The sequence below is a fragment of the Streptomyces sp. Ru73 genome, assembly GCF_002920575.1.
Lineage (GTDB): Bacteria > Actinomycetota > Actinomycetes > Streptomycetales > Streptomycetaceae > Streptomyces.
In genome coordinates this window covers 56,540-114,210 of record NZ_PQSQ01000012.1, presented here as the reverse complement: position 1 = coordinate 114,210, position 57,671 = coordinate 56,540, and the positions used below count along the sequence as shown (strand labels likewise).

At 70.6% G+C, this 57,671-nt stretch carries 48 protein-coding genes and 1 pseudogene (1 of these 49 cut by a window edge); 26 read left to right on the top strand and 23 right to left on the bottom strand.

From position 1 onward, the window contains the following. Positions 1–30 precede the first annotated feature (30 nt). From C3486_RS08510 to C3486_RS08505, 3 genes are all read left to right on the top strand, one after another. On the top strand, positions 31–2,436 hold the full coding sequence (locus C3486_RS08510) for a hypothetical protein (protein ID WP_258052663.1): 2,406 nt from the start codon (positions 31–33) through the stop codon (positions 2,434–2,436). A 14-nt stretch (positions 2,437–2,450) separates the two neighbouring features. Then, positions 2,451–2,843 carry a hypothetical protein gene (locus C3486_RS36905; RefSeq protein WP_146074977.1) on the top strand — a complete coding sequence of 131 codons (393 nt, stop codon included), beginning with the start codon at positions 2,451–2,453 and terminating at the stop codon, positions 2,841–2,843. Positions 2,844–3,001: 158 nt separating this feature from the next. Further along, the gene (locus C3486_RS08505; RefSeq protein ID WP_103831967.1) at positions 3,002–3,748 is read left to right on the top strand and encodes an immunity 49 family protein; all 747 of its coding nucleotides are present in this window, start codon (positions 3,002–3,004) and stop codon (positions 3,746–3,748) included. Positions 3,749–3,919: 171 nt separating this feature from the next. Here C3486_RS08505 and C3486_RS36790 read toward each other — a convergent pair whose 3' ends face one another. Both C3486_RS36790 and C3486_RS08495 read right to left on the bottom strand, forming a co-directional pair. Continuing rightward, positions 3,920–5,200, bottom strand: a complete 1,281-nt coding sequence (locus C3486_RS36790; RefSeq protein ID WP_107501213.1) for a tyrosine-type recombinase/integrase — start codon at positions 5,198–5,200, stop codon at positions 3,920–3,922. A gap of 60 nt (positions 5,201–5,260) precedes the next feature. After that, positions 5,261–5,443: a helix-turn-helix domain-containing protein gene (locus tag C3486_RS08495; protein ID WP_103831966.1), complete on the bottom strand. Its 183-nt coding sequence runs from the start codon at positions 5,441–5,443 to the stop codon at positions 5,261–5,263. A gap of 330 nt (positions 5,444–5,773) precedes the next feature. Here C3486_RS08495 and C3486_RS08490 point away from each other — a divergent pair, with 330 nt between their 5' ends. Next, on the top strand, positions 5,774–6,451 hold the full coding sequence (locus C3486_RS08490) for a hypothetical protein (RefSeq protein WP_181138480.1): 678 nt from the start codon (positions 5,774–5,776) through the stop codon (positions 6,449–6,451). A gap of 90 nt (positions 6,452–6,541) precedes the next feature. Here C3486_RS08490 and C3486_RS08485 read toward each other — a convergent pair whose 3' ends face one another. From C3486_RS08485 to ychF, 3 genes are all read right to left on the bottom strand, one after another. Next, positions 6,542–8,959: a DEAD/DEAH box helicase family protein gene (locus C3486_RS08485; RefSeq protein WP_258052667.1), complete on the bottom strand. Its 2,418-nt coding sequence runs from the start codon at positions 8,957–8,959 to the stop codon at positions 6,542–6,544. Positions 8,960–9,006: 47 nt separating this feature from the next. Continuing rightward, on the bottom strand, positions 9,007–10,509 hold the full coding sequence (locus tag C3486_RS08480) for a site-specific DNA-methyltransferase (RefSeq protein ID WP_219822205.1): 1,503 nt from the start codon (positions 10,507–10,509) through the stop codon (positions 9,007–9,009). A gap of 403 nt (positions 10,510–10,912) precedes the next feature. Then, positions 10,913–12,001, bottom strand: coding sequence for a redox-regulated ATPase YchF (gene ychF, locus C3486_RS08475; RefSeq protein ID WP_103831963.1), 1,089 nt, complete (start codon positions 11,999–12,001; stop codon positions 10,913–10,915). 473 nt (positions 12,002–12,474) lie between these two features. On the opposite strand from ychF, the pseudogene C3486_RS38740 reads away from it, so the two are divergent. Continuing rightward, a pseudogene (locus C3486_RS38740) lies at positions 12,475–13,332 on the top strand (DUF6542 domain-containing protein); the annotation flags it as partial. A gap of 61 nt (positions 13,333–13,393) precedes the next feature. Here C3486_RS38740 and ppgK read toward each other — a convergent pair. Together ppgK and C3486_RS08460 are read right to left on the bottom strand one after the other, a co-directional pair. After that, a complete protein-coding gene (ppgK, locus tag C3486_RS08465) occupies positions 13,394–14,251 on the bottom strand; it encodes a polyphosphate--glucose phosphotransferase (protein ID WP_103831961.1) in 858 nt (285 codons plus the stop codon). A 116-nt stretch (positions 14,252–14,367) separates the two neighbouring features. After that, positions 14,368–15,375 carry a 4-hydroxy-3-methylbut-2-enyl diphosphate reductase gene (locus C3486_RS08460; protein ID WP_258052662.1) on the bottom strand — a complete coding sequence of 336 codons (1,008 nt, stop codon included), beginning with the start codon at positions 15,373–15,375 and terminating at the stop codon, positions 14,368–14,370. Between the two features lie 200 nt (positions 15,376–15,575). Here C3486_RS08460 and C3486_RS08455 point away from each other — a divergent pair, with 200 nt between their 5' ends. The 4 genes from C3486_RS08455 (at position 15,576) to C3486_RS08440 (ending at position 19,469) form a co-directional block, all read left to right on the top strand. Then, entirely contained in the window at positions 15,576–17,045 is a 1,470-nt protein-coding gene (locus tag C3486_RS08455) for an APC family permease (RefSeq protein ID WP_103831959.1), read from the top strand. A gap of 96 nt (positions 17,046–17,141) precedes the next feature. Then, the gene (gene xseA / locus C3486_RS08450; RefSeq protein ID WP_103831958.1) at positions 17,142–18,371 is read left to right on the top strand and encodes an exodeoxyribonuclease VII large subunit; all 1,230 of its coding nucleotides are present in this window, start codon (positions 17,142–17,144) and stop codon (positions 18,369–18,371) included. 10 nt (positions 18,372–18,381) lie between these two features. Next, positions 18,382–18,678 carry an exodeoxyribonuclease VII small subunit gene (locus C3486_RS08445; protein WP_219822204.1) on the top strand — a complete coding sequence of 99 codons (297 nt, stop codon included), beginning with the start codon at positions 18,382–18,384 and terminating at the stop codon, positions 18,676–18,678. Between the two features lie 197 nt (positions 18,679–18,875). Then, positions 18,876–19,469 (top strand): malonic semialdehyde reductase, encoded by a 594-nt coding sequence (locus tag C3486_RS08440; RefSeq protein ID WP_103831985.1) that lies wholly within the window; start codon positions 18,876–18,878, stop codon positions 19,467–19,469. A gap of 167 nt (positions 19,470–19,636) precedes the next feature. Here the strand turns inward: C3486_RS08440 and C3486_RS08435 are convergent, their stop codons facing one another. Then, positions 19,637–20,176 carry a DUF4245 domain-containing protein gene (locus C3486_RS08435; RefSeq protein WP_103831957.1) on the bottom strand — a complete coding sequence of 180 codons (540 nt, stop codon included), beginning with the start codon at positions 20,174–20,176 and terminating at the stop codon, positions 19,637–19,639. A gap of 183 nt (positions 20,177–20,359) precedes the next feature. Here C3486_RS08435 and glpX point away from each other — a divergent pair, with 183 nt between their 5' ends. Further along, complete coding sequence (glpX, locus tag C3486_RS08430; protein ID WP_103831956.1) at positions 20,360–21,391, top strand: class II fructose-bisphosphatase; 1,032 nt, start codon at positions 20,360–20,362, stop codon at positions 21,389–21,391. Between the two features lie 77 nt (positions 21,392–21,468). Here the strand turns inward: glpX and C3486_RS08425 are convergent, their stop codons facing one another. The 3 genes from C3486_RS08425 to C3486_RS08415 form a co-directional block, all read right to left on the bottom strand. Then, positions 21,469–21,825 carry a WhiB family transcriptional regulator gene (locus C3486_RS08425; RefSeq protein WP_103831955.1) on the bottom strand — a complete coding sequence of 119 codons (357 nt, stop codon included), beginning with the start codon at positions 21,823–21,825 and terminating at the stop codon, positions 21,469–21,471. A 212-nt stretch (positions 21,826–22,037) separates the two neighbouring features. Next, positions 22,038–22,712: a DUF1707 domain-containing protein gene (locus C3486_RS08420; RefSeq protein ID WP_103831954.1), complete on the bottom strand. Its 675-nt coding sequence runs from the start codon at positions 22,710–22,712 to the stop codon at positions 22,038–22,040. A gap of 113 nt (positions 22,713–22,825) precedes the next feature. After that, complete coding sequence (locus C3486_RS08415; RefSeq protein ID WP_103831953.1) at positions 22,826–24,835, bottom strand: glycoside hydrolase; 2,010 nt, start codon at positions 24,833–24,835, stop codon at positions 22,826–22,828. Positions 24,836–25,012: 177 nt separating this feature from the next. Between C3486_RS08415 and C3486_RS08410 the strand changes: the two genes are divergently transcribed. The 5 genes from C3486_RS08410 to C3486_RS08390 all read left to right on the top strand — a co-directional run bounded on the left by C3486_RS08410 (position 25,013) and on the right by C3486_RS08390 (position 32,318). Beyond that, entirely contained in the window at positions 25,013–26,707 is a 1,695-nt protein-coding gene (locus tag C3486_RS08410) for a fumarate hydratase (RefSeq protein WP_103831952.1), read from the top strand. An 84-nt stretch (positions 26,708–26,791) separates the two neighbouring features. Beyond that, complete coding sequence (locus tag C3486_RS08405; RefSeq protein ID WP_103831951.1) at positions 26,792–28,177, top strand: aspartate ammonia-lyase; 1,386 nt, start codon at positions 26,792–26,794, stop codon at positions 28,175–28,177. 56 nt (positions 28,178–28,233) lie between these two features. Then, complete coding sequence (locus C3486_RS08400; RefSeq protein WP_103831950.1) at positions 28,234–28,926, top strand: DUF402 domain-containing protein; 693 nt, start codon at positions 28,234–28,236, stop codon at positions 28,924–28,926. Between the two features lie 267 nt (positions 28,927–29,193). After that, positions 29,194–29,874, top strand: coding sequence for a class I SAM-dependent methyltransferase (locus C3486_RS08395; protein ID WP_103831949.1), 681 nt, complete (start codon positions 29,194–29,196; stop codon positions 29,872–29,874). 47 nt (positions 29,875–29,921) lie between these two features. Continuing rightward, complete coding sequence (locus C3486_RS08390) at positions 29,922–32,318, top strand: SpoIIE family protein phosphatase (RefSeq protein WP_103831948.1); 2,397 nt, start codon at positions 29,922–29,924, stop codon at positions 32,316–32,318. 81 nt (positions 32,319–32,399) lie between these two features. Here the strand turns inward: C3486_RS08390 and C3486_RS08385 are convergent, their stop codons facing one another. After that, positions 32,400–34,646 carry a transglycosylase domain-containing protein gene (locus C3486_RS08385; protein WP_103831947.1) on the bottom strand — a complete coding sequence of 749 codons (2,247 nt, stop codon included), beginning with the start codon at positions 34,644–34,646 and terminating at the stop codon, positions 32,400–32,402. Between the two features lie 270 nt (positions 34,647–34,916). Between C3486_RS08385 and C3486_RS08380 the strand changes: the two genes are divergently transcribed. From C3486_RS08380 to C3486_RS08350, 7 genes are all read left to right on the top strand, one after another. After that, on the top strand, positions 34,917–35,873 hold the full coding sequence (locus C3486_RS08380; protein ID WP_103831946.1) for an SPFH domain-containing protein: 957 nt from the start codon (positions 34,917–34,919) through the stop codon (positions 35,871–35,873). Beyond that, on the top strand, positions 35,870–36,154 hold the full coding sequence (locus tag C3486_RS08375) for a hypothetical protein (RefSeq protein WP_103831945.1): 285 nt from the start codon (positions 35,870–35,872) through the stop codon (positions 36,152–36,154). Before C3486_RS08380 ends, C3486_RS08375 begins: the two co-directional genes overlap by 4 nt. 142 nt (positions 36,155–36,296) lie before the next feature. After that, positions 36,297–36,983, top strand: coding sequence for an ABC transporter ATP-binding protein (locus tag C3486_RS08370; protein ID WP_103831944.1), 687 nt, complete (start codon positions 36,297–36,299; stop codon positions 36,981–36,983). Beyond that, on the top strand, positions 36,980–39,394 hold the full coding sequence (locus C3486_RS08365; RefSeq protein WP_103831943.1) for an FtsX-like permease family protein: 2,415 nt from the start codon (positions 36,980–36,982) through the stop codon (positions 39,392–39,394). Before C3486_RS08370 ends, C3486_RS08365 begins: the two co-directional genes overlap by 4 nt. Positions 39,395–39,491: 97 nt before the next feature. After that, the gene (locus tag C3486_RS08360) at positions 39,492–40,016 is read left to right on the top strand and encodes a PadR family transcriptional regulator (protein ID WP_103831942.1); all 525 of its coding nucleotides are present in this window, start codon (positions 39,492–39,494) and stop codon (positions 40,014–40,016) included. After that, positions 40,013–40,699 carry an ABC transporter ATP-binding protein gene (locus tag C3486_RS08355; RefSeq protein ID WP_103831941.1) on the top strand — a complete coding sequence of 229 codons (687 nt, stop codon included), beginning with the start codon at positions 40,013–40,015 and terminating at the stop codon, positions 40,697–40,699. The genes C3486_RS08360 and C3486_RS08355 overlap by 4 nt, the downstream gene beginning before the upstream one ends. Further along, a complete protein-coding gene (locus C3486_RS08350) occupies positions 40,699–43,107 on the top strand; it encodes an FtsX-like permease family protein (RefSeq protein ID WP_103831940.1) in 2,409 nt (802 codons plus the stop codon). Before C3486_RS08355 ends, C3486_RS08350 begins: the two co-directional genes overlap by 1 nt. Positions 43,108–43,147: 40 nt before the next feature. Here the strand turns inward: C3486_RS08350 and C3486_RS08345 are convergent, their stop codons facing one another. Next, positions 43,148–44,107, bottom strand: a complete 960-nt coding sequence (locus tag C3486_RS08345; RefSeq protein ID WP_103831939.1) for a hydrogen peroxide-inducible genes activator — start codon at positions 44,105–44,107, stop codon at positions 43,148–43,150. A gap of 130 nt (positions 44,108–44,237) precedes the next feature. On the opposite strand from C3486_RS08345, the gene C3486_RS08340 reads away from it, so the two are divergent. Together C3486_RS08340 and C3486_RS08335 are read left to right on the top strand one after the other, a co-directional pair. Beyond that, positions 44,238–44,792 (top strand): peroxiredoxin, encoded by a 555-nt coding sequence (locus tag C3486_RS08340; RefSeq protein WP_103831938.1) that lies wholly within the window; start codon positions 44,238–44,240, stop codon positions 44,790–44,792. Positions 44,793–44,797: 5 nt separating this feature from the next. Continuing rightward, entirely contained in the window at positions 44,798–45,331 is a 534-nt protein-coding gene (locus tag C3486_RS08335) for an alkyl hydroperoxide reductase (RefSeq protein ID WP_103831984.1), read from the top strand. 215 nt (positions 45,332–45,546) lie between these two features. On the opposite strand, the gene C3486_RS08330 is transcribed toward C3486_RS08335, so the two are convergent. From C3486_RS08330 to C3486_RS08315, 4 genes are all read right to left on the bottom strand, one after another. Continuing rightward, entirely contained in the window at positions 45,547–47,184 is a 1,638-nt protein-coding gene (locus C3486_RS08330; protein WP_103831937.1) for an AI-2E family transporter, read from the bottom strand. A gap of 121 nt (positions 47,185–47,305) precedes the next feature. Continuing rightward, complete coding sequence (locus C3486_RS08325) at positions 47,306–48,013, bottom strand: transglycosylase SLT domain-containing protein (protein ID WP_103831936.1); 708 nt, start codon at positions 48,011–48,013, stop codon at positions 47,306–47,308. 454 nt (positions 48,014–48,467) lie between these two features. After that, on the bottom strand, positions 48,468–49,790 hold the full coding sequence (locus C3486_RS08320; RefSeq protein ID WP_103831935.1) for a PhoH family protein: 1,323 nt from the start codon (positions 49,788–49,790) through the stop codon (positions 48,468–48,470). 389 nt (positions 49,791–50,179) lie between these two features. Continuing rightward, entirely contained in the window at positions 50,180–50,959 is a 780-nt protein-coding gene (locus C3486_RS08315; RefSeq protein ID WP_103831934.1) for an isoprenyl transferase, read from the bottom strand. A gap of 141 nt (positions 50,960–51,100) precedes the next feature. Here C3486_RS08315 and mgrA point away from each other — a divergent pair, with 141 nt between their 5' ends. Further along, entirely contained in the window at positions 51,101–52,138 is a 1,038-nt protein-coding gene (gene mgrA, locus C3486_RS08310; RefSeq protein ID WP_103831933.1) for an L-glyceraldehyde 3-phosphate reductase, read from the top strand. 867 nt (positions 52,139–53,005) lie between these two features. Here mgrA and C3486_RS08305 read toward each other — a convergent pair. Next, complete coding sequence (locus C3486_RS08305; protein ID WP_103831932.1) at positions 53,006–53,839, bottom strand: A24 family peptidase; 834 nt, start codon at positions 53,837–53,839, stop codon at positions 53,006–53,008. Between the two features lie 158 nt (positions 53,840–53,997). Here C3486_RS08305 and C3486_RS08300 point away from each other — a divergent pair, with 158 nt between their 5' ends. Beyond that, complete coding sequence (locus C3486_RS08300; RefSeq protein ID WP_103831931.1) at positions 53,998–54,441, top strand: DUF192 domain-containing protein; 444 nt, start codon at positions 53,998–54,000, stop codon at positions 54,439–54,441. A gap of 66 nt (positions 54,442–54,507) precedes the next feature. On the opposite strand, the gene C3486_RS08295 is transcribed toward C3486_RS08300, so the two are convergent. From C3486_RS08295 to C3486_RS08275, 5 genes are all read right to left on the bottom strand, one after another. Then, positions 54,508–55,239: an Imm52 family immunity protein gene (locus tag C3486_RS08295; protein ID WP_103831930.1), complete on the bottom strand. Its 732-nt coding sequence runs from the start codon at positions 55,237–55,239 to the stop codon at positions 54,508–54,510. 230 nt (positions 55,240–55,469) lie between these two features. Next, positions 55,470–56,084 (bottom strand): OmpA family protein, encoded by a 615-nt coding sequence (locus C3486_RS08290; protein ID WP_103831929.1) that lies wholly within the window; start codon positions 56,082–56,084, stop codon positions 55,470–55,472. Positions 56,085–56,087: 3 nt separating this feature from the next. Further along, a complete protein-coding gene (locus tag C3486_RS08285) occupies positions 56,088–56,702 on the bottom strand; it encodes a hypothetical protein (RefSeq protein ID WP_146074975.1) in 615 nt (204 codons plus the stop codon). A gap of 45 nt (positions 56,703–56,747) precedes the next feature. Continuing rightward, positions 56,748–57,440, bottom strand: a complete 693-nt coding sequence (locus tag C3486_RS08280; protein WP_103831983.1) for a pilus assembly protein TadG-related protein — start codon at positions 57,438–57,440, stop codon at positions 56,748–56,750. After that, positions 57,437–57,671 carry the 3' portion of a Flp family type IVb pilin gene (locus tag C3486_RS08275; RefSeq protein WP_103831982.1) on the bottom strand. Its footprint extends 8 nt past the window's final position, so 235 of the gene's 243 nt are visible here — the last part of the coding sequence; its start codon lies beyond the right edge, outside the window; it ends in the stop codon at positions 57,437–57,439. The genes C3486_RS08280 and C3486_RS08275 overlap by 4 nt, the downstream gene beginning before the upstream one ends.

Genomic DNA, 57,671 nt, shown 5'->3' with positions numbered 1-57,671 from the left:
TAGGCCGCAGTCGGGGGCGGGGCGAAAGCGTTGGACATCAATCTCAAGCCGGAGGAGATTCCGCAGTACACCGGCCACCTGGAGACGCTGGAGAAGGACCACGCGGCGCTGAGGAAGGACGCGGAGAACATCCGCTCGACCGGCGCGGATGTCCACTCGCATTTCCAGGGCCTGTCGGCGTTCTACAAGGCCCCGGAGGCCGAGCAGCTCTTCGCCACCACCAAGCCGGTCAAGGACCGGGCCGACGCCTTCGCCAGTGATCTGGAGACCGTTGCCTCGGCGCTTGCGGACTACGCGGATGAGATCCGGCCGCTGAAGACCAAGCTGGAGAACCTGAAGGTGAAGGCGCAGGCCTTCATCCGCGATCACAAGGACGATGACGACGGGGACTACGACGAAGAGCTGACTGCCGAGCACAACCAGATCCGCGACGACATCAACGCCACCGTCGCCGCGTTCTGGGCGGCGGAGCGCGCCTGCTACAACAAGATCGTTGCCCTGTGGAACGGCCCGAAGATGGTGGCCGGCGACGGCTCGAAGAAGGAGCACCAGTACGGCTTCAACGCGGAGGACCTGAAGAACGCGAAGGTGCCGTGGGGTGATCCGGTGGAGCAGAAGCACCACTGGTACGACGTCGGCCACTGGCTGAAGTCCTTCGCGTGGGACGGCATCGTCGTCGACGGGATCTGGGGAACCATCAAGGGGCTGGGCACCCTGGTGGGTGTCGACGGCTGGGATGCGGCGGGGCAGGCGTGGAAGGGGCTGGCGCAACTGGCGACCGGCCTGACCCTGGCCATCACTCCCGGGGTGCAGACGCTGTTCTGGATCCTGCCGGACGACAAGCTGCCGTCCTGGGTCCGCGATTCCCGCAAGACGATGAAGGAGACCGGCAAGGCTCTGGTCGCCTGGGACGAGTGGGGAAAGAACCCTGCACGCGCTGCCGGCGGGGTCACCTTCAATGTCCTCACCACCGTGTTCACCGGCGGCGCGGGCGGTGCCGCTGCGGGCGCGGGCAAGGCCGGGGCGGTGGCCAAGGCCGTCTCCGTCGCTGGCAAGGTCGGCAAGGCCATCGACCCCATGACGTACGTCGGCAGGGCCGCCGGCGCGGGCCTCTCCAAGATCGGCGACATCGCGAAGAGCATCAGGGGCATCGGCAAGGTCGACGTCCCGCCCCTCCCCGACAACGCCGTCGAACTCCCCGAAGGCACGGTCCACCTGCCCGACGGCACCGTCCACCTTCCCGAAGGCGCGTCGATACCCAAGGGCGCCGTCGAACTCCCCAACGGTGGCGTCAAGCTCCCCGACGACGTCCCGGCTCTTCCGGAAGGAACGGCGAAACTACCCGCCAGCGAAGGTGTTCCGGCTCAGTACGTCGACCCACAGGGCAACATCCTTGATGGTCAGGGCAATACTCTCCAGCAGGCCTCAGACGCTCCCAGAGACTTCGGCAACCCGCACTCCCTGGATGCCGATGCACCGCATGTCGATACCCCGGTACGCGAACCGGCCCTGGCCGGCGCTGGCTTCCACACCAGCGACACCACCAGCTCGGTGGCTCATAGCGGCGATGCTCTCAGTGATGGCGGCCGCCTCGGTGACAACATCGACGGCTCTCCGGGGCAGGCGGGGAACCACCTTCCCCACGACAGCGCTGCTGACCACTTGCAACATGGTCATGCCGAGGGCAGTGGCCGTAACCCGTCCGCAGGCCACGAGACGACTGCCGAGGGCCGCCCCGGCAGCCACGGCAACGGTCCGGATCACCATGGAGGGAGCGGGCACGAGCATCCTGCGGCACACGACGCCGACAACGGGGCGGCCCACTCTGACCACGGCGGCGCCGGCCACATGGACTTGGACGACAGTCCCGGGCACACCGATCACGATGGTGAGACCGCCCATGCCGCGCCGCATGACGGCCCAGGCCTCGAAGGCAAGGGAACGCCCACACCTACGCCGCAAACGCATCCTCTCGGTGAAAATCGCGACGGCTTCTCCATGATGGCCAAGAACGACCCCTTCTACCGAGAGGCCTTGAAGTCGAAGCCCTTCCCGGGCCATTACGACGTAGTCGCTCATGGCACGCCGCACAACACACTGATGGACACAGCGGGCGGCAGAGAACTCACTCCGCGGCAATTAGCTGATGTCATCCGACGTCGGCCGGACTACACCCCAGGAACGCCCATCAGGTTGCTTTCCTGCAACACTGGACACTTGGATGGTACGTTCGCCTCGCAGCTCGCGCGCGACCTTCGCGCTCCAGTCGTCGCACCCGACGGTTTCCTCTACGCGGACCGGTGGGGGCGATTCGGCGTATGCCGCGAGCGCAAGATGTTCGTGAACAACGTGCCCGGGCTTCCAGACTCCTTCTACCGCTACCACCCTGGCGGGTACCAGGAGAAGATTCCCCGCTCCGAGTGGACAGTGGACTAAGGACAGGTATTCCAATGCAGATCTTGCCAGCCTTCATTGAGATTGAATCCGCAGACGCCAGCCGTTTCGAGCAGGTGTCGCTACGGGAGAGGGTGGGCCTCCTGCACCAGTCACTTCGTGAGCCACTGGCACATTACCTCGAAGAATCTCCCTCCCTAATGTCCGCAGGAAATATCGCAGACCCTCTGGATGCCGAAAAGGGACCGGTTGTTCCATTCGGATTCTCCACCGACGGAGAGTGGGCTTGGCCGACATACTGGGCATACTTCGTTCGCGAGTACGGCGTATCCGTTCCTGAAGATTTCTTGGCGCACGCCCGGACCCGCAACTTCTCGCCAGTAACACTTGGCGACGATGAAGCGCAAAAGGCATCCGATGCCATTGAGGCAGCACTTTACGGGCAATGAATTCTATCTGGCCGCGAAGAAATCGCTGAGAGGCTGCACTGTTTCCTACCGTCACCTTCCCCCGGCATGATGAGGCGGGGCCGAATACCGCGCGCTGGGCCGACGCTCTCGGGCAGGGGCTGAGCAAGTCCGTCGCCCGGCTCGAGACGTCACCGACCATGATCGATTCGGCGTTCCGCACTGCCCTCCTGCACGTGGAAGCGCGGTGCACGCTCGACCCGCGGGCGGCGGCGCTGGAGACGTGGGAAGCCGTGGTCACGGCGATGCAGCTCGGGTCGGCACTGTACGAGGTGACGGGCACGGCCGAAGGCACGGTCGAGTGCCGCATCGACCGTGAGATGCGGACCCTGCCCGCGATCGGCCCGCGCCCGTACGCCGACGCCGGCAACTGGCTCACGGCCTTCTGGCTGGCCGTCGTCTGCCGCGACCAGCAGCGGATGACGCGCCTCTGCGAGATCCCCCTGGAACGCCTGCGGGCCCCCGAGGGCGAGTACGACGAGTACGTCTACCACTGGGTCGACACCCTGCAGACCTACTGGCTGAAGCGGCCGGGGCTGGTGGAGAAGCTGGTCGCCGCGATCGAGAATTCATATCCCGAAGCGGTCTCGGCCGTGCCCCGGGACCTGCTGCAGGGCGTGCTGTACCCGCCCATCAACCTGTTCCACCGCTTCGTGCGCAAGGACGAGGCCGGCTTCAGCCCCGCCCTCGTGGAGGCGCTGGAGCTGCACAAGGCGTACTGGACAGCCGACGAGGACCGCGCCAAGGACCCCGACGGCCGGATCGCACTGGGCCCGCTGGCCATCGCCTGCTTCGCATACGACGGAGGGATCCCCATCGAGGTCGAGTCCGAATACCTGCCGAAGCACCTCCTGCAGCGCTCCTGGCTCGGGGAATTCCCCACCTGAGGAAGCCGTACGTCAGAAACCCCCGGCCGCTGGAGCGGCCGGGGGTTCCTGGTGCAGGGCACGGGTCAGACGTTGAAGCGGAATGTCCACCACAACGCTCTGACCTGCGAAGACACGTTTCCTCGGGGCCCCAGTCAGCACAGAACCAGCACGGGAAGCACAAGGTCAGCACTACGCCACCTCCTCGTACTCTCCGGGCGCCTGCGGCGCATCGCTCGGCACCGCCACGGGCACGGGCCGCATGGCGTCCTGCATGACCTCGCGGCAACGATGCCAGGCCCCGGGGACGAGATGCCCGTAGATGTCGACCGTGGTCTTGATCGACTTGTGGCCGAGCCAGCGCGAGACCTCGTGGATCGGGATGCCGTTCGCCAGGGCCGTCGAGGCGAAGAAGTGCCTCAGCGCGTGCGGGGTGTACTTGGGCTTGCCGTTCGCGTCGACCAGTCCGGCGCCCTTGCACGCCTTCTTGAAGTGGTAGCCGTACGTCGTGGCCGTGGGCATGATGCCCTTCCCACGCTCGCGGGGCGCGAAGAAGACGTCGAGCTGCCGGTCCTTGCCCGCCTTGTCCTTGAAGATCACCGGGATCGGCTCCCACCGCTCCAGATGGGCGTCGATCTCCTCGTCCATGAAGGGGGCGATCGGGATGTCCCGGTACTCCCCCTCGGCGCGGTGCTTCAGCGGAACGAAGGTCGTCCGGCGGTCCCCGCGGCTGGCCTGCGAGCTGACTTGCCAGCGGACGCGGATGAAATCGGTGCGTCGGCATTCGCTCGCGAACGCCAGGGTCTCGCTGATCCGCAGGCCGGCGCCCGCCTGCAAGTAGATCGTCAGGCGGTATTGGGGCGAGATGTGCTGCGCCAGGAGCTCGACTTCTTCGAGTGTCGGGATTTCGTCCTCGTCCACGGCGAGTGAGCTCGTCCGGGGAATCTTGACGCCCCTGGCGGGGTTCTCGGATATGCGCTTCTCAGCGATGGCGGCCTCAAGCATCGCCGCCACGAACTTCATGCGGTCGTTGATCGTAGAGGCGGCCATGCCCTCACCCTTGCGGTGCAGCGCCGCAACGAACCGCTCGAAGTCGGCCCTGGCGAGCCCGGCCAGAGTCTTGCGGCCGAGATGCGGGATGAGGTGGTTCTTCGCGAACCCCTCGTAGTTGCGCATCGTGCCCTCGGCAAGGATCTGCCGTTCAAGCCATTCCATCGCCCACGCGCGCAGCGTGATGGCTCCCCGCTGGGGATCGAGGTAGATCCCCATCCCTTTGTCGTGTTCAACCTTCGAAGCGAAGGCATCGGCGCCATCAGGGCCGGTCTTCTTGGCGAACGTCTTCTCTCTCTGGCGCGCCGTGCGCCCACCGGGCTCGCGGTAGCGCACCGTCCAGCTGTGGCCGCAGCGGATCTTGTCACATGGGTAATACTTGTTCGCCGGGTCTGTTTTGCATTTCTGAAAGACGGTGGCCATATGGCCTCCTTTCTTCGGCCGGAAAAGGGCATGGCTCAGCCGCGGAAGGAAAGGGGTGACTCAGCCGTAGTTCTCATCCAGATAGGCCACGATGTCGCGCTCGCGGAAGCGCAGGAGGCGTCCGACTTTCTGGGCTTTGAGGCCCCAAGCGCGATACTTGTTGCGGACCGTTATTTCGCTGACCTTGAGCCATTCGGCAACTTCCTCCGGCGTCAGCAGCCGATTGCTACCGCCTTGACTCAAACCCGCCCCTCGAAGGGGTACGAAAACCGGGCGAGGTTATGGACGGCTCCCCAGGCGGTCTCCGCCGAGGCGAGGGCGCGTTTACGGTCTTCCTGAAGCACGCGAATGGCCGCCAGCACCTGTGAGATCCGCCACCGCCGCCGAGGCTCACCATACGTGCCGCCTCGCCGACCGCCTTCGTGGGCCGAGCTCCTGGCCACTTTGGAGGACGCCTTCGCTGCCCGAGGCGTTCCTCGCGACGCGTGCATCCCGCTGCGCTGGGGACGGGAAACGGAGCTTGCCATCTCGGCGGTCCAGGCCCTTGATCCCCTCCTCAAGGACGGCCGTCCCGTGACCTACCGCAGTGGGTTCATTCCGCAACCGGTGGTCCGCTTCACCGGGGAGCGAGACGCCGACGGGGAGCTCCTCGACGGCTACCTGACCTCCTTCGTGAACGTCTCGCGCGTCCAGCCGATACAGAGCATCGACGAGTACGCCGCCGTCCTCGACGACTGGCTCTACGTCCTCTCACGACTCGGCTTCCATGCCCGGCACATCAGCCTCTACGGTCAGCTGAAGGTGTGGCACCGCCGCCAGGTGGCCGGCGTGACCCTGATGTTCCGCCATCTGGACGTGACGCTCGGCGACATCGTGCTCCTCTGGAACAGAGAAAACCCTCAGTGCATGGCCGTCGACCTGGGCACGGGCCTTGAGCGCTTAGCCTGGGCCCGGACGCTGCGGAGCTGGAACGAATTGATCTTCGGCTCTCTTGCCGGAGCCGCCCCCGCTCCCACCTTGGACGCGCTTCGCACGGCGACGCTCCTCCTGGGCAACGGCATCATGCCGGCCGCACGCGGCGCGGGCGGGGTGACCCGTCGGATCCTGGGCGCCATACCACCCACCTCGGTGCGCCTTGGAGTGAGCGCCGCAGTTCGCGCAGCACACAGGTACTGGACAACGGTTGAGGCGCTTCCCGTCCCGTGGCATGTGGTGGCGACCTGCGTAGAGCAAGAGGTCGCCCGCCGGTAGCTACATCGCCGGCGCCCTCGGGAAGCCTGGCTGAAGGGCCCCAGCCCAGAGGCTGGAGCCCTTCAACTTCTTCCGAGGTGGTCTCCCATGCTATCCGTGGGCACCTGTGATCGTCAGCAAGACGTCCCAACTCTTTGCTTGGCTTAGGTGATCTTCAGTGGCGAACAGGTACCTCCATGTACCGAGGTCACCACGGTCGGTCACTTCCTTTGCCCACGCCACAGCGGCTTCCTTCTTGGCCAAGACGGCTTCGCTGGACGCCTCCGCGTTCGACTTGCCTTCGACGAGCCAGTGGACGCCGTCTACGTCAATGGCGATGAAGTCCGGAAAGTACTTGGAACCGCTGTCGAGTTGGATGTAGGTGTCTCCACGCGATTCGAGCCGCAGCCACCACTTGACCTTTGGGCTGGCATCCATCAAATTGGCCAGCTTGACCTCTGTCGACCGCGCGTCGAAGTACACGACGGGGAGGATCGAGCAGTCCCAACCCGTGTACCCCATGCCACGGATCACCTTATCCGTGATCTCCATCCGTGACATTGTTTGGCCCGGCATCGGCTGCGCAAGAGGCGGGACGCTCACCGTCACGAACTCATGCTCGGTCTTGGCTAGCTTCTGCCGGAAGCTGGAGACCACGAGCCTCTCCAACTGGCTTAGGGCAAGTTTCGCCCGAGCTTCTTCCCAAGGCGTACTGTCCTCATCATCGCCCTCAATTGCTGACCCGAGGAAGGCGCCGACGATCCGCTGGGCGTGCTCAACCTCATCATGTGTAAGTTTCAGCTGAGGCAGGTTGAGAATCCGCTCTTCCAGATCTTCCCTGATCTTCGAAATCGGCCAACTATGCTGCGTTGCGGTGGCAGATTTCTGTTCCTGCGTGAAGGTGCTAACGCTGTCGTCGATGCCGCGGGCGGCATCAACTGCCGTACGCCTCAGCTCGACCTCTATTGCGTACTTGAACTTCCTACCTTCCGCGGCCACAGCTTCTGAGCTAACGAAGGCCAGACTGTAGGTATCAGGCTTCTCCAGCAGTCGCCTACTCGGGAACTTTATGATGGGAGCGCCATCCTTGGGGCGCATGGTCTGCGGAATCTTATGCTTTTCCGCGTCCGCTTCTGCGAGCCGCTGCTCCATAGCGGCCATCCCAAGAAAGACAGCCTCGGGGGCATCGCTACTGTCTCCCCCGTCTCGGACAGGAGCCTCAGCCGTGAAGACGATCATCCCCTGAGTCTCGGTTTCGGCGTGCGGGGACTTTGCGCCAGATCCGCCAATTCCCGCATTTACCGGCCCACCCTTGTCCGTCGGCGTCGACCTTTGCAGGAGAGTGTTCTCCAGAAGGGAATCCTTCGAGGCCAACAACTGCCGATACGACTCGTGGGCGATGATGTCGACGCTGTCAATCATCGAGAAACCGACGCGCTTTCCGTACGGAAGACGCAATCCGCGCCCGAGAATCTGTTCCGTAAGGGTTTTCGAGGCGAGAGTACGCAGCGCCACGATGACGCTGATGTTCTTGACGTCCCACCCCTCTTTGAGCATGTTTACCGAGACCACGGCCCGGACCGGAGACTCAGGGCTTTCGATGCTGGCGAGGGCTTCGAGGGCGTCTTCCTTGCTTCCCGATGTGACCTGCAAAACGGCTTTAGGGTCTTCGATAAAGCCCGGCCCTGCCAGGATATCGGCAGTCTCGGTGGCCTCCTCGATGCTCTGGCACACCACGAAGAGGACAGGATTGACCACAGGACGCCCGTTGGTGTCAGCCCACTCCCGCGTTGCCTCCTCCTTCACCTTGCGAAGATGGCAGGCATCAGCGAGCTGAGTCCGCACATCAGTGTGCCCGTCCTCGCGGTAGACGATGACCGGCACTTTCACGAGCTGGTCAGCAATAGCCTCCGCAAGTGAGTACTCGAAGATAACCCTTCCGGGTACCCGGCGGTCCGCATCGTCAGGAGTGGCAGTCAGGCCCACGAGAGCCCGAGGCTGGAGGTCCCGCACTGCTTCATGAAATTTCTTGGCTTCACTGCGGTACACGTGATGCTCATCAGCAATGATGACCAAGTCATCAACGGTTCGCAGGTGCTCATACAGAGCAGTACCGATGAACTCATCGGTCATGTATGTGGTGCGCGAGGTCTTGGCCGTCGGCTTTGTCAGAAGTTGGACATTGAAGATGAAGACCTTCAGCGCATCCGGGTCATGCAGTGCATCACCAACACGGCCTCCCGCGTAGTTCTCGGGATGGATAACGATGGGTTCGTAGTTGGCGCCGGGCACAAACTTGGGGCTGCCCGGGTCGAAGTTGGCAAGGGTCTTCCTCTGGATTGTTCGTCCCGGAGTAACGATCAGGACATTGCGAACCCCCTGATCGGCGAGGTAGTCAATCAGGGCTCGGCAAATGTAGGTCTTGCCTACACCGGTGGCGAGATCACACACGACCTCGCGACCGTCCCCCGACTGGATCTCCTCGACGACCTTAGCCACGGCACGACGGTTAGGTTTCCGCAGCTCCATACGGGCCGCCAAATCCTCGATCGCCGCCTGGTCGTACGTGATCCAGCTCAACGAAGCACACGTCCCTTCATATCCAAGAGGTCCTGGGGCGCCTTCTTGATTCGCGAGCCAGGACTCAACTTCTCAAGAAGACTTGCCGCCTCACGCAAGTAACTCTTGCCTACAACGAGAACCTTCTCGTCCTCGTTCAAAGCCTCAACGGCCGCGCGTACCGTACTCTCGGTAATCAGCCCGTCGACGACTGCCAGACGCTGCCGCCCCTTGCGGCCGACGAACGGCGGCTCGGCATCCCGTTCAAGCTCAAACCCGGGAATCTGAGCACAAGCGGCCTCTGTAAATGCTTCTCCGACCACCCACGGTGCGAGAAGCAGCCGGTTCCCTAGGAGCTCGTACATGGACGGCGCTACTTCGATCTGCCGGAAGCCGCCACCCTTTTCCCAACCGACCGATTCAGAGATGCCTCCGCGGTCTTCCCCGGACACCACCATCTCCAGCCGTGGCCGAAGGTAAGTGGCGACCGTGTCAGGCTCACGCTCGATAGTCACCCACCTGCGATTCATCTTGTGGGCGACAGCGGCCGTGGTTCCTGATCCGCCGAAGCAGTCGAGAACGATATCCCCAGGCTGCGTGGAAATTTGCAATACTCGCTCCATGAAGCGTTCCGGCTTCGGAGTAGCGAAGCTCGCAACGCCCGGGAATAGCTTGCGCATCTCATTCTTCGAAGTTCGATTACTTCCGACTTCGGGGTGCCTCCAAAGAGTGCGAGGAACGAGGTCGGATACCTCACTCAGATATCGCTTGATGCTAGGACGAGCATCCCCTGTCGGGCCCCACCAAATCGCCCCCTTGGAGTCGAGGTCCCAGAACCTCTCTTCCGAGATCCTCCAATACCTACCCGGCGGCGGCTGAAATTCGCGCCCCGTGGGTCCAGTGACCTTGTACTTCCCCAGCGAATATGGTTTGTTGGCAAAAGGGTCACCTGGATACCAGGGCCCCTTGGGGTCACCATCCGGGTTCTCGTAAATACTGTTCGCCTCGTCGGTCCTAGGCAGCTTGTTGGGAACCCAGTCAGGACGCTTAGAGTAGACGTGAATATAGTCGTGATCCGTGCTGAACTGCCGCGCAGAGTTTCGAGGCGAGTCGGCCTTTTCCCAGATGATCGTGGCCACGAAATTACTACGACCGAAGATTTCATCGAGCACCACTCGCGCGTACGCAGCCTCCGCGTCGTCCAGGTGGACCCACACGCTTCCGTCTTCGGCGAGCAGATCCCGAATCAGAATTAGCCGATCACGCAGCATGGTGAGCCATACAGAATGCTCAAGCCCGTCATCGTACTGATCGAAAGCCTGCCCGGTGTTGAAGGGCGGGTCGATGTAGACCAGCTTCACCTTGCCACGATATTCCTTCGCGAATTCCGGTAGTCGCGTGAGCGCCCTGAGCGCGTCCCCGCTATCACCTGTGATCATCAGGTTGTCACCGGCTCGCTTGAGGTCATCGTTCACTTCACCGACCGTCGCGACATCACGAAGGAGACGCGTCTCGGTCACTCGGAAATCGTCCCGATCGACCCACTGGTAGCCGCCATCCTGGGTGCTGACGAGAGACCTGTCCTTATTGATCCAAGACAGGCTGAGACGCCCCGAGGTCCCCATATGCCTTCCTCCAACTGTCGTGACATGGGAAGCGTACCGGCGGGGACTGACAACGAGGTCCACTCTCCGTACAACCTGCTTCGCCGGCCGCTTCGCTGCTGCGGATGCCCCTTGCGTGCCACCATCTCCAGGAAGTCAGCACCAAACCAGCACGGGAGGGGTGCAGAGGGGTGATGAGCGGTGCCTACAGGTCAGCACCAAGTCAGCACGGGCATGAAAGGGGGGCCTGACCCCGAAGAGGCAGACCCCCGCTGACCTGCATGTTTGTCAGATCAGCAATGCTGTGCTATGGAACCCATCACACGTTGAAGCGGAACTCGACTACGTCGCCGTCCTGCATCACGTAGTCCTTGCCTTCCATGCGGGCCTTGCCGGCGGAGCGGGCTTCGGCTACTGAGCCGGCGGCTACGAGGTCGTCGAAGGAGATGACCTCGGCCTTGATGAAGCCCTTCTGGAAATCGGTGTGGATGACGCCGGCGGCCTCGGGAGCGGTGGCGCCCTTCTTGATCGTCCAGGCGCGGGATTCCTTGGGGCCGGCCGTGAGGTAGGTCTGCAGGCCGAGGGTGCGGAAGCCGACGTGCGCGAGGGTCGCGAGGCCCGGCTCTTCCTGGCCGACGGACTGGAGGAGCTCCAGGGCCTCCTCCTCGTCGAGCTCGGCGAGGTCCGCCTCGAGCTTGGCGTTCAGGAAGATCGCCTCGGCGGGGGCGACCAGCGCGCGCTGCTCGTTCTTGAAATCCTCGTCGGTCAGCTCGTCCTCGTCCACGTTGAAGACGTAGAGGAAGGGCTTGGTGGTGAGGAGGTGCAGGTCGTGCAGGAGCTCGGAGTTCTCCGCGCCCTGGACGATGCCGGCCGAGAAGAGGGTGCGGCCCTCCTCCAGGATGGCCTTGGCCTCCTCGACGGCCTTGACCTTGGGCTGGACGTCCTTCTTGATGCGCGACTCCTTCTGGAGGCGCGGGAGGACCTTCTCGATGGTCTGGAGGTCGGCGAGGATCAGCTCGGTGTTGATCGTCTCGATGTCGTCCTTGGGCGAGACCTTGCCGTCGACGTGGACGACGTTCTCGTCCTTGAAGGCCCGGATGACCTGGCAGATCGCGTCGGACTCGCGGATGTTCGCCAGGAACTTGTTGCCCAGGCCCTCGCCCTCGGAGGCGCCGCGCACGATGCCGGCGATGTCGACGAAGTCGACGGTGGCCGGCAGGACCTTCTCGGAGTTGAAGATCTCGGCAAGCTTCTGCAGGCGGGGGTCGGGGACACCGACGACGCCGACGTTGGGCTCGATGGTGGCGAACGGGTAGTTGGCCGCCAGCACGTCGTTCTTGGTCAGGGCGTTGAACATGGTCGACTTGCCGACATTCGGCAGACCGACGATTCCGATCGTGAGCGACACGTTGGCGACTCGACTTCCGACGGGAGGTGGGGTGGGGTGGGCACGGCCCGCACGGTCCGCGCCGGGGGTGGGCCGTGGCCCGGTCGGGCGGTGGCCGGGTGGGCCGATCCACCAGTCTACGGGGAGGGACGGGCGGGCTGTGCGCCGTACCGGTGGCCTTCGGCGGGGGCGGGGTGAGGTGGGGTGGGCGATGCCAGGCGCCGGGGTACGGGTGCGCCGTACCGGCTGTGGGCGGTGCCGGGCCGCCGGGGTGCGCGTGCGCCGTACCGGCGGCGGGGGCGGTGGTCCATGCCACGCGTCGGGGTGCGGGTGGGCCTCGTCGGCTGGCCCCCACTCGAGCCCCCTCCCACCGGCACCCCTACGTCGTTCGTGGGGCCTCGCGTGCGGCGTCCGTATGGTGATCTGGGGGCATCGTCGTGGAAAGCGCGTGTCCTACGGGCTATTAATCCCACTTAGCGGCCTACCGTTGGCGAGTGGAGCAACACGAAGCGCGCGCACCTCAGCACCCCCCGTCCCGGTCCGGGCGACCGGCCGCGGCGCGTGGCGCCGGGAGCCGCCCCGCCGCGGCAGACCCCGCCGTCCGCGGCAGCCGGCCCGCCCCGGCGGCGGCCGGTTCCTCGGCACAAGCGGCCAGGCAGGCCGCGCAGGCCGCACAGGCGGGCAGGCCACCCACGTCGCAAGATGCGCGGGCGGGCAGGCCAGCCACGTCGCAAGATGCGCGGGCGGGCAGGCCAGCCTCATCGCAGGGCGGACAGGCAGCAAGGTCGGCAACGTCACAAGCCGCACAAGCCGCACAGTCCCCGCAAGCGGCCAGGTCAGCCGCGTCGCAAGACCCACGTGCGGCCCGGCCGAGCGCGTACGCCGCGCAAGCAGGCAGGTCGGCCGCGCCGCAAGCCGCACACGCCGCACGACCCGCCGGCCCCGCCGCTGCGTACGCATCTCGGGCCGCGATCAATGAGACCTCGACCGTTTACCGGGCCGGGGCCCGGCGCGTGTTGCCCGGGCCGGTTGCCGCGCTGGTGCGCAGGCTGCCGGCGGCGAAGCTGACCGGGCTGGGGTGTGCGCTGCTGACCACGCTCGCGCTGCTGGTCTTCGCCTTTCTGGACCGGCTGCTGGCGGGTGGCTCGCCCACCGTGTACGGCGTCTGCTTCGTGCTGGCGGGGGCCGCCGGCGCGCTGTGGGTACGCCCGTACGACCTGATCGTCGCGCCGGTGACGCTGCCGATCGCGTACACCGTCGGCAGCCTCCCCGTCGCCGGGGCCGGCGGCGGGGCCGGCGGCGGGGGCGGCGGCCTGCTGATGGGCGTCTTCACGCTGCTCGCGGTGAACGCGGGCTGGCTCTACCTCGGTACGGCCCTCAGCATCGTGCTCGTCGGCCTGCGGAAGTGCCTGCTCATCCTCCAGCGGCGGGTGCAGCGCCCCGACGTCCGGCAGGACCGGGATCGGCGGCCCCGAGACCGGCGTCCTGGCCCGGAGCGGGAGCGCCGGCAGCCGGGTCGCAAGCCCGCCGGGCGGCCATTGCGGCCCCAACGATCCCCGCGTTGTTCTGAAGCTGCGCAGGCACGATCTCAGCCGTGACGCCCTTGATCAGCGGCAGGAACTTGTGCGCCTTCCGGCTCACCCCGCCGCCGATCACGAAGAGCTGCGGGGTGAAGAGCATCTCGACGTGCCGGAGGTACTTCTGCAGCCGGTGCGCCCAGTCGTGCCAGCTCAGGTCCTCCTCGTCCTTGACCCGGGTGGAGGCGCGGGTCTCCGCGTCGTGCCCGTCCAGTTCGAGGTGGCCCAGCTCGGTGTTGGCGACCAGCTGACCGTCGGTGAAGAGGGCGCTGCCGATGCCCGTGCCCAGGGTCAGCATGATGACGGTGCCCATGCGGCCGCGCGCCGCGCCGAAGTGGACCTCGGCGAGGCCGGCGGCGTCCGCGTCGTTCAGTACGGTCACCGGGCAGCCGCCGGCCTCGCCGCCGAGCCGGGAGGTCAGCAGGGCCGCGGCGTCGGTGCCGATCCAGCCCTTGTCGACATTGGCGGCCGACCGGGTCACCCCGCCGGTGACCACGCCGGGGAACGTCACCCCGACCGGTCCCGACCAGCCGAAATGCTCCACGACCTGCTGGACGCCGTCGGCGACCGCGTCCGGGGTGGCCGGGTGCGGGGTGAGTACCTTGAAGCGCTCCTCCGCCGGCTCACCGCGTTCCAGGTCCACGGGTGCGCCCTTGATGCCCGACCCGCCGATGTCCACGCCGAATACCTTCATGAGGAAAAGGCTAGGCGGGGAGCGGCCGGCTCACCCGTCAAAAGGCGAACCGGACCCGTGACGACGGAACCGGACCCGTGACGACGGGACCGGTTCCGCTTCCGGTGGGGCGTGTCCTACTCGCCCGCTGCGGACTCGCCGTCCGTGGCGGCCTTCGCCTCGGAGCGGAGGTCGCGGCGGAGCTCCTTGGGGAGCGAGAAGTGGATGGACTCGGTGGCGGCCGTGACGGTCTCCACGTCCTCGTAGCCGCGCTGCGCGAGCCACTCCAGTACGCCCTCGACGAGGACCTCGGGGACGGAGGCGCCGGAGGTGACGCCGACCGTGCCGACGCCCTCGAGCCAGCTCTCGTCGATCTCCTCGGCGCCGTCGACCAGGTGCGCGTCCTTGGCGCCGGCGCCGAGCGCGACCTCGACCAGGCGGACGGAGTTGGAGGAGTTCTTGGAGCCGACGACGATGACGAGGTCGGAGTCGGCGCCCATCTGCTTCACGGCCGTCTGGCGGTTCTGCGTGGCGTAGCAGATGTCGTCGCTGGGCGGGGAGAGCAGGTTGGGGTAGCGGCCCTTGAGGGCGTCGACCGTCTCCATGGTCTCGTCGACCGAAAGGGTGGTCTGGGAGAGCCAGACCACCTTGTCGGGGTCGCGGACCTCGACGTTCTGCACGTCGTCCGGGCCGTCGACCAGGGTGATGTGCTCGGGGGCCTCGCCGCTGGTGCCGATGACCTCTTCGTGGCCCTCGTGGCCGATCAGGAGGATGTCGTAGTCCTCCTTGGCGTACCGGACGGCTTCCTTGTGGACCTTGGTGACGAGCGGGCAGGTGGCGTCGATGGTGGCGAGCTTGCCGCGCTTGGCCTCCTCGTGGACGACCGGCGCGACGCCGTGCGCGGAGAAGATCACGATGTTGCCCGGAGGCACCTCCGCCGTCTCGTCGACGAAGATCGCACCCTTCTTCTCCAGCGTCTTGACCACGTATTTGTTGTGGACGATCTCGTGGCGCACGTAGACGGGCGCGCCGTACTGCTCCAGGGCCTTCTCGACGGCGATGACGGCTCGGTCCACGCCGGCGCAGTATCCGCGGGGGGCGGCGAGGAGGACGCGGCGGGAAGTCGGGGTGGTCATGGTTCCCATCGTACGGGGCGGGCCGGCGTCGCACGGAAGGCATGGCCAGGGGTCGGGACGGTGGGTTACGGGGCATATGTCCGTACGGCAGGGCGGCTTGCCCGAAACGGCGGTACGGCCGACGATCATGTGGAGCCGCCGACCGCCGGTGGCGTGATGTGCGGCCGCCGAGCGCCGGCGGCCCGTCCGTATTGCAGAGGTGTCCGCCCATGTCCCCCACGGCCGAGCCCCAGCCCCCGTCCGGCGGCACGCCCGATCACGACGGCTCCGGAGGTCCCTCCGGGTCCGCCGGCGGTGCCGCCGGGGCCACCGTGGCCGCCGGGGGCCGGCTGCGGCGGACGCTGTCCTTCCGCGACCTGATCGTCTACGGCCTGCTCTTCATCGCCCCGATGGCGCCGGTCGGCATCTTCGGGACGCTGCAGGCCAAGTCGCACGGCGCGATCACGATCGTGTACGTCGTCGCCACGATCGCCATGGCGTTCACGGCGTACTCGTACGCGCAGATGGTGCGGGTCGCGCCCCAGGCCGGCTCGGTCTTCACCTACGCGCGGGTCGGGCTGGGCGAGGGCGCGGGCTTCGTCGCGGGCTGGATGGCGATGCTGGACTATCTGCTCATCCCGGCGGTGGCGTACCTCTTCTCCGGGATCGCGCTGCACTCCCTGGTGCCGTCAGTGCATCAATGGATCTGGACGGCGGTGGCGGTCATCGTGACCACGCTGCTGAACCTGTGGGGTGTGCGGACCGCCGCCGTGGTCGGCTTCCTGGTGCTGGCCATGGAGATCGCCGTACTGCTGGTCTTCGTGGCGGCCGCGGTGTGGGCGCTCGCGACGGAGGGCGCGCAGCGCGGCTGGACGGTGCCGTTCACCGGCGAGGGCGGCTTCTCGACGAGCGCGGTGCTGGCGGCGGTGTCGGTTGCGGTCCTGTCGTACCTGGGCTTCGACGCCATCGCGGCGTTCGCGGAGGAGACCTCAGGGGGGAGCAAGCGGGTGGCCAGGGCCGTGCTGACGTGCCTGGTGGTGGCCGGTGTGCTCTTCGCGGTGCAGACGTACCTGGCCGCGCTGCTGGCGCCGATGTCGGCGGCCGAGCTGGCGGCGAAGCCGGCCGAGCAGGGTGACGCCTTCTACGCGACGGCGAACGCGGCGGTCGGCGAGTGGCTGCAGAAGCTGGTCGCGGCGAGCAAGGCGATCGGCGCGGCGTTCGCCGCGCTGGCCGGGCAGGCGGCGGCCGGGCGGCTGCTGTTCGCGATGGCGCGGGACCGGCGGCTGCCGGGGGCGATGGCGAAGGTGGACGCGGGCAGCGGGGTGCCGCGCCGGGCGCTGCTGGGCGCTGCGGTGGTGACGCTGGTCGCGGCGGTCTGGGCGGCGCGCCGGGACGACGGCCTGGACCATCTCTCCTCGATCGTGAACGTGGGCGCGCTGACCGCCTTCGGGCTGCTGCACGCGTCGGTGATCGGTTACTTCTGGCTGCGCAAGCGGGCGGCTTCGCCGAGCCTGCTGCGCCATGTGCTCGTGCCGCTGCTGGGTCTCGCGGTGGTGGTCGCGGTGATCGTCGAGGCGTCCCCGACGGCCCAGGTCGTCGGCGGGGTGTGGCTGGTGATCGGGCTGGTGGTGCTGGCGGTGCAGTACGGGCGAGGCCGGAAGGCCGGCCCGTCCGGGAAAGCCGGCCCGTCCGGCGTTTGAGGACCGGGGGTCCGGGGGCAGCGCCCCGGTGCGACGGCGCCGCACCCGGCGCACGGCACGGGCCCCGCTGTCGGACCCCGCCGATACCCTCGGCACATGGCTCTACAGACGTCCGCAGAGACCCCCATCCCGGTGGGCGAGGTGTCTCGCCTGATCGGCGGGTGGATCGACCGGCTCGGCGCGGTGTGGGTCGAGGGGCAGATCACCCAGCTCTCCCGGCGGCCCGGCGCGGGCGTCGTCTTCATGACGCTGCGCGACCCGTCGCACGACATCTCCGTGAGCGTGACGTGCTACCGCCAGGTCTTCGACAAGGTCGCGGACGTGATCAGCGAGGGCGCCCGGGTCGTGGTGCACGCCAAGCCCGAGTGGTACGCGCCGCGCGGCCAGCTCTCGCTGCGGGCCGCCGAGATCAAGCCGGTCGGCGTCGGCGAGCTGCTGGCGCGGCTGGAGATGCTGAAGAAGGCGCTGGCCGCGGAGGGGCTGTTCGCGGCGGAGCGCAAGCGCCCGCTGCCGTTCCTGCCGCAGCTGATCGGGCTGGTGTGCGGCCGCGCGAGCGCGGCGGAGCGGGACGTACTGGAGAACGCGCGGCACCGCTGGCCCGCCGTCCGCTTCGAGGTGCGCAACGTCGCGGTGCAGGGCGTGCACGCGGTCCCGCAGGTCATCGAGGCGGTGCGGGAGCTTGACGGCCGTCCGGACGTGGACGTGATCATCGTGGCGCGGGGCGGCGGCAGCGTGGAGGACCTGCTGCCGTTCTCCGACGAGCAGCTGGTGCGGGTGGTGAGCCAGGCGCGTACGCCCGTCGTGTCCGCGATCGGGCACGAGCCGGACAGCCCGCTGCTGGACCTGGTCGCCGACCTGCGCGCCTCGACGCCGACGGACGCGGCGAAGAAGGTCGTACCGGACGTGGGCGAGGAGCTGGCCCGCATCCAGCAGCTGCGGGAGCGCGCGCTGCGCTCGGTCACCGGCTTCCTGGACCGGGAGGAGCGCGGCCTGGCGGGCGCGCTGAACCGGCCCTGCATACGGGAGCCGCACCGCATGGTGGAGGTACGCGAGGAGCAGGTCACCGCGCTGCTGGAGCGCGGCCGGCGGACGCTGGGCCATCTGCTGGACCGGGCCGACTCCGAGCTGACGCACACCCTCGCGCGGGTGGTGGCCCTCTCCCCCAAGGCCACGCTGGAGCGGGGGTACGCCGTGCTCCAGCGCTCCGACGGCAGCGCGGTGCGCGCGCCCGAGGAGGTCGGTGACGGCGAGGAGCTGCGGGCCCGGGTGGCGGAGGGCGACTTCACGGTCCGCCGCGTCGACGGCGCTGTCACACCGCCCGCTTAGGCTGGGGCCCATGGCCAAGGCGAAGACGGACACGGGCATGGAGACGGACGGCGCTGCGGGTGCCGGGGCGGCGGGCGCGCCGGACGTGACGTCCACGCTGGGGTACGAGCAGGCGCGGGACGAGCTGATCGAGGTGGTCCGCAGCCTGGAGGCGGGCGGCACGACGCTGGAGGAGTCGCTCGCGCTGTGGGAGCGCGGCGAGGAGCTGGCGAAGGTGTGCCGGCGCTGGCTGGACGGCGCCCGTGCCCGCCTGGACGCGGCGCTGGCGGAGGAAGAGGACGACGCCGAGGAGCCCTCGGAGGACTGACGCGGGCCGGGGACGGCGTCGGCCCTCCGGGGCCGTCCCACCAGTGCCCCGTCAGGCCCGCCTCACGCGGAGCGGCATGTGAAACCGCTCACAACCCTGACGCTTTAGTTGAAACTTAATCTATCTCCGTTAGAGTAGAAGCTGTACGACCGGACCGGCCCGGCCCGGAACCACCACGAATCACCGAGGTGCCCTTCATGACTCTCGCCCTTGACGCCGCCGCTGCGGACCTCCTCTTCCGCGAGGCCCAGACCGCCAACACGTTCACGGACGAGCCGGTCACCGACGAGCAGGTGCAGGCCATCTACGACCTGGTGAAGTTCGCCCCGACCGCCTTCAACCAGTCGCCGCTGCGCCTGACGCTGGTCCGCTCCGAGGACGCCCGCAAGCGCCTCGTCGAGCACGCCATGGGCGCCAACGGCCCGAAGACCCTGTCGGCCCCGCTGACCGTCATCCTCTCCGTGGACCTGGACTTCCACGAGAAGCTGCCGACGCTCTTCCCGCACGCCCCGGGCATCAAGGACACCTTCTTCTCCGAGGCCGAGGCGCGCGAGGCCGCCGGCACCCAGAACGCCACCCTCCAGGCGGGCTACTTCATCCTCGGCGTCCGCGCCGCCGGCCTGGCCGCCGGCCCGATGACCGGCTTCGACTTCACCGCCATCGACAAGGAGTTCTTCGGCGACGGCAAGCAGAAGTCCTTCATGGTGATCAACATCGGCAAGCCGGGCGAGGACGCGTTCTTCCCGCGCTCGCCGCGCCTGTCCTTCGAAGAAGCCGCCACCACCGTCTGAGGCACGGCCGGCCGGCACGCGCACCGCGTACAGCGAGAGGCCGCCGCACCCGCTCCGGGTGCGGCGGCCTCTTCGCACGTACGGGGGCGCGAGCCCGGTTCGTGCCGTACGGGGGCGACGGGCGCGGAGCCGTGCGCCCCGCGGCGCCCGGCTCCCGCCGCCGTGCGCTACTTCGCCTTCTCGGTCTTCAGTGCGCCCGCCAGCTTCGCCAGGTCGTCGTAGGACGCGGTGCCGGTGACGACCGTGGTGTGGCCGGACTCCTTGCGCACCAGGGCCTTGTACGTGTCGCCCTTGTACCGGTCCCAGCGGGCGCCGTCGACCTGCTGGGCGCCGCCCGCCGGGGTGGCGTCCACGGTGACCTTCTTGATGAATTCGCGGGCCGGGGCGTCGCTCTGCTCGACCGCCGCGTACTGGTCCTTCGGGTCCAGGAAGCCCAGGTGCCAGGCGCCGCCCTTGCCGTCGCTGTCCGCCTCGTACGACACGGAGGTGGCGCGCCAGCCCTTGGGCAGGCCCTCGGGCGCGGCGACCGGGTACGGGGCGGCGCGCCGGGCGGTCGCGAGCTCGACGCGGTAGCTGACGGTCTTCACCGCCGTCTGCTCCGCGTTCTTGCTGTCGTCGTGCGGGATGAAGAGATAGATCGCCGCGACGACGATGCCGATCACGGCCATCGACAGGACCATGTCCCGCACCGTTTGCTTGCCTCGCATACCAGCCACGCCCTCTATGGTCCCCCATGCCGGGTACAGGTCGGACAAGGCCCCCTTCCGGCCACCTCCGGGGCTGCTCACGGCGCTCATCCGTGGGGCCCACTGCTCATTTTCTCGACATAGCGATAAGGTCAAGCGAACCCTCACCTAACCGGCCGTCGCCGTACAGAAAGGTGCGCTCCGATGACCGAGCATCATCTGCCGTCCCAGCTGGAGGTCAGCCCCGAGGCCCCCGACCGCAACCTCGCCCTGGAACTCGTCCGGGTCACGGAGGCGGGAGCGATGGCGTCGGGCCGCTGGGTCGGCCGCGGCGACAAGAACGGCGCGGACGGCGCCGCGGTCAAGGCCATGCGGGCCCTGATCCACACCGTCTCGATGAACGGCGTCGTCGTCATCGGCGAAGGCGAGAAGGACCAGGCGCCGATGCTGTTCAACGGCGAGCGCGTGGGCGACGGGACCGGCCCGGAGTGCGACGTGGCCGTGGACCCGGTGGACGGCACCACGCTGACCGCCAAGGGCATGGCCAACGCCGTCTCGGTGATGGCCGTCGCCGACCGCGGCTCCATGTTCGACCCGTCCGCGGTCTTCTACATGGACAAGCTGGTCACCGGCCCGGAGGCGGCCGACTACGTCGACATCAACGCGCCGGTCGAGGTGAACATCCGGCGCATCGCCAAGGCGAAGAAGTCCAGCCCCGAGGACGTCACCGTCGTCGTCCTGGACCGCCCCCGCCACGACGGCATCGTCAAGGAGATCCGCGAGGCCGGCGCCCGCATCAAGTTCATCTCCGACGGCGACGTGGCCGGCGCGATCATGGCCGTGCGCGAGGGCACCGGCGTTGACCTGCTGCTGGGCATCGGCGGTACGCCCGAGGGCATCATCGCGGCCTGCGCGATCAAGTGCCTGGGCGGCACGATCCAGGCCAAGCTGTGGCCCAAGGACGACGAGGAGCGGCAGCGCGCGATCGAAGCGGGCCACGACCTGGACCGGGTGCTGCACACGGACGACCTGGTCAGCGGCGAGAACGTGTTCTTCGTGGCCACCGGCATCACCGACGGCGAGCTGCTGCGCGGCGTGCGGTACCGCGCGGAGACCGCCACGACCTCCTCGCTGGTCATGCGCTCCAAGTCCGGCACGATCCGGCAGATCGACTCCGAGCACCGGCTGTCCAAGCTGCGCGCCTACAGCTCGATCGACTTCGAGCGGCCCAGCTGAGACACCGCGGACACGGCCGACGGCCCGGTGTCCCGCCGCTGTCGCGGTGGGGCACCGGGCCGTCGGCGTACGGAAGTTCAGCCGGCGGCGGGCATCCGGGCCGCGCGCTGCAGCTCGGCGTCGCGGCGCCGGCGGCGGGCCAGGACGACCCGGCGCTCGGCGGCGGTCAGGCCGCCCCAGACCCCGTACGGCTCGGGCTGGAGCAGGGCGTGCTCCCGGCACTCGATCATGACGGGGCAGCGGGCACAGACCCGCTTCGCGGCTTCCTCCCTGGCCAGCCGGGCGGCCGTCGGCTCCTTGGACGGCGCGAAGAAGAGTCCGGCCTCGTCCCGTCGGCACACCGCCTCCGAGTGCCAGGGCCCCGCCTCGTCCCGGGCGGGCACTCGCTGGGCGGGCACGGCGGCGTCCTGCAGGGGCTGATGCGGTAGCAGCACGGTCTACTCCTGACGACGGCTCGGCGATTTCAGTCACCACTTGCCCGTCTCGCTGCGCACGACGTTTCGCACACCCCGCAGCCGTACGAGAGACGATGCACCAGCCCTACCCGCTGTACGCGGCTCTATGCACACCGTGGCGTACCGGTTGAAAGCAGCGTCGGATGTGGCGCGCCTTACAGGTGGGGCCGACCTGCGACCGGCCGTCCGGCTCAGTGGCCCCGGTGCCGGTCCCGGCGCTCGCGCAGCCGGTCGTGCAGATCGCGCACCCACTTGCCGCGCTTCGGCTTCGCCTCGACGCTGCCGAGCACGGCGAGGCCGCCCACGGTGATCACCGGGGCCGCCGGGTCGTCCGACTCCTCCGACCGGGTCTCGAAGGAGCCGAGCACGCCGGAGCCGCCGCCGCGCAGCGTCACGTTCTCCGGCACCCGGATGTCCACGCTGCCGAAGATCGAGGTGGCCTGGATGTGCAGATGCTGCTGCGTGAAGATCGCCTCGGTCAGGTCGATCTCCACCGAGCCGAAGATCGCCACCGCGGTCACCCGGGCCGGTGCCCGCCAGCGGCCGGCCCGCACCGCGGCGCCGAAGACCCCGACGAGGTGGGCGTCGGCGGGAGTGGCGGCCGGCTCCGGGGCGTACGCGGGAGCGGCCTCCCGGCGCGCGTCGGCCCCGTCCCGCGCCGCCGGCAGGTCGCTGATCAGCGGCTCCAGTTCGCCCATGGTCTTGGCGCGGTAGACCCCGTCGATCCGCTCGGCGTGCTCCTCGGCGTCCAGCCGCCCTTCCGCCAGCGCCTCCCGCAGGATCGCGGCGATCCGGTCCCGGTCCGCGTCGGACGCGCGGAGCGCGGCCTCGGCGGCCGGGGCCGGTGCGGGCTTGGTGAGGTCCACGGATGCGGGGCGCCGTCCCCCGTTGTCTGTTGCGTCCACCTCAACAGCGTAGCGAAACGCGATAGATCGCGACTAGGGGACCGGCGTACGGGCGCGGCGCCGCACGGCCGGTCTCAGCCCTTCGGGCAGAACCGCTGCGGCGCGCCGTGCCCGCGGGTCGTGGCCTGGACGCAGCCGCCGGGCAGGCCACGGTACGTGCCGGTGCCGAAGTTCGCCGTGACGGTGAGCCCTGCGCGGCCGCCGAACGTGGTGCGCTGCACCGTGCGGTCGGCGGTGAGCGTACGGAAGTCCGTCATCGCCTCGGCGCCGCCGGCCTTCTGGATGCCCGCGAAGAAGCGCTGCATGGCCGCGATCTCCGCGCCGTGCCGGTCCAGCGCCTTGCCGTCGAGCGCGAGGTTGACCGGGGTGTTGTAGAGCATGGCGAGCAGCGCGCGGTCCCGCTTCTGCGCCGGCAGCTTGTAGAGCGACAGCTCCCAGCGGTCGGTGCTGACGACCGAGTCGTGCAGCACCGTCTCGTACAGCGGCACCCGGTACGCCGGGTCGAACATGGCCTTGGCGACGGCCTTGTCGAGCGTCGCCGGCTTGAAGAACATGCCGGGCCGCCCCTTGGGCCAGTAGCCGCCCCAGGTCTCCTTGTCCCGCTCGGCCTTCCACAGCCCGTCGTGGACCGGCGTGCTGGAGCCATGGCTGAAGTCGAGCACCCGGTTCGCCCAGGAGCCCGCCGACTCCGAGCCGAGGACGTACGGGCGGCCGCCGGTGAGGCCGCCGCCGGACATCCCGCGCATCCGCTGCAGGCGGTTCGCGCGGTCCTCCGCCTGCGTCATCGGGTGCCCCGGCGTGTGGTCGCGGAACAGCTCGCCCGTGGCGTCGACGTCGAGGAAGTAGCTGTTGACGCCGTTGGCGGTCATCTTCCCGGCGCGGTCGGCGAGGTAGTGATGCTGCGGTTCGGCGTCGGCGAGCGCCTGCGAGCTGAGATAGCAGCCGCGGCCGCCGAAGCCGCCCTCGGGCTTGCCGTCCGCGTCGTGGACGCAGCCGTCGGGCCACAGCCGGTCCGGCCACTTCGCCACGTCGGTGTCGGCGGTCTCCGGGTCCTGGGCGTTGTCCCAGCTGTCGTACGGGCCGACGAGGTAGCCCGCCTTCTTCGCCGCGGCGACGGCGTCCTTGGACATGGGGTCGCCGTCGGCGTCGTAGCCGAGCCACATCCGGGAGATGCCGAGCTTCTTCAGCCGCTCGACGGTCTTCGCGCTGCGGCCGTCGCCCCAGACGTACGCGTGCGGGGCGCCGAGCAACTTGGCGACCTCGGGGTTCTTGCGGATCTTCGCCTTCAGGCTGCCGAGCTGCCCCTTCGAGGCGAGGTAGCGGCGGTAGTCCTTGGCCGCGGCGACCGGTGAGCCGTCGGTCAGGGAGAGGGCCACCGTGTAGTCGTCCGTGCCGTCGGCGCTGCGGAAGTCGTGGGTGGCGGCGGTGTGCAGCCGGCCGCCCTCCGAGACGAACCGCAGGCGGGTGCCGAGGTCGGTGGGGACGAGGGTGCTCACCCCGTGGCCGCCCGCCGTGGTGCCCCAGAAGGGCATCGTCAGGTCCTTGAGGTCGATGCCTTCCTCGCCGGTCAGACCGGCCGCGGCGGAGTTCCAGAAGGTGTCGGCCGCGGGGATGCGCAGGCCCTCGCCGCGGGGCAGCTCGTAGGCCGTGCCCCGTGCCGGGGCGGCACCCGACGCCGGCCAGGCGATGCTGCCGTCCTTCTTGGCGTGCATGCGGACGACCAGCCGGCCGTCGCGGGATGCGACCGAGACGCCGAGGCCGCGGCCCGGGTAGGACCAGCTCGCGGTGGCGCCGTGGCGGGTCACCGGGGAGACGGCGCCCAGCTCCTCCCCCGCCGCCGCGGACAGCTCGGTCTCCGCGCCGCTCGCCGTGCGGGCGGTGATCCGCAGCGTGCGGGGGTCCACGTGCGCCTCGCCGCCCTTGATGCGCAGCGCGACCGTATCCCCGTCGGCGCCGGAATCCGCGGGCCCGGCGTACGCCTGGAGGGCGGTGAACGTACTCGCGGTCAGCGCGGTCCCGGCCAGTGCGGCGAGCGCGGCCCGCCGCTTCCGGGAGCCTGTCGCGGCTTTCAGGAAACGTGTCATGCGACGGCACTGTGCGCGGCACTTCTAAGGGAGATCTAAGAACCGCCCCTGGCCCGGGACCACGGGGCCGGAGGCGGGTGAGCCTTACCTCACAGCGGCGGCCGGCGCAGGGCGTTCTACGCTGTTGAAGCTGCCGTTGATGACAGCGAAGTCACCGTCGAGTGAGGATTGGCCGCAATGTCCGTTTCTTCCCGCCCTGCCCTCCCGGCATTTGCCTATACCGACCTCCTGCCCACGGGCGAGGACAAGACCCCCTACCGCCTCATCACCAAGGAGGGTGTCAGCACCTTCGAGGCGGACGGCCGGACGTTCCTCAAGGTCGAGCCGGAGGCGCTGCGCAAGCTGGCGGAAGCGGCGATCCACGACATCCAGCACTACCTGCGGCCCGAGCACCTCGGCCAGCTCCGGAAGATCATCGACGACCCGGAGGCCTCGGCCAACGACAAGTTCGTCGCCCTTGACCTGCTGAAGAACGCGAACATCGCGGCGGCGGGCGTACTGCCGATGTGCCAGGACACCGGCACCGCGATCGTCATGGGCAAGCGCGGCCAGAACGTGCTCACCCAGGGCGGCGACGAGGAGGCCCTCTCCCGCGGCATCTACGACGCGTACACCAACCTCAACCTGCGCTACTCCCAGATGGCCCCGCTGACCATGTGGGACGAGAAGAACACCGGCTCGAACCTGCCGGCGCAGATCGAGCTGTACGCGACCGACGGTGACGCGTACAAGTTCCTCTTCATGGCCAAGGGCGGCGGCTCGGCCAACAAGTCCTTCCTCTTCCAGGAGACCAAGGCGGTCCTCAACGAGGCCTCCATGATGAAGTTCCTGGAGCAGAAGATCCGCTCGCTGGGTACGGCCGCCTGCCCGCCGTACCACCTGGCCATCGTGGTCGGCGGCACCTCCGCCGAGTACGCCCTGAAGACCGCGAAGTACGCCTCGGCGCACTACCTGGACGAGCTGCCCGAGGAGGGCTCGCCGACCGGCCACGGCTTCCGCGACAAGGAGCTGGAGGAGAAGGTCTTCGAGCTGACGCAGAAGATCGGGATCGGCGCGCAGTTCGGCGGCAAGTACTTCTGCCACGACGTGCGCGTGGTGCGTCTCCCCCGGCACGGCGCGTCCTGCCCGGTCGCCATCGCGGTGTCCTGCTCCGCCGACCGCCAGGCCGTCGCGAAGATCACCGCCGAGGGCGTCTTCCTGGAGCAGCTGGAGACCGACCCGGCGCGCTTCCTCCCGGACACCACCGACGAGGAGCTGACCGAGGGCGCGGGCGCCGACCTCGACGCGGTGAAGATCGACCTGAACCAGCCGATGGACGACATCCTCGCCGAGCTGACCAAGCACCCGGTCAAGACCCGGCTGTCGCTGACCGGCACGCTGGTCGTCGCGCGTGACATCGCGCACGCGAAGATCAAGGAGCGGCTGGACGCCGGCGAGGAGATGCCGGAGTACCTGAAGAACCACCCGGTCTACTACGCGGGCCCGGCGAAGACCCCCGAGGGCTACGCGTCCGGCTCCTTCGGCCCGACGACGGCCGGCCGGATGGACGCCTACGTCGAGCAGTTCCAGGCGGCCGGCGGCTCCAAGGTCATGCTGGCCAAGGGCAACCGCTCCCAGCAGGTCACGGAGGCCTGCCACGCGCACGGCGGCTTCTACCTCGGCTCCATCGGCGGCCCCGCTGCCCGCCTCGCCCAGGACTGCATCAAGAAGGTCGAGGTCCTGGAGTACGAGGAGCTCGGCATGGAGGCGGTCTGGAAGATCGAGGTCGAGGACTTCCCGGCGTTCATCGTCGTGGACGACAAGGGCAACGACTTCTTCCAGGACCCCGCGCCGGTGCCCACCTTCACCAGCATCCCGGTGCGCACGTCCTGACGGACGTCCCGGTGCGTACGTCCTGACGGACGAAGCTCGTCGGTGCCCGGGAACACCCGCGTGTTCCCGGGCACTGACACAGGTATGAGTGATTTCCGCATCGAGCACGACTCCATGGGCGAGGTACGGGTCCCGGCCGACGCCAAGTGGCGCGCGCAGACCCAGCGCGCGGTGGAGAACTTCCCCGTCTCGGGACAGCGGCTGGAGCGCGCGCACATCGAGGCGCTGGCCCGGATCAAGGCCGCGGCCGCCAAGGTGAACGCCCAGCTCGGAGTGGTGGACGAGGACGTCGCGCGGGCGATCCAGGAGGCCGCGGCCGAGGTCGCCGACGGCCGCTGGGACGACCACTTCCCCGTCGACGTCTTCCAGACCGGCTCCGGCACGTCCTCCAACATGAACACCAACGAGGTGCTGGCCACCCTCGCGACCGAGCGGCTGGGCCGGGACGTCCACCCCAACGACCACGTCAACGCCAGCCAGTCCTCCAACGACGTCTTCCCCTCCTCGATCCACATCGCGGCCACCGCCGCGGTCACCGCCGACCTGATCCCGGCCCTGGAGCACCTGGCGGCCGCCCTGGAGCGCAAGGCGGAGGAGTTCAAGGAGGTCGTGAAGTCGGGCCGCACCCACCTCATGGACGCCACGCCCGTGACGCTGGGCCAGGAGTTCGGCGGATACGCGGCGCAGGTCCGGTACGGCGTGGAGCGGCTGCGGGCCTCCCTGCCCCGGCTCGCCGAACTGCCGCTGGGCGGCACGGCGGTGGGGACCGGCATCAACACCCCGCCCGGCTTCGCCGCCGCGGTCATCGAGGAGGTGGCGCGCACGACGGGGCTGCCGCTGACCGAGGCGCGGAACCACTTCGAGGCGCAGGGCGCGCGGGACGGCATCGTGGAGACCAGCGGCCAGCTGCGTACGATCGCGGTCGGGCTGACGAAGATCGCCAACGATCTGCGGTGGATGTCGTCCGGGCCGCGCACGGGCCTCGCCGAAATCCAGCTGCCGGACCTGCAGCCCGGCTCCTCGATCATGCCGGGGAAGGTCAATCCGGTCATTCCCGAGGCGGTGCTGATGGTCGCCGCCCAGGTGACGGGGAACGACGCGACGGTCGCAGCGGCGGGCGCCGCGGGCAACTTCGAGCTGAACGTGATGCTGCCGGTGATCGCGAAGAACGTCCTGGAGTCGGTGCGACTTCTGGCCAATGTCTCGCGGCTGCTGGCGGACCGTACCGTCGACGGCATCACCGCCAACGCCGAACGGGCCCGTGAGTACGCCGAGTCCTCCCCTTCCGTCGTCACTCCGCTCAACAAGTACCTGGGCTACGAGGAGGCGGCGAAGGTGGCCAAGAAGTCGCTGGCCGAGCGGAAGACCATCCGGGAAGTGGTGATCGAGTCCGGATATGTCGAGCGCGGCGCGCTGACCGAGGCCCAGCTGGACGAGGCCCTGGACGTGCTGCGCATGACGCATCCGTGACGGTCGCTGCGGCCCACGTCACGGCGGTACGGTCGTTCCGCCCCTAAGATCTGCGCATGACAGCGGATACGGTGGAGACAAGGGACGGCCATACGTCCGGTACCGCGCGCTGGGCGCCGGGCGAGCACATCCTGTGGCGCTATCGCGGCAACGGCACCCGGCACTTCCACATCTGCCGCCCCGTCACCGTCGTCCAGGACACCGACGAGCTGCTCGCCGTCTGGATGGCACCCGGCACCGTGTGTGTGAAGCCGGAGCTGGCCGACGGCACGCCGGTCAGCCGTGAGCCGCTGGCCAGCCGCTACACCAAGCCGCGGCGCGTGGTGCGGGACCGCTGGTTCGGCACCGGCGTGCTGAAGCTGGCCCGGCCAGGTGAGCCGTGGTCGGTCTGGCTGTTCTGGGAGCGTGGCTGGCAGTTCAAGAACTGGTACGTCAACTTGGAGGAGCCGCGCCGCCGCTGGTCCGGCGGTGTGGACTCCGAGGACCACTTCCTGGACATCGCGGTCTACCCGGACCGGCACTGGGAGTGGCGGGACGAGGACGAGTTCGCGCAGGCGCAGGCCGACGGGCTGATGCCGCCCGCACAGGCCGGGGACGTGCGCGCGGCCGGCCGTGCCGCGGTGGCGCGGATCGGCGAGTGGGGCGCGCCGTTCGCGGACGGCTGGGAGCACTGGCGGCCGGACCCGCAGTGGAGCCTGCCGGCGCTGCCGGACGACTGGGACAGGGAACCGGAGTACTCCGCTCCGTGACGGCGGCGGCCGCGGAAAAGCGGCCGCTTGTGCGGAATCCGTACCCACGAGGGTGACGCGGCGCGGCCCAGGAGTGACGAAACCGCCCGAATTGCAGGGATCTTGGGGAACACCAGTTCCCTTTGGCACCATGCTCAGGGGCGAGCCCCCTTGCTGCGCCCCACGGGTGCAAACGTAGGATCGTCCTCCGCAAGAGGCCGAGAAGGCACAGACGCAACTCCAGAACTGGAAACCGAACTTGACTGCGGTCGCAGGAGGGGCGGGGTCGTGAGCGACAGCTACGACGGGTACGAGGGCCTGAACCGGTTAGCACTGGACCGGGCCGGGCAGGCCGAGGCGTTCAACGCGATCGCCGCGGGCTACGACAGCGCGTTCCCGCACAAGGAGGGCCAGCGCGCCGCGGGTGCCTGGCTGGCCGCCGCGCTGCCCGACGGCTCCCGCGTGCTGGACGTCGGCTGCGGCACGGGCCTGCCCACCGCCCAGCAGCTGTCCGGCGCCGGCCACCACGTCGTCGGCGTCGACATCTCCGCCACCATGATCAAGATGGCGCGGGAGAACGTTCCGGCTGCCGAGTTCCACCACCTCGACCTCGCGGACCTGCGGGACGGCCGGCTCGGCGGCCCCGGCTCCTTCGACGGCATCGCCGCCTTCTTCTCCCTGCTGATGCTGCCGCGCGCGGAAATCCCGTACGCGCTGCGGATGCTGCACTCACTCCTGCGGCCGGAAGGGCTGCTCGCCCTGTCGATGGTCGAGTCCGACGTGGACGACTACCCGATTCCGTTCCTCGGCAACACGATCCGGGTATCGGGTTACCTGCGGGACGACTTGCGCCATGTCGTGCGCGACGCGGGTTTCGAAGTCACCGGGGAGGACTCGTATGCGTATGCCCCGGCCAGTACGGACGTGCCACCCGAGATCCAGCTCTTCCTGCACCTGCGACGCGCTTGAGACGCAGCGCGCCCGGCGCGCAGCCCCGGACGGATGGAATCCCACGCGTGACGGAGCACCCCACCTCCCACCCTTCGCGACCGGCCCCCTTGCCGGCCGCGCCCCCGGCCATGGCGCCGCGGGGCCTCCCGGAGACGACGGCGCACGGCGCCGCCGATCCGCGCGAGGCCCTGCAGCGGCCCGTCGGCCCGGCCCCCGCCGACCTGCCGGGGCCCGGCCTGCCCGGCTCCGTGGCGGCCGGACCGCCCGAGCGCACCGCGGGCGGTTCCGGTGAGCTGCCCGCGCCCCCGGGGCGCAGCGGGAAGAAGCGCCGGCGGCGGGACCGGCGGACCGCCGACGCCGCCGACCGCAACGCCGCGCAGGGCGCCGGCGGCCATGCCCAGGCGGGCGGGCCAGGGGCCGAGCCCGGCGGCGGCACCGCGCACGACGCGGCCGGCCGGGCCCGCTCCCGTGCCGAGGAGCCCGGCGACGGCTCCGGCGCGCACGAGAACGGCGGCGCGAGCGGCATCGGACGGCCGCGCGGGAGCGGCGACGGCCGGGCCCGGCAGCGGCCCCAGGAGCCCGCGGCACCGCCTCCGGGCCCGCCGCGCCGCGGCCCCGGCCGGAGCGACGGCGGGACACGCCGGCAGGCCGATGAGCCGGGGCGCCCGGAGGCGCCGCCGGCCCGTTCGGCGCATCCGGCCGAGGGGGGTGAGCCGATGCCGGCCCGGCAGCCCGGCGGGGACCGGCTGCGCTTCGTGGGCGCCGCCACCCGGCGGATCGCGCGCGGCATCGACCTGGACGAGATCGTGCTGGGCCTGTGCCGCGCGACGGTCCCGACGTTCGCCGACGCGATCCTGGTGTACCTGCGCGACCCGCTGCCGGTGGGCGACGAGCGGCCGGCCGGCCCGGTCGTCCTGCGGCTGCGGCGCACCGACCGCATCCCCGAGGAGGCCGACACCAATGGCGGCCGGCTGCCCACCCTGCCCGCGCAGCCCGATCTGGGCCCGGCGATGGGCGGGATGGCGGCGGAGCTGGCCGAGGTGGTGCCCGGCGGGCCGCTGGCCGAGGTGCTGCGCGGGGTGCGCCCGCTCTTCGGGGAGGCGCAGGCCGCGCAGGCGGCACTGCCCGAACTGCTCGGCCCCGGCACGCGGATGCCCCACGGTCAGCGCGTCATCCTGGCGCCGCTGCGCGGCCGCCGCCGGGTGATCGGCGCCGCGGTCTTCCTGCGCCGCCCCGACCGGCCCTCGTTCGAGGCGGACGACCTGCTGGTGGCGGCGCAGCTGGCGACGCACACGGCGCTCGGCGTGGACAAGGCGGTACTGTACGGGCGCGAGGCGTACATCGCCGACGCGCTGCAGCGCACGATGCTGCCCGACTCGCTGCCGCAGCCCACCGGCGTCCGGCTCGCCAGCCGGTACCTGCCGGCCGCCGAGACCGCCCGGGTCGGCGGCGACTGGTACGACGCGATCCCGCTGCCCGGGTCCCGAGTGGCCCTGGTCGTCGGCGATGTGATGGGCCATTCGATGACCTCGGCCGCCATCATGGGCCAGCTGCGTACGACCGCGCAGACGCTGGCCGGGCTCGACCTGCCGCCGCAGGAGGTGCTGCATCACCTCGACGAGCAGGCCCAGCGGCTCGGCACGGACCGGATGGCGACCTGCCTGTACGCGGTGTACGACCCGGTCGCGCACCGCATCATCGTGGCGAACGCCGGGCATCCGCCGCCCGTCATGCTCCACCGGGGCGGGCGCGCGGAGGTGCTGCGCGTGCCGCCGGGCGCCCCGATCGGGGTCGGCGGGGTCGACTTCGAGGCCGTCGAGCTGGACGCCCCCGCCGGGGCGACCCTCGTCCTGTACACCGACGGCCTGGTGGAGTCCCGGATACGGGACGTGTGGACCGGCATAGAGCAGCTGCGCGAGCGGCTGACGGAGACGGCCCGGCTGACCGGGCCGAACCCGCCGCCGCTGGAGCCGCTCTGCGACGAGGTGCTGGACATGCTCGGCCCGGGCGACCGGGACGACGACATCGCGCTGCTCGCGGCCCGCTTCGACGGGATCGCGCCGAGCGACGTGGCGTACTGGTACCTCGACCCGAAGGCGCAGACCGCGGGGCAGGCCCGCCGGCTGGCCCGGAGAGCCCTGCAGCGATGGGGGCTCGAAGAGCTGACGGACCAGGTGGAGCTGCTGGTCAGTGAGGTCGTCACCAATGCCGTGCGGTACGCGGAGCGGCCGATCACGCTGCGGCTGCTGCGGACGGACGTACTGCGCTGCGAGGTCGGCGACGACGTGCCACAGCTGCCGCGGCTGCGCCAGGCCCGCCCGTCGGACGAGGGCGGCCGGGGCCTGTACCTGGTCAACCGGCTGGCCCGGCGCTGGGGCGCGACCCGGCTGAGCACCGGCAAGGTCGTGTGGTTCGAGCTGTCGATGCCGCCCGTGGCACGGCGGCTGCCGGGCCGCGAGTAGGCGCCCGCAGGGCCCGCGTACGCGAGCGGCCCCCGTCCCTTGCGGGGCGGGGGCCGCGGCGCTGTGGGCCGGCGCCGTGGGTCAGCCGCCGAACATCGGGTGCCGGCCGTTGCCGGTGCCCTTGTCCTTCTCGTCGTTGCCGCTGTCGCCGGGCAGCGGGAGGTCGGAGGACTCGCTCGGGGACGGGGACACCGACTCCTCGGGCGGCTCCGCGCTGCTCTCCGACTCGCTCGGCGTCGGGCTCGGCGAGGGAGACTCGGACTCGGCGCTCTCCGACGGGGTGGGCGACGGGGACTCCGACTCCTCGGTCTCGGTCGGCGTCGGGGTGGGCGACGGGGCGACGCCCGCGCCCATGTCGGTCTCCAGGTCGAAGCGGGCCGACACCTCGCTGCCCAGCGCGTTCTGGGTGTAGGCGGCCCAGATCTCGGCGGGGTAGCCACCGCCGTTGACCCGGCCGCCGCCGCCCGCGCCGCGCAGGGTGACCTGGTTGTGCGGCGGGTCGGCGTTCTCGCCGAAGAGGCCGACGGCGGTCACCAGCCGGGGCGTGTAGCCCACGAACCAGGCGGACTTGTTGTCGTCGGAGGTGCCGGTCTTGCCGGCGATGTCGTAGTCGGTGTTGCGCACCGCGGTGCCCGTACCGTCCTGGACCACGCCGGTCAGTACGGAGGTCACGGTGTCGGCGGTCTGCCGGGTGAGGACCTGGCCGCCGACCGGGTCCGGCAGCTCGACCGGGTCCTCCTCGCCGCGCTGCGCGTGCGTCACCAGCTGCGGGGTGATCTTCTTGCCGTGGTTGTCGAGGGTGGCGTAGACCCCGGCCATCTGGAGCGGGCTGGCGCCCATCGAGCCGAGCGTCATGGCCGGGCGGGCCGACATCTTCTCCGCGTCCATGCCGAGCTGCCCGGCGGTCTGCCGTACCTTCTCCAGCCCCACGTCCACGCCCATCTGCGCGAAGACGGAGTTGACGGAGTTGTTCATCGCCGTCTGGACGCTGATCGGGCCGTAGTCCTTCTCGTCCTCGTTGGGCGGCGCGAAGCCGATGGCACTGCCCTTGACGGGGCGGCGGCTGGTGCCGTCGTAGATCGTGTTCGGGGTGATCGGCGTGCCGTCCTGGGTGGTGGAGTTCTTCTCCAGCGCGGTGGCCAGGATCAGCGGCTTGAAGGTGGAGGCGGGCTGGTAGTCGGCCCGGGTGGCGTTGTTGAGGTAGTGCTCCAGGTAGCCCTTGCCGCCGTAGAGCGCCACGATGTGCCCGGTCCTGGGGTCGACGGAGACCGCGCCGGCCTGCGCGTCGGCGTCCACGCTCCGGGCCTTGGGGTCGAGCTTGCTGGTCAGCTTCTCCTGGACCGCCGCTTCCAGTGCCTTCTGGCGCTTCTTCTCGACGCCGAGGGTGACGGTCCAGCCGCCGGCGGCGATCTGGTCGTCGGTGATGCCCTGCTTGTTCAGCTCCTGGTTGGCGAGCCGGACCAGGTAGCCCTTCTGGCCCGTCATGCCCGAGCTGGGCTTGGGCTTCGCCGGCACCGGGAACTTCAGGCCCTGCCGCTTCCCGGCGTCCAGCCAGTGCATCTCGACCATGTTGTCGAGGGTGTAGTTCCAGCGCGCCTTGACCCGCTTCTTGCCGGCGTCGCCGGCCACGGCCCAGTCGTACTGGCTGGGCGCCTGGAGCAGCGAGGCGAGGTACGCGCCCTGGGCGACCGTCAGGTCCCGGGTGTGCACGCCGTAGTACGCCTGCGCGGCGGCCTCGATGCCGTACGCGCCGCGGCCGTAGTAGCTGGTGTTGATGTAGCCGGCCAGGATCTGGTCCTTGCCGAGCTTCTGGTCGACCTTCAGGGAGATCACGATCTCCTTGAGCTTCCGGCTGACCGTCTGCTCCTGGGTCAGGTAGTAGTTCTTCACGAACTGCTGGGTGATGGTCGAGCCGCCCTGCTTGCCCCGGCCGCGCAGGGTGTTGAGGATGCCGCGCGCGGTGCCCTTCAGGTCGACGCCGGAGTCCTTGTAGAAGGTCTTGTTCTCGGCGGCGACGAAGGTGTGCTGGACGTCCTTGGGGATGTCGCTGATCGGCACGCTCTCGCGGTTGAAGCCGGTGCGGGCCATGACGGAGCCGTCGGCGTACTTGTAGACGTTGCTCTGCGCGGTGGCCTGGCCGTTGGCGTTGGCCGGCACGTCGACGAGGAGGTACAGGCCGACGAAGCCGAGGATGCCCAGCAGGCAGACGGTGAGGAACGCGCCGAACAGCTTCTTGAACGTGAAGAAACGGCCTATGCCGCCGCGTTTCTTCACCTTCGCCCGGCGCCTGCCCCTCTTCTGCGCCCGTCTCGCCTCGGCTCGGCCCATCGCTTCCGTCACTCCAGTCGTTCCGCCCCCAGTAACCCAGCCTCCGAAGCTAACCCCCTGGTGTCAGCACATACACATCGATCAAGCATTTTCCGGACGTGACAATCAGCACCCCTTTCCTGTGCAACCCTTCGGCGGTTTCCGCGTCCGGGCCCGCGCCGCCCGGCCGCAAGGGTTTGCGCGGGCGCCGTCACGGGGATTAAATAGCTATCACTTTGCTAGACCAGCGAAAGCACCCGTACGGCACGCCGTACAGAACGGGGGAACCTCATGTCCGCATCCGCGCCCACTCCGCCCACGAACACCGAGCCCGACGCTCCCGACCTGCCCGCGCCGCAGGTCAGGGAGGTCACCGCGCACAGCATCCCGGGCGGCCTCGGCCTGCTGCTGACCGTCGTCGGCGTGATCGGCGGCATCGCACTGGCGGTCCTCGGCGGCGGGTTCGCCTCGGGCGGCAGCAAGGGGATCGGCGCCACCCTGATCGTCGTCGGCGTCCTGCTGCTGCTCGTCTCCCTCTTCTGCATGGGCGGCGTGAAGATGGTCGCGCCCGGCGAGGCGCGGGTGATCCAGCTCTTCGGCCGGTACGTCGGCACGATCCGCACCGACGGCCTGCGCTGGATCAATCCGCTCACCAGCGCCACCAAGATCTCCACCCGGGTCCGCAACCACGAGACCGCGGTCCTGAAGGTCAACGACGCCTACGGCAACCCCATCGAGCTGGCCTCGATCGTGGTGTGGAAGGTCGAGGACACCGCGCAGGCGCTCTTCGAGGTGGACGACTTCCTGGAGTTCGTCGCCACCCAGACCGAGGCGGCCGTCCGGCACATCGCGATCGAGTACCCCTACGACGCGCACGACGAGGACGCGCTCTCGCTGCGCGGCAACGCCGAGGAGATCACCGAGAAGCTCGCGGCCGAGCTGACCGCGCGGGTCGAGGCGGCCGGCGTACGGATCATCGAGGCCCGCTTCAGCCACCTCGCGTACGCCCCGGAGATCGCCTCCGCGATGCTCCAGCGGCAGCAGGCCGGCGCGGTCGTCGCGGCCCGCCAGCAGATCGTCGAGGGCGCGGTGGGCATGGTCGAGTCGGCGCTCGACCGGATCAGCGAGCAGGGCATCGTCGAGCTGGACGAGGAGCGGAAGGCGGCCATGGTCTCGAACCTGATGGTGGTGCTGTGCGGCGACCGCGCGGCCCAGCCCGTCCTGAACACCGGCTCGCTGTACCAGTGAGCGAGGAGCCCGGAACTCCGGGGCGGCGGCCGCGGCAGCGCAAGCAGGTGCTGCTGCGGCTCGACCCGGCCGTCCACGACGCGCTGGCCCGGTGGGCGGGTGACGAACTGCGCAGCGTCAACGCGCAGATCGAGTTCCTGCTGCGCGGCGCGCTGGCGGAGGCGGGCCGGCTGCCCAAGGACGCCGGGGCGATGCGGCGCCGCGGACGGCCGCCGAAGCGTCCCGAGCCGGAGGCCGGCGGGCCGGACGGCGGAGCGGCGGACGGCCCGCCCGAGGAGTGACCGGAGCACACGGCCCCGGAGGCGTACCGAGCCTCCGGGGCCGTCGCACACCCAGCTATACATTCAGTGTATACACCTGGTGTAGTGTGCCGGGCATGCTCCTTGAACGCCCCCTCCCCTCCGCACCTCCGGAGGCCCGCCCATGAATCCTGCCGGTTCCCTGCTCGCCGCCAGTGGCCTGCGCAAGTCCTACGGGCGGACGCCCGCGCTGGACGGCGCGGACTTCTCCGTCCACCCCGGCGAAGTGGTCGCCGTCATGGGCCCCTCCGGCTCCGGCAAGTCCACCCTGCTGCACTGCCTGGCCGGCATCGTCCGGCCCGACGCCGGCACCGTCCACTACAACGGCCGCGAACTGACCTCCCTGCCCGACGCCGAACGCAGCGCCCTGCGCCGCACCGACTTCGGCTTCGTCTTCCAGTTCGGCCAGCTCGTCCCCGAACTCACCTGCCTGGAGAACGTCGCCCTCCCACTCCGCCTCAACGGCACCAAACGCAAGACCGCCGAGGCCACCGCGCACGAATGGCTCACCCGCCTCGAAGTCGACGACATAAGCCGCCACCGTCCCGGAGAGGTCTCGGGAGGGCAGGGGCAGCGCGTAGCCGTCGCACGCGCGATGGCCGGCCGCCCCCGCGTCCTCTTCGCCGACGAACCCACCGGAGCGCTGGACTCCCTCAACGGCGAACGCGTCATGACGCTGCTGACCGACGCCGCCCGCGACACCCGCGCCGCCGTCGTCCTGGTCACCCACGAACCCCGCGTCGCCGCCTACTCCGACCGCGAGGTCGTCGTACGGGACGGCGTGGCGCGGGAGCTGGCGGGTACCGCATGAGCCGCACCGACCAGCCGGTCCGCGACCGCGCCGGGCGGCCCGCCGCGGCCCCGGCACCGCCCTCCGGCGTCACCGCGTGGCTGCGCGACCTGGGCCTCGGCATGCGCTTCGCCGTCACCGGCGGCCGCGAGGGCTGGGCCCGTACGCTGCTGACGGCGCTCGGCGTCGGGCTCGGCGTCGCGCTGCTGCTCGGCGCCGCCTCCGTCCCGCACCTCCTGCAGTCCCGCGAGGAGCGGAGCCAGGACCGCCGGCTGCCGGCGAGCGAGAAGACGGTGCACCGCGGGGACGACACGCTGCTCGCGGCCACCGCCGACACCGTCTACCGCGGCGACTCGGTGCACGGCACGCTGCTGCGCGCCGACGGCTCCCGGCCGCCGGCCCCGCCCGGCGTGGCCGAGGTGCCGGGCCCCGGCGAGATGGTCGTCTCCCCCGCCCTGCGCGCGCTGCTGTCCTCCCCCGAGGGCAGGCTGCTGCGCGACCGGCTGGACTACCGGATCACCGGCACGATCGGGGACGCCGGTCTGGTGGGCCCGGCCGAGCTGACGTACTACGCGGGCAGCGCGACCCTCACCACGGGCGACGGCGCCCAGCGCGTGGCGTCCTTCGGCGCCCGGTCCGCAGCCGAACCGCTCGATCCCGTGCTCTTCGTGCTGCTCGTCGTGGCGTGCGTGGTGCTGCTGATGCCGGTGGCCCTCTTCATCGCCGCCGCTGTCCGGTTCGGCGGCGAGCGCCGCGACCGGCGGCTCGCCGCGCTCCGGCTGATCGGCGCCGACGCCGGGATGACGCGGCGGACCGCTGCGGGCGAGGCGCTGTGCGGCGCGGTCTGCGGACTGGTGGTGGGGGCCGGACTGTTCCTCGCCGGGCGGCAGTTCACCGGCGCGGTCACGGTCTGGGACGTCAATGCCTTCCCCCGGGACCTGACGCCGGTACCGGCCCTGGCCGCGCTGATCGTGGTCGCCGTGCCGCTCGCGGCCGTACTGGTGACCCTCTTCGCGCTGCGCGGCGTGACCATCGAGCCCCTGGGCGTCGTACGGCAGGCGACCGCCCCGCGGCGGCGCCTGTGGTGGCGGCTGCCGCTGCCGATCGCGGGCCTGGCCGTGCTGCTGCTGACCGGGCAGGCAGGGGACGACCGGACGCCGGTGCAGCCGTACCCCGTCGCGATCGGCGCGGTACTGGTGCTGTTCGGCATCGCGATGCTGCTGCCGTGGGCGGTCGACGCGGCGGTGGCGCGCCTCCGGGGCGGGCCCGTGCCGTGGCAGCTGGCCACCCGGCGGCTGCAGTTGTCCAGCGGCGGCGCGGCCCGCGCGGTCAGCGGGATCACCGTCGCGGTGGCGGGCGCGATCGCCCTGCAGATGCTGTTCGCCGCGATCCAGACCGACTTCATGAGGGTCACCGGGCAGGACGGGAAGCGGGCGCAGCTGAACGTGTCGCTGCCGACCGCCTCCGTCGGCACCACCCGACAGATGATCAAGGACTTCCGGAACACCGAGGGGGTACGCGGGATCATCGCCACCATCGAGGCCGACGCCGCGCGCCCCGGGCCCCGGCGCAAGGGCGAGTCGTTCGTGCCGCGCACGCAGTTCACCGTGGGCGACTGCGCCTCGCTGCGCGAGAAGGCGCGGCTGACGTCCTGCCGGGACGGTGACGTCTTCATCGTCCACGACAGCACCGGCATGGTCGACGACTCCTACATCGGCGAGACCGCGCGACCCGGCGCGCGCGTGATCTTCAACCTGGACGCGCAGACGGACCGGCCCGACGGCGCGCCCCGGCTGTGGACCGTGCCGAAGAGCGCCCGCACGGTCGAGTCCCGCAAGGACCCGGCGGGCAGCACCGCGTTCGGCATCTTCGCCACGCCGTCCGCCGTGGACACCGGGCTGCTGGACTCGCCCGTCGCCCGCGCCATGGTGAAGACCGACCCGCGGGTGCCGGACGCCGCCGAGTACGTCCGCAACACAGCGGCCCGCATCGACCCGCTGATGAGGGTCGCCACGCTGCAGAACGTCGAGCGGGACAAGAACTACGCGAGCGTGCGCACCGGCCTGCTGATCGGCTCGGCCGCGACCATGGCGCTGATCGCCGCCAGCATGCTGGTCTCCCTCGTGGAGCAGTTGCGGGAGCGCCGCCGGCTGCTGTCGGTGCTGGTCGCCTTCGGCACCCGGCGGGCGACGCTGGGCTGGTCGGTGCTGTGGCAGACCGCGCTGCCGGTCGGGCTGGGGCTGGCGCTGGCCGTCGCGGGCGGCAGCGGCCTGGGCGTCGCGCTGCTGCGCCTGGTCGGCAAGACCGATCCGGACTGGTCGGTGATCTGGCCGCCGGCCGCCACCGGCGCCGCGCTGGTCCTGCTGGTCACCCTGGCCGGGCTGCCGCCGCTGTGGCGGATGATGCGGCCGGACGGACTGCGTACGGAGTGAGGTGACGGCAGCGGCGGGGCGGGGGTCCGGGTGGCCCCCGCCCCACTATGCACGGCACGTATACACCCGGCGAACACCACGGCGTAAGGTGAGGCGCATGTCTATCGGTCATACCCTGCTGGGCCTTCTGGAGTCCGGACCCCGCCATGGCTACGACCTCAAGCGGGCCTTCGACGAGCACTTCGGCCAGGACCGCCCGCTGCACTACGGCCAGGTCTACTCGACCATGTCCAGGCTGCTGAAGAACGGCCTGGTGGAGGTGGACGGCATCGAGGCCGGCGCCGGGCCCGAGCGCAAGCGGTACGCGATCACCGAGGCGGGTGTGACCGATGTCGCCCAGTGGCTGCGGCAGCCGGAGAAGCCTGAGCCGTACCTGCAGTCCACCCTCTACACCAAGGTGGTGCTCGCGCTGCTCACCGACCGGGACGCCGCCGAGCTGCTGGACACCCAGCGCGCCGAGCACCTGCGGCTGATGCGCGGGCTGACCGAGCGCAAGCGCAAGGGCGACCTCGCCGACCAGCTGATCTGCGACCACGCCCTGTTCCACCTGGAAGCCGACCTGCGCTGGCTGGAGCTGACCGCGGCCCGCCTCGACAAGCTCGCCCAGGCGGTACGCGGATGACACCGGACGGCTCCCTCCTGTCCGGCGAAGGGCTCCACAAGCACTACGGGCGGACGCCCGCGCTGGACGGCGCGGACTTCTCCGTCCACCCCGGCGAAGTGGTCGCCGTCATGGGCCCCTCCGGCTCCGGCAAGTCCACCCTGCTGCACTGCCTGGCCGGCATCGTCCGGCCCGACGCCGGCACCGTCCACTACAACGGCCGCGAACTGACCTCCCTGCCCGACGCCGAACGCAGCGCCCTGCGCCGCACCGACTTCGGCTTCGTCTTCCAGTTCGGCCAGCTCGTCCCTGAACTCACCTGCCTGGAGAACGTCGCCCTCCCACTCCGCCTGAACGGCACCAAACGCAAGACCGCCGAGGCCACCGCCCATGAGTGGCTCACCCGCCTCGAAGTCGACGACATAAGCCGCCACCGCCCCGGAGAGGTCTCGGGAGGGCAGGGGCAGCGCGTAGCCATCGCCCGCGCGATGGCCGGCCGCCCCCGCGTCCTCTTCGCCGACGAACCCACCGGAGCGCTGGACTCCCTCAACGGCGAACGCGTCATGACGCTGCTGACCGACGCCGCCCGCGACACCCGCGCCGCCGTCGTCCTGGTCACCCACGAACCCCGCGTCGCCGCCTACTCCGACCGCGAGGTCACCGTCCGCGACGGCCGGGTCAGGGAATCGCTGGCGGGGCTGTGATGACCCTGCTCGACGCACGCGGCACCGGCTCCGGTACCGGCCGCCCGGCGCGCCGCGCGCCCGGCGGACCCGCCGGCTGGCTCCGCGACCTGGGCCTCGGCATGCGCTTCGCCGTCACCGGCGGGCGCGAGGGCTGGTTCCGTACGGCGCTGAGCGCGGTCGGCGTGGGCATCGGCGTCGCCGTCCTGCTGCTCGCCGCCTCGGCGCCGCCGCTGCTCGACGCCTGGCACGGGCGTGAGAAGGCGCGCGAGAACCTCGGCCAGACGCACGAACCGCGCGCCTCGGACCGCACCCTGCGGTACGCCCAGGCCGACACCTCCTTCCACGGCGACGCCGTACGCGGCCGCCTGGTCCGGCCCGACGGCGCGCATCCGCCCGTACCGCCCGGCATCGAACGGCTGCCGGGGCCGGGCGAGATGGTCGTCTCCCCCGCCCTGCGCGAGCTGCTCGACGCGCCGGGCAGCGCCCAGCTCCGCGCGCGCCTGGACTACAAGGTCGTCGGCACGATCGGTGACGAGGGGCTGCTCGGCCCGCGCGAACTCACCTTCGTGGCGGGGATGGACGACCGGTCGGCGGGCGAGTCCTACCGCATCAGCCACTTCGGCAAGGTCTTCGACCCGCAGCCGCCGAGCACCCGGCTCGTGCTGCTCATCGTGCTGGCGTGCGTGGTCCTGCTGATGCCGGTCATGGTCTTCGTGGGCACCGCCGTACGCTTCGGCAGCGACCGCCGCGAGGCCCGGCTGGCCGCGCTGCGGCTGGTCGGCGCCGACATCCCCACCACCCGCCGGATCGCGGCCGGCGAGGCGGTGGTCGGCGCCGGACTCGGCCTGGCCGTGGGCCTGCTGGTCTTCCTCGCCGGGCGGCAGGCGGCCGGCGCCGTCACCCTGTGGGACGTCAACGTCTTCCCCGCCGACGTGGTGCCGGACCCGGTCCTCGCGGCCCTCATCGCCGTGCTCGTACCGGCCGTTGCCGTGCTCGTCACGCTGTTCGCGCAGCGCTCGGTGACCGCCGAGCCGCTGGGCGTGGTCCGGGACCGCCCGGCTCGCCGCCGCCGGCTCGGCTGGCGGCTCGCCCTCCCCGTCACCGGCCTGGTGCTGCTCTCGTCGCTGCTCTGGGCGCCGGACCCGGTCTGGTTCCGCGCCGTACGGCTGGCGGTGGGCGCGACGCTGCTGCTGCTCGGCATCACCGCGCTGCTGCCCTGGCTCGTCGCGGCCGTGGTCGGGCGGCTGCGCGGCGGGCCCGTGCCCTGGCAGCTGGCCGTCCGCCGGCTCCAGCTCTCCAGCGCGGCGGCCAACCGCGCGGTCGGCGGCATCACCGTCGCGGTGGCCGGCGCGATCGCGCTCCACATGGTCTTCACCACCTTCCAGGCCGGATACGCGGACGCCTACGCCAAGTCCTCGGCCCGCCCGGTGATCGAGCTGAGCGGCAGCGCGGCCGACTGGCGGCAGACCGAGGACCTGGTGGCCGCCCTGCGCCGCACGCCGGGCGTGACCTGGGCGCGCGGCAGCGTCGACGCGCTGGCCGGCCGGCCCGGCGACCGCGGCACCCGGGGCGCCGACGGCTTCGTCAGGGCCGACAGCGCACTGGTGACCATCGGCGACTGCGCCGAACTGCGGCGCCGGGCGGCCATCGGCAGCTGCCGGAACGGCGACGTCTTCGTGACCGAACTGCGCGGCGGCCGCGCCGACCGGCCCGACTTCGTACGCCCCGGCGCCCGGCTGAACCTGAACCCGCCCGGCTACGCCACCACCGGCCCGCCCCGGCCGTGGACCGTGCCGGACACGGCGCGCCGGGTCACGGCGGTGCAGCACCCGGGCCAGGACCTGCCCGGCGACCTGCTCGCCACCCCCGGCGCCCTCTCCCCCGCCCTGCTCCAGACGCCCGAGACGCGGCTGCGCGTCGGGTACGACAAGGCGCGCGAGAGCGAGGCCGTGGAACGCATCCGCACGGCCGCCTTCCATGCGAACCCCGGGCTGCGGGAGCTGTCCGCGATCGACAACCCGCACGACCGGCAGTACGCCGGGGTACGCACCGCGGTGTACGCCGGTGCCGTGGTGGTCCTGCTGCTCATCGGCGCGGGCCTGATCGTCTCCACGGTCGAGCAGCTGCGCGAGCAGCGGCGGCTGCTGTCCGTGCTGGACGCGTACGGCGTCCGGCGCTCGACGATGGGCTGGTCGGTGCTGTGGCAGACCGCGATCCCCGTGCTGCTGGGCCTGGTGCTCGCGGTGACCACGGGCGTCGGCCTCGGCACGGTCCTGCTGACCACGACGGAGACCGCGGCCCGGGTGGACTGGCCGGTGGTGGCCGGCATGGCGGGCATCGGCGCCGGGGTGGTCCTGCTGGTCACGCTGGCGAGCCTGCCGCCGCTGTGGCGCCTGATGCGGCCCGACGGGCTGCGTACGGAGTGAGGCGGCGGGCCGGTGCGCGTGCGCCACCGGCCCGGTCCGCTCACTCCACGATGCGTACCGGCAGCGGCCGCAGCGCGTCCCGCAGCGCCTGCGCGAACTCCTCGAACTCCCGCTGCCGTGCGGCTCCCGTACGCATCGCCAGCGCGATCCGCCGGGAGGGCGCCGGGTCGTCGAAGTACCCGGTGGTGAGGGCCTCGTTGCGGGCGGTCTCCACGCGCAGCGCGGTACGCGGCAGCAGCGTGACGCCCATGCCGCCGGCCACCAGCTGGACGAGCGTGGAGAGCCCGGCCGCGCTGGTGGTCACCGCAGCGCCCTCCTCCCGGCCGGCCTCCCGGCAGACGTCCAGCGCCTGGTCGCGCAGGCAGTGCCCCTCGTCCAGGAGCAGCAGGTCCAGTTCGCGCAGTGCCTCGCGCGGTATGTCACCGCGGCCGCCGAGCCAGTGGTCCTTGGGGGCGACCAGCACGAAGTCCTCGTCGAAGAGCGGCAGCTCGGTGACGCCGGCCACGCCGAGGGGCACGGCGAGCAGCAGCAGGTCCAGCCGCCCGTGCGCGAGGCCGTCCAGCAGCGAGGCGGTCTGCTCCTCGTGCACCTGGAGGTCGAGCGCGGGATAGGTACTGTGGACGAGGTTCAGCACGGCGGGCAGCAGGTACGGCGCGCAGGTCGGGATGACGCCGAGCCGCAGGACGCCGGTGAAGGGCGCGCGGGCCGCCTCGGCCTCCTCCATCAGGTCGCCGACCGCCTCCATCACCGTGCGTGCCCGGGCCGCGACCCGCTCCCCCGCGGGCGAGAGCAGCACCTTGCGGGTCGTACGCTCCAGGAGCTGGACGCCGAGCGCTTCCTCCAGCGCCGAGACCGCACCCGAGAGCGCGGGCTGGCTCATGCCGATCTCGGCGGCCGCCTCGCGGAAATGCAGGTGCTCAGCCACCGCTGCGAAGGCGCGGAGCTGCGAGAGCGAGGGCTGCCGTGGACGTCCGGCGGTCTGGGTGGTGGGCGAGGTCACTGATAACCACCTCCGATCAACACCTCCGAGTCTAGCTATTTCTCTGATCAATGCCCGCTGTGGCACTGTGGAGATCGTCCAACCCCCAGGAAAACCCCAAAAGGGATTTCCGACCTCGCAAGGAGTACGTGTGCTCACTGTCGGTGACAAGTTCCCCGAGTTCGACCTGACTGCCTGTGTCTCGCTGGAGAAGGGCAAGGAGTTCGAGCAGATCAACCACAAGACCTACGAGGGCAAGTGGAAGATCGTCTTCGCGTGGCCCAAGGACTTCACCTTCGTGTGCCCGACCGAGATCGCGGCCTTCGGGAAGCTGAACGACGAGTTCGCCGACCGTGACGCCCAGATCCTCGGCTTCTCCGGCGACTCCGAGTTCGTGCACCACGCCTGGCGCAAGGACCACCCGGACCTGACCGACCTGCCCTTCCCGATGCTGGCCGACCCCAAGCACGAGCTCATGCGTGACCTGGGCATCGAGGGCGAGGACGGCTTCGCGCAGCGCGCCGTCTTCATCGTGGACCAGAACAACGAGATCCAGTTCACCATGGTGACCGCCGGCTCCGTCGGCCGTAACCCCAAGGAGGTCCTGCGGGTCCTGGACGCCCTGCAGACCGACGAGCTGTGCCCCTGCAACTGGAGCAAGGGCGACGAGACCCTGGACCCGGTCGCGCTGCTGGCTGGTGAGTGATCTCCATGGCTCTCGATGACCTGAAGTCCGCCGTTCCGGACTACGCCAAGGACCTGAAGCTGAACCTCGGTTCGGTGATCGGCAACAGCGACCTGCCGCAGCAGCAGCTGTGGGGCACCGTGCTGGCCTGCGCCATCGCGTCGCGCTCGCCGAAGGTGCTGCGCGAGCTGGAGCCGGAGGCCAAGGCCAACCTCTCCCCCGAGGCGTACACCGCCGCCAAGTCGGCCGCCGCCATCATGGCGATGAACAACGTCTTCTACCGGACCCGGCACCTGCTGTCGGACCCCGAGTACGGGACGATGCGCGCCGGCCTGCGGATGAACGTCATCGGCAACCCCGGTGTCGACAAGGTCGACTTCGAGCTGTGGTCGCTGGCCGTCTCGGCCATCAACGGCTGCGGCATGTGCCTGGACTCGCACGAGCAGGTCCTGCGCAAGGCCGGCGTCGAGCGCGACACGATCCAGGAGGCCGTGAAGATCGCGGCGGTCCTGCAGGCGGTCGGCGCGACGCTGGACGCGGAGGCGGCGCTGGCCGAGTAAGGCCGGGCCTCGCCCATACGCATACCGAAGGGCCCCGCGGACGCCATGTCCGCGGGGCCCTTCGGCTATGCGCCGCGGGGGCCAGGCCCGTCGCCCGGCTCTCGCGCCGCGCTGGTTGCTCGCGCAGTTCTCCGCGCGCCTTCAGGGGCGCGGGGGACTGCGCGACCAGCCACAGCGGTGGAGCACTCGGCCGCCGGCCGGCACCCCTACGGCGGCTAGCCGTCCGCGTCCCGCGAGGCAGACGCGCTCAGCGCCGTCGCCCCCCGCGGCATCGGGGCCATCCGCAGGGCCTGCTCGTGCGAGTAGGCCCGCAAGTACGTCGCGACCGTGTTCGTGACGGCCACCAGTGGGACCGCGACCACCGCGCCGCCGATGCCGGCGACCAGGCCGCCGGCGGCGACCGAGAGGATCACCGCCAGCGGATGCACCCGCACCGCGCGGCCCAGGATGAACGGCTGCAGGATGTGGCCCTCGATCTGCTGCACGGCCAGCACGACCACCAGCACCATCAGCGCGGTGAACACGCCCTGGGTCACCAGCGCGACCACGCACGCCAGCGCGCCCGAGACCACCGCGCCCACCAGCGGGATGAACGCGAACAGGAAGATGAAGACGGCGAGCGGCACGGCCAGCGGCACGTTCAGGAAGTAGAGGCCGATGCCGATGAAGATCGCGTCGATCAGCGCCACGATCACCGTGCCGCGTACGTAGGCGGTCAGCGTCCGCCAGGCCCGTGGCCCGGCCCCCGCCACGCCGCCGCGCGCCGCGCTCGGCACCAGCTTCAGCAGCCACTCCCAGATGCGCCGCCCGTCGTAGAGCAGGAAGAGCGTGGTGAACATCGCCAGCAGGATGCCGGTGAGCATCTCTATGACGACCGTGACGCCTTCCAGCCCGGCGCTGGTGATCTCCTCGGTGTTCGAACCGATGGCGTCCTGGAGGTTCTTGGCGATGTCGTTGATCTGGCCCTCGGTCACATGGAACGGGCTCTTGAGCAGCCAGTCCTTCAGCTCGCTGATGCCGTCCTGCACGCGGCTGGAGACCGAGTCGATGTTGTCCATGACCTGCCAGACCACGAACCAGCCGACCAGGCCCATGATGACGAACCCGGCGATGAACGTGATCGCCGTGGCCGGGCCCCTGGGCAGTCCGCGGTGCCGCAGCCAGGCCACCGTCGGCTGGAGCAGCGCGGTGATCAGCAGTGCGGCGACGAACGCCAGGACGACCAGCTGGATGCTGGTGATCGCCCGCGCCAGTACGTACACGGCGCCGGCCAGGACCAGCAGCCGCCAGCCCGCCTCGGCGGCGACCCGTATCCCCCACGGCACCGCGTCCACCGGCTCGGGCCGGGGCTGCACCGCCGGGGCGTAGGCGGGCGGCGGAGGCACGGCACCGGCGGCCATGTCCTCGTCGTCGCCCGTGCGGAGGCGCGTGCCGATGCCCTTGCCGATACGCGTCCCGGTGCGCGTGCCGTCGCCCGTGCCGTCGCCGCCGGCGGCCCCGTGCCGGGCTGTCTCGTTCCCGGCGGTCCCTGCGGCGCCGCCAGCGTGCGCTGGAGCGCCGGAAGTGGTTCCTGTGACCGGAGAAGCCGAAGAGGCGCCGGAGGCGGCTGTGGGCCCCGCTGCGGGCTCGGCGGCCGTCCCGGCGCGGCCGTCGTCGTCCGGCGCGGGACCGCCGGGCACGACGGGCGGCTCCAGCGGCATGGGCGGGATGGCGTGGCTCCGCGCACCGTGCCCCAGCCGGTCGTCGCCGTCGGCGGCCGCGGCCTCCGTACGCCGGCGCCGTTCCTCCAGGCGCTCGGCGAGCCGCGTCAGGCCGGCACCCGCGCCGCCGACCCACTGAGGCAGTCTCGACATGTCGCTTCCTCTTCCCCCCTCGAATCCCGTCACTCCGGGAACGACGTTACCCGTGCCGAACGCGCGAAACCCCCGACCCTTGTCCGGTCGGGGGTTGCGCGTCGCTGTGCTGCGGGCCGGTCTAGTACCAGCTGTTGGCCTGCCAGAACGACCAGGCGCCGCAGGGGCTGCCGTAGCGGTCGTTCATGTAGCCGAGGCCCCACTTTATCTGCGTGGCCGGGTTGGTCCGCCAGTCCGCGCCGGCGGAAGCCATCTTGGAGCCGGGCAGCGCCTGGACGAGGCCGTAGGCGCCGGAGCCGGCGTTGGTGGCGCGGTAGTTCCAGCCGGACTCGTGGTCCACGATGTTGCTGAAGCACTGGAACTGGTCGGCCGGCATCATCTGCCGGGCCATCGCCTGGGTCTCGGCGATCGTGTAGGACGCCTTGACCGCGATGTCGAGCGAGCCGCGGTCCTCGGAGCGGCTGGCCGCCTGGGTCTGAAGCTTCTCGCGCTCCTTGGCCTCCTTCTCGGCCTTGAGCTGCTTCTCCGCCGCGTCCTTCTTGTCCTGTGCGCTCTGGGCGGCCGCCTTGCGGGCCTCCTCCTGCGCGGACTTCAGGGCGGCGGCGTCCGCCTGGGTGGACTGGTCATCCGCCTGCTGCACGAGGGACGCCGTCTCCACCTGGGCCTGCTGGCCCGCGGGGATGTCGGCGATCGTCGCGTCGGCAGCGGTGGCCTCGGTGTTGGCGACCGAGCCCGGCTGAGCGCCCGACGCGACGCCGACAACGGCGCCGACTGTGGTGACCGCGGTGGCGGAGGCCACGGCGAATCCCCGGACCGAAATCCGGCTCACACGTTTTCCTTCCAGCGTCGTCCGCGTAGGTGACCATCGCGGACGCAATCGTGCCCCTGACGCTGGCCTCCGTATTGCTCCGTCCCCGTACTGCTCGTGGGGTCGGCTGGTCACAGGAGGCGCTGGCCCGGTACGTGCCCCCTCGGGGGTCCGCGTGGTGCTCGGGCGGCATACGGCGAACGCTGTTCAGTTCTGTTGTTCTACACCGCTGGGGGTGCTGATGTGCCGTATGCGGGGCCTGACAGGTCCCAGACTCTGCCCGAACCGGACGCGCGGAATCAATTCTGAGCCGGGTGTGAAAGCTCACACCCCGTTTACCGGCTTTGATTTCCGGATATCCCCGCGCACGCCTGCGCCGCCCGGCTAGGCTCTCTGGCTTCGCCGGACGGCGCAGGTCACACAACGGGTCGGAGCCCCCGCGACCTCCTCTTTCGGGCGCGGCCCCTATACGGGATCAGATGCGGCCGTCCTCCAGCATTTCGGTCACCAGCGCCGCGATCGGCGAGCGCTCGGAGCGATTGAGCGTGACGTGCGCGAAGAGCGGATGGCCCTTCAGCTTCTCCACGACCGCGACCACGCCGTCGTACCGGCCGACCCTCAGGTTGTCGCGCTGCGCGACGTCATGCGTGAGGACGACACGGGAATTAGCCCCGATCCGGGACAGAACGGTCAGCAGGACGTTCCGCTCCAGCGACTGCGCCTCGTCGACGATGACGAACGCGTCGTGCAGCGACCGGCCGCGGATGTGGGTGAGCGGCAGCACCTCCAGCATCCCGCGGCCCACCACCTCCTCGATGACATCAGCCGATGTCACGGACGTGAGGGTGTCGAAGACGGCCTGGGCCCACGGGCCCATCTTCTCCGCCTCCGTGCCGGGGAGGTAGCCCAGCTCCTGCCCGCCCACGGCGTACAGCGGCCGGAAGACCATCACCTTTCTGTGCTGCCTGCGCTCCAGCACGGCCTCCAGACCCGCGCAGAGCGCCAGCGCCGACTTGCCGGTGCCGGCCCTGCCGCCCATCGAGACGATGCCGACCTCCTGGTCGAGCAGCAGGTCCAGCGCGATCCGCTGCTCGGCGCTGCGGCCGTGGATGCCGAACGCCTCCCGGTCGCCGCGCACCAGCCGCACCCGGCCGTCCGGCGCGACCCGGCCCAGCGCCTTGCCGCGGTCCGACTGGAGCACCAGGCCGGTGTGGACCGGGAGCTCGGCGGCCTCGGGGACGTACGCGCTCTCCACGGAGAAGAGGTCGTCGATCTGCTCGGCGGTGACCGTCAGCTCCGCCATGCCCGTCCAGCCGGAGTCGGTGATCGCCAGCTCGGCGCGGTACTCCTCCGCCAGCAGGCCCACCGAGGACGCCTTGATGCGCAGCGGCAGGTCCTTGGAGACGACCGTGACGTCGTACCCCTCGGCCTGGAGGTTGCGGGCCACCGCGAGGATGCGGGAGTCGTTGTCCCCGAGCTGGTAGCCGGCGGGGAGCAGCCCGGGGTCGGAGTGGTTCAGCTCGACCCGCAGTGTCCCGCCGACCTCGCCGATCGGGATGGGGGCGTCCAGGCGGCCGTACCGTACGCGGTAGTCGTCCAGCAGGCGCAGCGCCTGCCGGGCGAAGTAGCCGAGTTCGGGATGGTGCCTCTTGGCTTCCAGTTCCGTGACGACCACTACCGGGAGCACGACTTCGTGCTCCTCGAAGCGGGCCATGGCGCCTGGATCCGCCAGCAGGACGCTGGTGTCGAGGACGTAGGTGCGCCGGTCGGCCTCACGGCGCTGCTTGCTGTTCACCACGGGTGGACGAACCCCCTCGGATGAGGTCGGGGTGCGACGGCGTCGCGGGGGATGGGGCCGGGCTCGGACCGCAGTGCGCGGGCCGTGCACCGGCCCTCCGCGTCGGCCGTGCGGTCCGCACGATCGTCCGTGGTGCGCAAAGGGCCTCCCGGGCGGACGGCCCCATGCCGTCCGCTGCAGAGCGGCACCCACTGGACCTGGCTCTTCGGGTGCCGTCCTGGAAGGGATATTCCCGCGAACACCTGCGGGCATGCCCCGGCACAGGGCGCACGGCCAGTGAATTCGCGGTGACGGATGAACCGCCTGCCCCACGAGGCCCAGTGGGCCCCGCCCCTGACGGCCCGTCGCCGCCCCCGGAGACGTCCCCGGTCCCCCGTGGTTACCGGCCGTCAGATGCCGTAGCGCCGGTGCCGGTAGGCGTAGTCACGCAGGGCGCGGAGGAAGTCCACCTTGCGGAAGGCGGGCCAGAAGACCTCGCAGAAGTAGTACTCCGAGTGGGCGCTCTGCCACAGCATGAAGCCGGACAGCCGCTGCTCGCCGCTGGTCCGGATCACCAGGTCCGGGTCCGGCTGGCCGCGGGTGTAGAGGTGCTCGGAGATCTTGTCGATGTCGACGCCGTCGGCGATCTCCTCGACGGAGGCGCCCCGGGCGGCCTCGTCCAGCAGCAGCGAGCGGACCGCGTCCGCGATCTCCTGCCGGCCGCCGTAGCCGACCGCCACGTTGACGACGATGCCGCTGATGTCGTCGGTGGCCTCCTCGGCCTCCTTCAGCACCCGCTGGGTGCCGGCGGGGAGCAGGTCACGGTTGCCGACGTGGTGCACCCGCCAGCGGCCGTCGGCCGCCAGCCGCCGCACGGTGTTCTCGATGATGCCGAGGAGCGGCTTCAGCTCCTTCTCCGGCCGGTCGAGGTTGTCGGTGGAGAGCATCCACAGCGTGACGACCTCGACGTCGGTCTCCGCGCACCAGCCGAGCATCTCTTCGATCTTCGCCGCGCCGGCCTGGTGCCCCTGCTCGGTGGTCCGGCCGTCGGCACGGGCCCAGCGGCGGTTGCCGTCCAGGATGACGCCGATGTGCTTGGGCACCTGGGAGTGGTCCAGCCGGCGCTCCACACGGCGTTCGTACAGCTTGTACACGAACTCCCGCACAACGGGGGGATAGGGGATACCCATCCCGGAAGATCGCAGCATGTGTGGTCCAGCCCCTCCGTGCCATTTGGCGGTCGCCCCCGTCGCCTCAAGTCCGCAACTTTACTTCTCAGGAGTGGCAATGACCCAATCAGGTGTGTCACAACTCCGTGATAAGGAGAGCGCATGACTGACACCTACGGCTACCGGGCCGATGATTCCCGGTACGACTCCATGGAGTACCGCCGGACCGGCCGGAGCGGACTGAAACTCCCCGCGATCTCCCTCGGCCTGTGGCACAACTTCGGCGACGACCGGACCCTGGAGTCCCAGCGCGCGATCCTGCGGCGCGCCTTCGACCTGGGCATCACCCACTTCGACCTGGCGAACAACTACGGCCCGCCGCCCGGTTCCGCCGAGCTGAACTTCGGGAAGATCTTCGCGCAGGACTTCCGGCGCTACCGGGACGAAATGATCCTTTCCACGAAGGCCGGATATCTGATGCACCCCGGTCCGTACGGAGAATGGGGTTCCCGGAAATACCTGCTCTCGTCGCTGGACGCCTCACTTCGCCGGATGGGCGTCGATTACGTCGACATCTTCTACTCGCACCGATTCGACCCGGACACTCCGCTCGAGGAGACGATGGGCGCACTGGCTTCCGCGGTGCAGCAGGGCAAGGCCCTGTATGTGGGCGTTTCCTCCTACAACTCCGCGCAGACCCGTGAGGCGGCCCGCATTCTGCGGGAAATGGGCGTGCGCGCGCTGATCCACCAGCCCTCGTACAGCATGATCAACCGCTGGACCGAGGAGGACGGGCTGCTGGACACCCTGGAGGCGGCCGGCATGGGCTGCATCTCCTTCGCGCCGCTGGCCCAGGGCATGCTCACTGACAAGTACCTGAACGGCATCCCCGAGGGCTCGCGTGCCTCGCAGGGCAAGTCGCTGGACCCGAACCTGCTCTCCGAGGACGTCGTGCGGCGGCTGCGCGGCCTGAACGAGATCGCCGCGCGCCGCGGCCAGTCCCTCGCCCAGCTCGCGCTGTCCTGGGTGCTGCGGGACGAGCGGATGACCTCGGCGCTGATCGGCGCGAGCAGCGTGGCACAGCTGGAGGCGAACGTCGCCGCGCTCGGCGGCGAGAAGCTCACCGACGCCGAGCTGGCCGAGATCGACGAATTCGCGGTCTCGACGGAGGGCGTGAACATCTGGGCCAAGCGGAGCTGACCCGCGCCGCCCCTCCGGCGGGCGGGGGCCCGGGCCCGCCGGAGGGGCGGAAAAGAAAAGCGGGCCGGTCCGTGGGGGGGGATACGGACCGGCCCGAGGGGGGGTTCCCACCATAACCCCGTACGAGGCGTGGTTCGCGCATCAGCGGCGGTCAGCCCGCGCGTCGCGAAGTTGATCAAGTAGCGGGACAAGGCCGGAAACGGAGTGCGAATACCGCTCATGATCTTGCATTCACCCCCCGTCGACCGCCCCATGCCGGGCCCGGCGCCCCGATTGATCTTGTTCCGGGCGGCGCCGGGTCCCGCGTGCGGAGCGGCCCGCGCCACGTGACACACCTCTCGCCCGGCCCGGTACGGATAGCCCGGAGGAGCGACATCCGTACTGTCACCGACTTGACGGCGGCCCGGCCGGGAACGGTCGTACGGAGAGCACGGCCGTATACGCAGAGGAAAAGGGAAAGCGCTCCGAGTGCGGTGCGGCGCACCCGGAGCGCGAGGCATGACCGGACTTCCCGGTGGTCGTACCTGACTCGCCCGGTTCCTGCATGGACTCTGCCGGTCGTCGAAAGGTCGTTCCGTCTCGGTCCTCGCGGCCCCCAATCGTCACGTCCTCAGGGTCTGCCCTGCCGGGCAGCACCGCGCCGGCGTCCCGCGCGCCAGCTGGTGGCTCGTCACCCCGGACCGCCCCCGCCCCGTCGGGAGCGGATGAGCGGACCGCGTGATGCGCTTCCAGCCGACCGCGTGCGAGCGGTGCGGAAACGACCATAGGGCACATACCCCCCATATGTACTATCTTCCCGGCCAACTTCCCTTCTCGCGCCGCGCAATTACCCCTGTTGCCCCACGGGGCCGCGGCGCCGCCGGGGCCTCACCCGGCGCCGTACGCCCCGAGCAGCAGGCCGAGCAGCGCGCCGAGCGCCATGAACGGGCCGAAGGGCAGCGCGGACTTCCGGCCGGCGCGCCGCACGATGATCATTCCGACGCCGTAGACCGAGCCCAGCAGGAAGCCGGCGAAGGCGCCCAGGAAGAGCACGCCCCAGCCGTACCAGCCGAGCACGACGCCCAGCGTCAGTGCCAGCTTCACGTCCCCGAAGCCCAGCCCGTCGGGCCGGATGAGGAACAGCACGAAGTACCCGGCGGTGAGCGCGGCCCCGCCCAGCAGCGCGCCGGTCCACGAGCCGCGGTGGCCGGGCAGCAGCGCGGCGGCCCCGAGGAGCGCGGCGACGGCCCCGGCGGCCGGCAGCGTCAGCACGTCCGGCAGCCGGTGCACGGCCGCGTCGACCGTCGCCAGCAGCACCGCGACCGGCGCGAGCAGCAGCCACACGGCCAGCTCGGGCCGGGGCCCGGCGGCCGCGGCCAGCAGCGCGCAGGCCACCGCGGTGACGAGCGGCGCGGCGGTACGCGCGGGGCCGTAGGCACGGCAGGGCGCGGGGACCGGCGGGGCCGGCACGGGGACGGTGCCGGGCGTGGCGCCGTCGGCCGCGGCGAGCGCCGCCTCGGCGCCCCGCGGCACGCCCGCGCCGTCCGGACAGCGGGCGAGGCCGAGCCAGCCGCGCGCCGGGCCGGTGATCAGGTGCCCCCGCGGGCACGTCGCACGCCGGTCCTCCTCGGGCTCGACGGCCAGCCGGTACGCGGCGCGCGGCACGAGCAGCCCGGCGGCGGCGCCGTACCCGGCGGCGAGGACGGTCAGGAGCGGATGCACCCCTTGAACCTACGGCCGGAAACCGTCCCGGTCATGGGCCCTGGGACCCAACCCGGGCGACCATGGGCCCCCTCGGCCGCACCGGCCGCACGCGGCGTGCCGCGGCGGTAGCATCCCGGCCCGGCCGGGCGGACCGCGGCGTACGGGAGGGGAGACCGATGGGCAGATGGCACGACGGGCGGGGAAGGCTGCGGATCGCGGCAGCGGTCGGAGACGGCGGCGGGGGCGCGGGCGCGCCCGGGGCCGGGGACGGCGGCGCGGGCGCGCCCGGGGCCGGGGACGGCGGCGCGGGCGCGCCCGGGTCGGTGCCCCTGGAGATCGCGGCGTCCTACCGTGCGCGGACCCGCGGCCTGCTGGGCCGGGACGGCATCGACGGGGCGCTCCTGCTGACGCCGGCGAGCAGCATCCACACGTTCCGCATGCGCTTCGCGATCGACGTCGCGTACCTGGACCGCGAGCTGACCGTGCTCGCCGTCCGCACCATGCGGCCGAACCGGCTGGGCCGCCCCCGGCCGCGCTCCCGGCACGTCCTGGAGGCCGAGGCGGGGGCGATGACCACGTGGGGCCTGCGGCCCGGCACCCGCCTGACGGTCGAGACGTGACGGGTGCCGGGGCCTATCGGCTCTGAGAGCGGCGGGAGCGCCGCGGAGTGAGCGGACGGGCCGCCGTCACCACTTGGCGCGGTCCAGCGGGTACGGCAGCTCCTCCAGCGCGCCGGCCTTGCGGAGCAGGCCGTTGACCGCGAGCACGTGGTCGGCGTCCGGCGCTGTCCCGTCGGGGCGGCCGAGGTCGATGACCAGGCCGCCGTTCTCGGTGACCGACCGGCGCCCGGGCACGTCGTCCGGGACGACCGACCGGCGGCCGCTGGAGAGGTAGACGGCGCGGCCGCAGCGCGGCGTGGAGCTGTCCAGCTCGTACTCCTTCTCCAGCGCGCCCAGGATCTCGTCGTCGGTGATCTCGCCCCAGTCCGCGTCCCAGCACTCCGCGATCGCGGTGAGCACCTCGGGGAGCCGGGTGACCAGCGGCGCGTCGTCGTCGAGGTCGGCCGACCGCACGGTGAGGACCGCGGTCTGCGGGGCGAACTGCGGCGTCCCGCCGGCCCCGACGCTGAGGGTGACGATCGGCCGGCCGGGGCAGGCCGCGACCAGCACGGCGGAGTACCCGATCGTGGCGGCGTCGTCCTGCGGGTTGACGCGCTCCAGGTACGACGCCAGCCATCCGGCGTCGACGTTCTCGGGCAGCTCCTCGGCCTGCCCGACCGCCTCGGCCCGCCAGCCGGCGAAGTCCTCCGGCGCGGTCTTCGCCAGCCGCCTCAGGAGCCGCAGCCAGCGCTCGGCGAGCTGGTCGGGGCTCTCCTGCCGCGGCCCCCAGACACCGCCGACCGTCAGATCCAGTGCCATGTGAGCTCCACTCCGCTGTTCCGTATGTTGCCGTTTGTTGCGTCCGGCACGTACGGCAGCCATCAGGCCGGCGCTCGCCCGGTCCGGATGCACGCTGTCATCCGCCCCCCGGCCGCGTCGAGTCCGGCCTGCTCCTTCTTCACCACCTTCAGGGGATATGTGGTGCGTCTTCACATCGAGGCGCCCGTCACGGACGCCGGTGCCGTTCAGTGCCGCGGCCGGGGCCGCGGTCAGTCGGCCCGCGGGAAGGAGACCTCCACGCGGCGGTTCTTCTCGCGGCCCGCTTCCGTGTCGTTGCTCGCGACGGGCGCGTCCTCGCCGTAACCGCGGATCTCGAACGTGATGGCGCTGCCGCTCAGGTCCTCGTTCAGCTCCCGCTGCACGGCGTTCGCCCGCTCCTTGGACAGCTTCAGGCCGTGCTCGGCGGAGCCGAGGTCGTCCGTGAAGCCCGCCACGGTCACGTGCGTGGCCTGCTGCTTCTCGATCTCGGCGGCGATCTGCCGGATGCGGTCGTTGGCCACGTCCGACAGCTTCGCGCTGTCCTTGCCGAACAGCACCTCGGCCTGCAGCTGGAACTTCACGTCGGAGTTGGAGTCCTCGCGCTGCTCCGTACCGCGCTCGTCACCGACGACGGTCTTGATGTCCAGCACCTTGGGCGCGGCGAGCGTCTTCCCTTCGGGGAGCTTGAGGTCGGGGTCGTTGACGTCCACCTTGCCGATGAAGACGGAAGGGGCCGGCGGTACGTCGTCCCCGAGCGCCGTCGGTGCGGTGCCGATCGTCACCCCCGTCGCCAGCACGGTGGAGAGCAGGAGCGCGGGCGTGCGCTTCCGGTATGCGGTCCTCATCGGTCACGCGTCCGTGAGCGTGAGCGAGGCGGACTGGAAGGTGGGGATCTGCAGGTCGACCTCGGTGGTGCTCTTCGGCGGCGCCGGGAACTGCATGAAGACCCGGTTCTCCGACCGCGGCTTGATGCTGGAGAGGCCGAGCGTCGTCAGCGGCCGGTCCTCGGTGTCCCGCAGGGTGTAGTACCGCTTCTTCTCCGCCTTGTCGATCAGTGAGGCGCCGCCCAGGGAGCCGCCGCCCGCGCCCTTCTGCAGGGCGAGTTCGGGCCCCGTCCAGAAGTCCGTGCCGAAGTACTCGGTGTCGGAGCTGTTCTTGATGACGCCGTTGACGGTGACGAAGCCCCCGGAGTCGCGGGTCGCCGAGGTGACGTCGAGGCTGATGCCGTCCGCTCCCTGCAGCGTGGCGATCACCTTGCTGTCGTCGGGCTTCTCGGGCTGTTCCGGCTCTTTCGGCTGCCGTGCGCGGTCGTCCCCCTGCCCGCTCTCGGAACCCTGACCGGCGACGGTGTTCGCGCTGCGGTTGCCGTCCTCGCCGCAGGCGGACAGCGTGAAGGCGAGTGCCGCCGCGAGGGAGGCGGCGGCCACCGTCCGTCGCGCCCGGGTGATCTGCCACATACTCATGAACTCGTCCTCTACTCGTCTTCGCGCCGTCAGCCACGAGCGGGCTCAGTCGGCAAGCCTTACGGCGAACAGGTCCGCTGCGCGCGGGTATCCGGGGCGCGTGGGATCCGGTTCACCGGGATCGATGGACCACTCCTGGCCGTCGCACGTCAGCTTCAGCTGCCCGGGGCCGGGGTCCTTGTCCTCGTCGTCCGCGCCGGGCGCCGGGCTCGCGTCACCGTCACCGTCCTCACCCGGCTCCTCTTCGGGCAGGGCGCACTTCGGCTCGATGACCGCGGTGGCCCTGGCCTCCGACTGCTCGTGCTCGGTGCCCGGGATGACGGACGCACCCATGCCGCCGGTGGTGCGTACCCGTACGGTGAATCCCTGCCGCTGGTCCTCCAGTTGGCGGCAGCCGGCGCCGGCCACCTCGGCGTCGTTGCGGGCCGCGAAGCTCCCGGCCGCCAGGCACGCCCGGGCCGCGTCGTAGAGCTCGCCCTGAAGGTAGAGCGGCCAGTCGGCGGGCTCGTCGAGGGAGGCGAACAGGCCGTCACGCAACTGCTCGCGGGCGTCCTGGGCAGCGGCGAGCGCCGCCGCGTCGGCCGCGGACTGGGCACCGTTCCGGGACGCAGCGGCCTGGCCCACCGCGAAATAGGCGAAAGCGAGAAAAAGCAGGCCCGCCACCACCGTGATGTAGATGGGGAGGGCCTGCCCGGACTCGTCTAACGCACGGCGCTGCCGCGCCGCGGCACGGTTCAGCCGCCGGTCTTCACACTGCTGATGGCTTCCTTGATCTTCGTTTTGATCGTGGTGCCGATGTCCGTGAACCCCGCGATCGCCGCCATGATCGCCACGACCACCACGATCATGCCGATGTACTCCACCGCGGTCTGCCCCTTGGAGCGCTCCCGGCCGAACATCCGCTGAACGCAGGCGTCCCGCCAGGAACCGATGTGCACCTGGGTGGCGGTCGTGGCCTTCAGCATCCGC

Coding starts and splice junctions, on each gene's coding strand:
- C3486_RS36905 (WP_146074977.1), top strand. CDS start 2,451: ATGCAGATCTTGCCAGCCTTCATTGAGATTGAATCCGCAGACGCCAGC.
- C3486_RS08505 (WP_103831967.1), top strand. CDS start 3,002: ATGATCGATTCGGCGTTCCGCACTGCCCTCCTGCACGTGGAAGCGCGG.
- C3486_RS36790 (WP_107501213.1), bottom strand. CDS start 5,200: ATGGCCACCGTCTTTCAGAAATGCAAAACAGACCCGGCGAACAAGTAT.
- C3486_RS08485 (WP_258052667.1), bottom strand. CDS start 8,959: ATGGAGCTGCGGAAACCTAACCGTCGTGCCGTGGCTAAGGTCGTCGAG.
- ppgK (WP_103831961.1), bottom strand. CDS start 14,251: ATGAAGGTATTCGGCGTGGACATCGGCGGGTCGGGCATCAAGGGCGCA.
- C3486_RS08460 (WP_258052662.1), bottom strand. CDS start 15,375: ATGGGAACCATGACCACCCCGACTTCCCGCCGCGTCCTCCTCGCCGCC.
- C3486_RS08455 (WP_103831959.1), top strand. CDS start 15,576: ATGTCCCCCACGGCCGAGCCCCAGCCCCCGTCCGGCGGCACGCCCGAT.
- xseA (WP_103831958.1), top strand. CDS start 17,142: ATGGCTCTACAGACGTCCGCAGAGACCCCCATCCCGGTGGGCGAGGTG.
- C3486_RS08445 (WP_219822204.1), top strand. CDS start 18,382: ATGGCCAAGGCGAAGACGGACACGGGCATGGAGACGGACGGCGCTGCG.
- C3486_RS08440 (WP_103831985.1), top strand. CDS start 18,876: ATGACTCTCGCCCTTGACGCCGCCGCTGCGGACCTCCTCTTCCGCGAG.
- C3486_RS08435 (WP_103831957.1), bottom strand. CDS start 20,176: ATGCGAGGCAAGCAAACGGTGCGGGACATGGTCCTGTCGATGGCCGTG.
- glpX (WP_103831956.1), top strand. CDS start 20,360: ATGACCGAGCATCATCTGCCGTCCCAGCTGGAGGTCAGCCCCGAGGCC.
- C3486_RS08415 (WP_103831953.1), bottom strand. CDS start 24,835: ATGACACGTTTCCTGAAAGCCGCGACAGGCTCCCGGAAGCGGCGGGCC.
- C3486_RS08410 (WP_103831952.1), top strand. CDS start 25,013: ATGTCCGTTTCTTCCCGCCCTGCCCTCCCGGCATTTGCCTATACCGAC.
- C3486_RS08405 (WP_103831951.1), top strand. CDS start 26,792: ATGAGTGATTTCCGCATCGAGCACGACTCCATGGGCGAGGTACGGGTC.
- C3486_RS08400 (WP_103831950.1), top strand. CDS start 28,234: ATGACAGCGGATACGGTGGAGACAAGGGACGGCCATACGTCCGGTACC.
- C3486_RS08385 (WP_103831947.1), bottom strand. CDS start 34,646: ATGGGCCGAGCCGAGGCGAGACGGGCGCAGAAGAGGGGCAGGCGCCGG.
- C3486_RS08380 (WP_103831946.1), top strand. CDS start 34,917: ATGTCCGCATCCGCGCCCACTCCGCCCACGAACACCGAGCCCGACGCT.
- C3486_RS08370 (WP_103831944.1), top strand. CDS start 36,297: ATGAATCCTGCCGGTTCCCTGCTCGCCGCCAGTGGCCTGCGCAAGTCC.
- C3486_RS08365 (WP_103831943.1), top strand. CDS start 36,980: ATGAGCCGCACCGACCAGCCGGTCCGCGACCGCGCCGGGCGGCCCGCC.
- C3486_RS08360 (WP_103831942.1), top strand. CDS start 39,492: ATGTCTATCGGTCATACCCTGCTGGGCCTTCTGGAGTCCGGACCCCGC.
- C3486_RS08355 (WP_103831941.1), top strand. CDS start 40,013: ATGACACCGGACGGCTCCCTCCTGTCCGGCGAAGGGCTCCACAAGCAC.
- C3486_RS08350 (WP_103831940.1), top strand. CDS start 40,699: ATGACCCTGCTCGACGCACGCGGCACCGGCTCCGGTACCGGCCGCCCG.
- C3486_RS08335 (WP_103831984.1), top strand. CDS start 44,798: ATGGCTCTCGATGACCTGAAGTCCGCCGTTCCGGACTACGCCAAGGAC.
- C3486_RS08330 (WP_103831937.1), bottom strand. CDS start 47,184: ATGTCGAGACTGCCTCAGTGGGTCGGCGGCGCGGGTGCCGGCCTGACG.
- C3486_RS08315 (WP_103831934.1), bottom strand. CDS start 50,959: ATGGGTATCCCCTATCCCCCCGTTGTGCGGGAGTTCGTGTACAAGCTG.
- mgrA (WP_103831933.1), top strand. CDS start 51,101: ATGACTGACACCTACGGCTACCGGGCCGATGATTCCCGGTACGACTCC.
- C3486_RS08300 (WP_103831931.1), top strand. CDS start 53,998: ATGGGCAGATGGCACGACGGGCGGGGAAGGCTGCGGATCGCGGCAGCG.
- C3486_RS08295 (WP_103831930.1), bottom strand. CDS start 55,239: ATGGCACTGGATCTGACGGTCGGCGGTGTCTGGGGGCCGCGGCAGGAG.
- C3486_RS08290 (WP_103831929.1), bottom strand. CDS start 56,084: ATGAGGACCGCATACCGGAAGCGCACGCCCGCGCTCCTGCTCTCCACC.
- C3486_RS08285 (WP_146074975.1), bottom strand. CDS start 56,702: ATGAGTATGTGGCAGATCACCCGGGCGCGACGGACGGTGGCCGCCGCC.